Origin of the sequence: Aeromonas sp. Y293-4 (genome assembly GCF_027705905.1) — a bacterium.
GTDB classification, from domain to species: Bacteria; Pseudomonadota; Gammaproteobacteria; order Enterobacterales; family Aeromonadaceae; genus Aeromonas; species Aeromonas veronii.
Genome location: NZ_JAPDCI010000018.1, coordinates 1 through 57247 on the forward strand (window position 1 = coordinate 1; position 57247 = coordinate 57247).

Below are 57247 nucleotides of genomic sequence, written 5' to 3' on the forward strand. Positions count from 1 at the left end.
GAGCGGGAAACGAGACTCGAACTCGCGACCCCGACCTTGGCAAGGTCGTGCTCTACCAACTGAGCTATTCCCGCAACTACCTTAAAACAGGCCGTACAGCATTTGGTTGCTTGCGCTACTGTACGGGAGCCGAATTATAAGAGCAGTCATTCCAATTGCAAGGGCTTTTTTGTCTGGTTGCGCGCGTTCGCTCAAAAGCTGGCCGAACTGTCGATTTTAGCAGCCAGAGTATGACAAACCCTTGCCGGGGAATCAGATCTTGAATACGTGGCTGCGATAGAACTGCAGCTCGGCGATGGATTCGCGGATATCGTCCAGCGCCTGGTGGGTGCCGCTCTTCTTGAACTGATCCAGCAGTTCCGGCTGCCAGCGGCGTACCAGCTCCTTGATGGTGCTGACGTCGACGTTGCGGTAGTGGAAGAAGGCTTCCAGCTCGGCCATGTGCTTGACCATGAAGCGGCGATCCTGACCGATGCTGTTGCCGCACAGCGGGCTGGTGCGCTCCGGCACCCACTGGCGAATGAACTCGAGGGTCTCGGCAATGGCTTTCGCCTCATCGTGCTGACTCGCCTTGACCCGAGCGACCAGACCGCTCTTGGTATGGGTGTTGACGTTCCAGTCGTCCATCTTGGCCAGCTCTTCATCACTCTGATGAATGGCGATGACCGGCCCTTCGGCCAGTACGTTCAGATCCTTGTCGGTGACTATGGTGGCAATCTCCAGTACCACGTTCTCTTCGGGGTCGAGACCCGTCATCTCCATGTCGATCCATACCAGGTTCTGCGCGCTGACTGTCATGATTGCTCTCTCTATTGGGAGGAATGGCGGAATTTTGCCAATTTGCATGTATCATACTGGCTTTGGATCTGTTCATAAACTGGCGAATCGAGTGGCAAAGAAAGCAAAACTCAATCTGGGTCAACAAAGGCGCGTCCAGGCCAACCGCGAACGGCGGCTGCAAAAAGATCACACCACAGTGGTGGATGACACCCTGTTTGGCCCCGCCATCGAAGGGGTGGTGATCAGCCGTTTTGGTCAGCACGCAGACGTGGAAGCGGTCGATGGCACCATCCACCGCAGCAACCTGCGGCGCAGCAGCATCAGCAGTCTGGTCTGTGGCGACAAGGTAGTGTGGCGTCCCGGCCTCAATACCGCGACAGCGGGCGTCATCGAGGCGGTGCATCCGCGCCACTCGGTACTGACCCGGCCGGACTTCTACGACGGTGTCAAACCCATCGCCGCTAATATCGACCAGATCATCATCGTCTCGGCGGTGATGCCCGAGTTCTCCACCAACATCGTCGACCGCTATCTGGTGGCCGCCGAGGATGTGGAGATCCGCCCTCTCATCGTGCTGAACAAGGTCGATATGCTCGATGATGCCGCCAGAGCGCGCATCGAAAGCCAGCTCGAAACCTACCGCAAACTCAATTACGAGGTGCTGCTGGTGAGCTGCGAGAGCGGCGAAGGGCTGGATGAACTCAAGGCAGCCCTGACCGACAAGATCAGCATCTTCGTTGGCCAGTCCGGGGTGGGCAAATCCTCGCTCACCAACGCCCTGATGCCGGGGCTGGATGTACTGACCGGCGAGATCTCCGAAAACTCGGGGCTCGGCCAGCACACCACCACCACGGCGCGGCTCTACCACTTCCCGAGCGGTGGCGATCTCATCGACTCCCCCGGGATCCGCGAGTTCGCCCTCTGGCATCTGGAAGCCGACCGCATCACCTGGTGCTTCGTCGAGTTTCGCGACTATCTGGGTGGCTGCAAGTTCCGCGACTGTACCCACAAGGACGATCCAGGCTGTGCCCTGCGCGCCGCGGTCGACGCGGGCGCTATCAGTGCCGATCGCTTCCACAACTATCACCGCATCCTGGAAACCATGCAGGAAGCCCGTCACGGTCGCCAGCAAGCGCGCCTGTGACCCTAATAAACCTACGTTGATGATGAACATGAGCATTACTGACAACCTGAAAATTGCCGGTCAATACTGTCTGCCCAAGCACGCCCTCTCCCGTCTGATCGGCAAGTTTGCCGCCGCCGAAGCGGGCAACATCACCACCAAAGTGATCGAGGCCTTTATCAAGCAGTATCAGGTCGACATGAGCGAGGCGCTTCACGAGAGTCCGGCCCACTATAAGAGCTTCAACGAGTTCTTCACCCGCGAGCTCAAGCCCGGTATCCGCCCCGTGGTAGAAGATGCCATGACCCTGGCGCTGCCGGTCGATGGCACCGTCAGCCAGCTCGGCCCCATCCAGCAAGGTCGCATCATCCAGGCCAAGGGCCACGACTACAGCGCTCGCGAGCTGCTGGGCGGCTATGAGGATCTGGTGGCGCCGTTCAAGGATGGCGACTTCGCCACCATCTATCTGGCGCCCAAGGATTACCACCGCATCCACATGCCGCTGGACGGCGTGCTGGAGAGCATGGTGTTCGTGCCGGGGGATCTTTTCTCCGTCAACCCGCTCACCGCCGAGAACGTGCCCAACCTGTTTGCCCGCAACGAGCGGGTGGTCGCCACCTTCCGCACTCCGCACGGCCCCATGGCGCTGGTGCTGGTCGGTGCCACTATCGTGGCCAGCATCGAGACCATCTGGGCCGGCAACATTGCGCCGACCAAAGAGAAGAAGGTGGTGCGCTGGGATTACACCGGCGATGAGGCCATTACCCTGCAGAAAGGCGCCGAGATGGGCCTGTTCAAGCTGGGCAGCACCGTGGTCTGCCTGTTTGGCCCGGGCATGCTGGCCGGTTTCGAACCTCACTTGGCCAACGGTGTCACCACCCGCATGGGTCAGCCCTTTGCCAAGCTGGCGGAGCAGGCATGAGCGAGCAACCGAACGCCTCGCAGAAGAACAACCCGCTGCACGGGCTGACGCTGGAAGCCATCGTCACCGCACTGGTCGAGCACTATGGCTGGGAAGAGCTGGGGCAGCAGATCAATATCCGCTGCTTCACCGATAATCCCAGCATCAAGTCCAGCCTGAAGTTCTTGCGCAAGACCCCCTGGGCTCGGGAGAAGGTCGAAAGCCTCTACCTCTACGTCCAGCGCAAGCAAGCCAAATCGAAGAAGGAAGGGCAAGATGGCCTTTAAGATTACGTACACCTATAAAAAACAGGCCAAAGAGATCGGCTACGCGAACGACAAGTTCCGCAGCATCTACGACGCCATCGCCGCTGCCGAAGGGCTGGATCTCACCAGTTTTCACGCCATGGAGGCCCAGCTGGCTCAGGTTTGTCGCCGCGACAAGAAAAGCGTGAAGGATTACCAGGAGAACTACTTCAAAGAGTTGGGATTCTCCAACATCGTCATCGAACGGGATCTTCAGGAGTAACCATGCGCACCTTGACTCTGATGGCTGCCTCTCTGCTACTGGCAGCATGCAGTACACCGGAACAACATCTGGTTGGCAGCGATCGCGACAGCCACGGCTGTATCGGCAGTGCGGGCTATCAGTGGTCAGCACTGACTGGCAAATGTGTGCGCCTGTTTGAAGAGGGTATCCGGCTCAATCCAACCGATGCCAGCCAGACCAGCAGCGCCTTCGTGCTGTTCAATGCCGACCAGACGCAGGCCGAATTGCATCTGCCAAGCGGCGAGCAGCACCTGCTGACCCGTCAAGGTGCGGAGGGCAACTGGTCGTGGCAGGGTAGCGGCTACACCCTCTTTATCTGGAAGGGTTATGTGCTCAAGCACGGTGACAAGGCGATCTATCACGGGGAATAACCCCGAGGAATAGCGCACGGCGTGGTATCGGCGCGATTCCAGCGAAAAAATGCCGACCCTGTGGTCGGCATCTTTGTTTTTGCAACAGCCTGTTATCAGGCACGGCTGAGGTAATCGGCCTGCCCTACCCACTTGTAGCTGGTGAGCTCGGTCAGTCCCATGGGGCCGCGAGCGTGCAGCATCTGGGTCGAGACCGCCACCTCGGCCCCCAAACCAAACTGGCCACCATCGGTGAAACGGGTGGAGGCGTTGACATAGACAGCCGCCGAACCGGCTCCGTTGACGAAACGCTCGGCATTGATCAGATCGTTGGTCAGGATGGCATCGGAGTGACCGGCGTTATGCTCGCGCATATGGGCCAGTGCCTCGTTCACATCCGCCACCAACTTGACCCCCAGGGTCAGCCCGAGCCACTCGGTATCGAAATCCTCCGGCCCTGCCTCGCACAAGTTGTCGGCGCCAGTCAGCAGCGGCATGGCGTTGGGCGCGGCCACCAGCGTCACCTTGCGCTCGTTCATCAGCGTCACCAGCTGCGGCAGGAAAGCCGAAGCGACTTTCTCGTGTACCAACAGGGTATCGAGGGCGTTGCAGGCGGAGGGGCGTTGCACCTTGGCGTTGTCGATAACCGCCAGAGAGCGCACCAGATCGGCACTCTCGTCGACGAAGATATGGCTGATACCGAACCCGCCGATGATGACCGGGATGGAGCTGTTCTCCTTGCACATCTTGTGCAGCCCGGCACCGCCGCGGGGGATGATCATGTCCACATAGCGGTCGAGACGCAGCAACTCGCCGACCAGCGCCCGATCCGGGTTGTCGATGTACTGCACCGCCGCCTCGGGCAGACCGGAGGCCGCCAAGGCATGCTGGATCACCCGCACCAGCTCCAGATTGGAGTGGAAGGTCTCGCGCCCGCCACGCAATATGCTGGCGTTGCCAGTCTTGAGGCAGAGGCTGGCGATGTCGATGGTGACGTTGGGACGCGCCTCGTAGATGACGCCGATAACCCCGATGGGCACCCGACGACGGGAGAGGCGCAGGCCATTCTCCAGCACCCGGCTATCCATTTCGGCGCCGACCGGATCATCCAGAGTAATTACCTTGCGCACATCCGCCACAATCCCGGCCAGCCGGGCCGGATTAAGCAGCAGGCGATCCAGCATGGCTTCTGTCAAGCCCGCTTCACGGCCGGCGGCGATATCTTTCGCGTTGGCGGCGAGGATCTGTTCACTGCGAGCCTCCAGCTCGTCGGCGATGGCGGCCAGCGCCCGATTCTTCTGCGCCGTGCTGATGGTAGCCAGCTGATAGGCGGCTTCACGGGCCGCCAGCCCCATTTTCTCCAGACTCATCTCGGTTCCCTTTTGTTCATGCCGTGCCGCTCTGATTAGAGCAGCACCATATCGTCTCGATGGATGGCTACTGAACCATATCCATAGCCCAGTACCTGCTCAATCTGATCCGAGTGGACGCCACGCAGCTTGTCCAGCTCCAGATGGTCGTAACGGCAGATACCGCGCGCCAACTCGGCGCCTTTGGGATCGAGAATGCGCACCACATCGCCTCGAATAAAGTCGCCCTTGACGGCGACAATCCCCTTGGGCAGCAGGCTGGAGCCTTTCTCCTTCATGGCGGCGACAGCCCCCTGATCCACATGCACTTCGCCGTGAGGGGGCGGGCCTGCCAGGATCCAGCTCTTGCGCCCTTCCAGCGGGGAGGCCAGCGCCGGGAACAGGGTGCCAATCCGCTCACCCTTGGCGAGACGGCCAATCACCTCCGGCATCTGGCCGGTCGCGATCACCACGTTGACCCCGGCACGGCGCGCCACATCGGCGGCCTGCAGCTTGGTAGCCATGCCGCCAGTGCCAAGGCCGCTGACACTGTCACCCGCCAACGAGCGCAGGGTATCGTCGATGGTCTGCACCTCTTCAATGAGCTGGGCATCGGGATTGGTACGCGGATCGGCGGTAAACAGCCCCTTCTGGTCTGTCAGCAGGATCAGCAGATCGGCATCGGCCAGGATGGCGGCGCGGGCGGAGAGGTTGTCGTTGTCGCCGACCTTGATCTCGGCGGTCGCCACCGCATCGTTTTCGTTGATCACCGGAATAATGCGGTGATCGAGCAGGGTGCGCATGGTATCGCGGGCATTGAGATAGCGTTCGCGATCTTCCAGATCGGCGCGGGTCAGCAGCATCTGGCCGATATGCAGACCATAGAGGTTGAACAGATCCTGCCATACCCGAATCAGCTGAGTCTGACCAACCGCCGCCAGCATCTGCTTGTTGGGCAGGGTTGGCGCCAGTGGCGGGTGGCCCAGATGTTCACGCCCGGCGGCGATAGCTCCTGATGTGACGACCACGACCCGGTGGCCGTGACGGTGCAAGGCCGCACACTGTCTGACCAGCTCGACCATATGGGCACGATTGAGCTGGGAAGACCCCCCTGTGAGCACGCTGGTGCCCAACTTGACAACTATGGTTCTGTTTTCCATGGGAGCATAAAGGCTAAAAAGTAAGGAATATCTTTATACCCACGGCCATGGAGCCCTGCAAGGCAATTAACGCCGGAGGGAGGAGATGTGGCAAAGGCCCGGATGATTATGGTCGGAAGGGAAGATGGCTGACTGATGGCCCGGCAAACAGCGGGATGCTGCTCGCCGGGCATCAGGGATCAAGCGGCGGTCACGGTCAACTCATTGGTGACCTGATCCGCTGGCGCTAACTGGCACTCCAGTGCCGTCAGTTTGTCGCTGATGAGCTTGTAGAAACGGTTGAGGGTCCGCTCCACTTCTACCTGGTGCTTCTTGGGGATCGGCTTGTCCAGCCACTCACCATCAGCATTGTAGAAACCGAGCTGATAGTGGTAACGGAAGTGGTGATCGTCCTGCTCCAGCACCAGCCACCAGCCCCAGAACTCCCGTTTGTCCGGCGCCGGCTTGGCGCTGACACAGACCGACAGGCAGTCGAAACGATAACGCCCCTCTTCGCAGAGATCTTCGCGCAAATAGGGGCCAATAGCAGCAAACTGCCTCAGCAGTCGCTTGTAGGTCACTCTTTCAGACATGTTAACCTCCCTGTTAAACAAGCCGCGCCACCTCGGGATGGCGTCAGTTCTTTAGCGCAATGTCAGGTACACAAATGCTGTTTCAGCCACTCGACGATTTCGTCCAGCGCCTTGTCATACACCTCCAGCAAAGGCTGTTTGTCGAATACGATGGCCTTGCCGTTACGACTGGCCGCCGCCAATGCCCGTACATCCTGCTCGGGACAAATAAAATCTCGCTTGTGTCCAATACTCAATATCGGCACTGAAGTGCGAGTCCCCAGTAATCCTTGTGTTTTAAGTGAAAATACCTGGCACTTGGTACGCATGCCGTCCCACTGCCCAGCATCAGCCCCCAAACGGTTGGCCAGACTATCCCGCATCATGCGCGGACACTTGGCAAACAGCTCCTGATTGGTAAACACCTGATTGACCCCGGCGCCGACACAAACCACTGTGCGCAGCTTGAACGGTTCGATAAAGGCCAGTCTGGCTGCGATATTGCCCGCCAGACGCATCCCCACCATGGCGATACGCTGATGATCGACCCAGGCCACTTCGGAGAGATAATGGAGCACCGCCTGATGAAGGCGGCTGGTATCCTGCACCAGCGGCCAATGCTCGGCATAGCCAACCCCGGGCATATCGAGGGAAAGCATGCCAATACCGTTGGGCTCGAGCCGTTTGAGATAGAAGTTGAGGAAGTCGAGCTGCAGGGAGTCGATCCCGCCGCTGATGATCACCAGCGGCACCGGTTTTTCGGTCGTCGGCAGGTGGAGATAACCCTGAATATGCTTGCCGCGAAAAGGCACCTGGATCTCTTTGAGCGGTACCTTGAACAGGCGACCAGCCTCGCGATAGGCCATGTTACCGAGCAGCTGGGCCTGATCCGCCAGCTCGTCATCCTTGAGATGGGGATAGCTGGCGATAGAGTAGTAGCGCACCGCCTTGAGCAGCTGTTTCAAGGCGCCAGAAGGATCACCCTTCTCGCGCAGTTCGCGGCCCTGCTTGAAATAGTTGCCAGCCACCTGGCTCCATTCGTAGATCCAGTTGCCGGGCACATAGCCCTTGATGGTATCGAGATAGCAGTCATGGGTGCGCTCGCCGGTCGCCATGGCGATACGGGCCAGGGTCTGCTCCACTTCGATGGGATCAGCACCCTGCCAGGTCCAGGAGGGGCGACGCAGCAAGCGATACCAGCTCTTTGACATGGAGCCGTCGATAAACATCTCGTCTGACTCGGCTTGCGCCAGATCAGCCGCACTGGAGTTGGAGATCTCGGATGTTTCCAATACCTTCTTGACGCGGGTAAAGAGCTGTTCGGTCAGGTTTAGGTCTTCGTTCAAGTCCAAGATAGTGTCCCATTCATATCAGGCAATAGCTCATCTTAACCACTTTTACTGCCCATCAGCCACCCTGCAACAGATTGATACACAAAAAAACAGGGCTCCAAATTGGAGCCCTGTGAAACCATTATTGCCGGTTGCGACCAATGGACGCAGTGAGCGTCACATCCCGATCCCGTTACTTTTCGTCGCAGATCGGTGTGGCGAACTCCAGTGCCATATCCCACGGCTGTTCAATCCAGGTATCCTGCGGGATCGCCACTTCGAAATCGTCCAGCAGCGCTTCGCCCATCGGCTTGGCGAAAATCGCGATGAACTTGGCTTTCGGGTAGAGCTCGCGGATCGCCTTGGCGGTAGTGCCGGTGTCCACCAGATCTTCCACCACCAGCCAGCCTTCGCCGTCACCAGCGGTGGTGGCAGCCTTCACGACCACCAGCTCGCGCTGGCTGTCATGGTCATAGCTGGAGATGCAGAGGGTTTCCACATTACGAATGCCAAGTTCACGGGCCATCAGGGCTGCGGGCACCAGACCACCACGGCTGACCGCGATGATACCTTTCCACTGGCTGACAGGCAGCTGACGACGGGCCAGACGGCGAGCTTCACGTTGCAGGTTGTCCCACGACACATAGAACTTTTTCGGCATGTTATCGATCTCGAATAGTTATTTAAAAACAATCACTTAAAATCACAGCATCCGCAATTCTCCCTGCGGATGCCACTAAATGGCGGCCCTTGCCCGACTGAATTCAGATTGCACTTCGGCTGCCTCAGGGCTAAGCCTCGGCAGCAAATCTGATAACAATGGAAGCAAGATGGGCTTATCCGGCGATCGGTTAGATGAAGTGTCCAAACCGCGGACAGGCTGTTGGGCCGATATGATAGCACCGTTTGCAGAGAAAATGCCTGGCAAACGTATGCCAAAAACAGGAAAAATCGGCATCACCCTCTCCATTCGGCACATCTCGAGCGCCAAACGACTAACCTGTCATCCCTGCTGCCGAGTCCTAATGGGCTGTGCGGCAAATCGCAGATAAAAAAATAGCAGGGGGAGGATTTACCTCACGCACCTGCTGCTTTCTCGCCTCTGCCTGGTTGGGCAGCTCGTCTTAGCGACGAGTGACGAAGGGGTTAGGGTAGCTGAAACCCTGGGTATACAAAGAGGGGGCAAACCAATAGGTTGAGTTGCTGCCTGGCATATTGAAACTCCTGATTGCTTAACAAGTTACGTACCTTTAATGCGGGCTCAAATCCGTGAACGAACACTCGGTTCCATGGAGGCGCACTTGCTTTGCTTCGGTTCCCTGGAGGCTTTCATCGTCATCCTGACGGGTGGCGAACCACGGGAGCTAATTTACCAGTCGGTGCGTTAAATTCAATATTTTTGTGAGATCGGTCACACATTTTCTTTTCTATCGGTCAGCGTCGTCCGAACCTGACGATCGTACTGCCTGGTTGCCATCAGCCAGCACAAGCTGCCTGCGATTTGCGCTGATTGCTCACATTTTTGTGTGATTGACTGTATTATCGTTATCCTCTTCCCCGGCCCGCTGATGGGGCCCTGTTAATTCCGTGCTGGTAAGGAGTCCCGACGTGGCACAGCTTAGCTCTCTCTCTCCCAAACTGATTTGGCATTTCTTCGAACAGATCTGCTCCATCCCCCACCCTTCCAAACATGAAGCCAAACTGAGCGCCTGGATCATCCAATGGGCTCAAGGGGAAGGTCTGGCGGTCAAGCAGGACAAGGTCGGCAACATCATCATCAAGAAACCGGCCACCCCGGGGATGGAAAACCGCAAAGCCGTGGTACTGCAGGCCCATATCGACATGGTGCCGCAGGCCAACGCCGACACCAAACACGACTTCGCCAACGATCCCATCGATGCCTATGTCGATGGCGAGTGGGTCACTGCCCGTGGCACCACTCTGGGTGCCGACAACGGCATCGGCATGGCCGGTTGCCTGGCTGTGCTGGCTGACAAGACCATCAAGCACGGCCCGCTGGAAGTGCTGCTGACCACAGACGAAGAGACCGGCATGACCGGCGCATTCGGTCTGGAAGCGGGCTGGCTGGAGGGCGAAATTCTGCTCAACACCGACTCCGAAGAGGATGGCGAGGTCTACATGGGCTGCGCTGGCGGTGTGGATGCCAATATCCGCTTCACGCTCGAGCTGGTTGACGCCAGCGAAGGCGAAGCGTTCGAGCTGGCCGTGAAAGGGCTGCGTGGCGGTCACTCAGGTTGCGATATCCATCGCGGTCGTGGCAACGCCAACAAGCTGCTGGTTCGCCTGCTCAAAGCAGCAGAGCCGCTGGGTGTTCGTCTGGCCGAGATCCACGGCGGCACCCTGCGCAACGCCATCCCGCGCGAAGCCCGTGCCACCCTGCTGGTGCCCGCTGCCAGCGTGAACGAGTTCAAGGCGCTGGTTGACCGCTACACCGGGATCTACCAGACCGAACTGGCCGCCACCGAGCCAAACCTGACCGTGCTGGTCAACAACGCCGCCAAACCGGCCAAGCTGATGAGCGTCTCCCTGCAGCAGCGACTGCTGGATGCCCTGATGGCCTGCCCGAACGGCGTGATGCGCATGAGCGATGCCATGCCCGGCGTGACCGAAACCTCTACCAACCTGGGGGTCATCAAGACTCAGGATGGCGAAGTGTACGTCCAGTGCCTGATCCGCTCCCTGATTGACTCCGGCCGCGAGAGCATCGAGCAGATGACCCGCTCCCTGTTCACCCTGGCAGGCGCCAGCTGCGAATTCACCGGTGCCTATCCGGGTTGGGCGCCGAACGTGGACTCCCCCGTCATGGCGCTGGTACGCAACAGCTACCAGACCCTGTTTGGCACCATGCCCAACGTCATGGTGATCCACGCTGGTCTCGAGTGCGGTCTGTTCAAGAGCGCCTATCCGGAGTGGGACATGGTATCCTTCGGCCCGACCATCCGCGGTGCCCACTCCCCTGACGAGAAGGTACATATCCCGGCGGTCGAACGTTTCTGGCAACTGCTGGTGCACGTGCTGGAAGCGATTCCGGCCAAGTAACCCGGCCTACGCCACACGGCAAAGCAAAGCCCCGCACTGCTGCGGGGTTTTTTATTGTCTGTTCCAACCTGACGTTGGCACTTAACGGATGCCGCGGGCCTCGCGGATCCACTCCCAGGCTTGCTGGATCTCCTGGGTCTTCTCCTTGGCCATCTCCATCATCTCCGGCGGCAGCCCTTTGGCGGCCAGCTTGTCCGGATGATGCTTGCTCATCTCCTTGCGGTAGGCGCGCTTGATATCCTGATCGCTGTCGCTCTCGCTCACCCCCAGCAACTGGTAGGCATTCTTGAGGCGATCCGCAGAGGGTGCCGCCTGCCGATACTGCTGACCACCGGAATGGCCCCCCTGATACTGGCCATGGGCCTGATTGAAGAAGTTCATCTGCGCCTCGGCCATTGCCAGAATGCGGGCCAACTCGATGCGGCTGAAGCCCAGCTCGTCGGCAATGGTGTGCAGAATGGCGCGCTCGCCCTCCTCCACCCGCCCGTCGGCAAAGGCCGCCTGCAGTTGTACCTCGAGGAAGAAGCGCAGAATATCGCGCTGCCCCAGACTGGCACGGCGGAACTCGGCCAGGGTCTCGCGCAGCGGGAAGTCAGCCTCCTTACCGAGACGAAACGACTCCTGCGCCCGGGCACGCTGTTCGCCCGCCAGCCGCATACGATCCATCAGGTTGGAGGCAACCCGGATCTCCTGTTCGGTCACCTGACCGCTTGACTTGGCGATATGCCCCATCACCGAGAAGGTGGCGTGGAAGAAGACGGCTTGCTGCTCCTGACTCGGGCCGCGACGAAACGCCCCCTGCAGCCCCATGCCACGGTCGAAACGGTGGCCGATCCAGAGGCCAATCAGGGCACCGATGATGTTGCCGAGCAGAAAACCGAAGAAGGCGCCCAGCACCTTACCCCAAATACGCATGGTTCAAGACCTCTTGAAGTTAATGAGTGCGGGCCTGGAGCTGGTCATCCAGCTCGCGCAGACGGTCGACAGTGCCGATATCGCGCCACTCGCCAGCGAGCAGGCTGCCGCCCACCAGCCCTTGCGCCATCCAGTCACGGAGCAGAGGCGCCAGCTTGCGGGCGCCGCCCGCGAGACCGGCAAAGGCCGCCGGATCATATAGTCCGACCCCGCTGAAGGTAAACGCTGGCGTATCCATGACTCGCCCCCCTTGCAGGGCAAAGTCCCCGGCCGGATGCTGGGGCGGATTGGGCACCAGCCAAAGGTGGGCCAAATCATCGCCAAGGGGCTGGCTGACCAGAGTGTGATAATCGAGATCGAGCCAGGTATCGCCGTTGATCACCAAAAAAGGTTCAGAGCCCAGTAGCGGCAGCGCCTGCACAATGCCGCCCGCGGTCTCCAGCGCGCTCTCCTCGGCTGACCAGTGGATGGTCACGCCAAGCGCACTGCCATCACCAAGGCTCTCGACCAACTTGTGGCCGAGCCAGGCGTGGTTAATGACCAGCTCGGTCACGCCAGCTGACTTCAACTTTTCGATATGGTGGACGATAAGCGGCTTGCCCCCCACCGCCAGCAGCGGCTTGGGCAGCAGGTCAGTCAGCGGGCGCATCCGCTCGCCACGGCCAGCGGCCAGGATCATCGCCTTCATGGTTTTACCCCTGCATTGGCGACACCCGGCAACACCACCTGCTCCAACCACTGACCAAAACGGGCCAGTACCGGATAGGCGCTACCGTGAGTGCGACAGACATCCACCACATAGCCGAGGGTACGGGGAATATCCTTGAGATAGCCGGACTTGCCGTCCCGATGATAGAGCCGGGTAAAGATTCCGGCAGCTTTGAGGTGGCGCTGCATGCCGGTCAGGTCGGCATCACGACGGAAACTGGCATAATCGAGCTCGCCAAGCAGCCCCGCCTGTTGCAGGGTGGCAAAACCGTGGCGCATCCCTTCATCGATCACCTCGTCCGGCCAGCGCACGTAGCAATCTTTCAGCAGAGAGACCAGGTCATAGGTAAGCGGCCCGATGACCATGTCCTGAAAATCGATGATGGCGAGTTCGCTGCTATCAGGAGTGTCACCGCCACACACCATCAGGTTGCGACTGTGGAAATCTCTATGCATCACCCCCTGCGGCTGGGCCAGATTGCAGGCGGTGAGGCAGGCAAAGGTCTCGTCCAGCAGTTGCTGCTCTTCATGGCTCAGAGTCAGTTGCAGATGATGACCCAGCAGCCACTCGGGGAAAATGCTGTTCTCCCGCGCCATAAAAGCCGCATCGAAGGGTTCAAGCGCCAGTTCAACCGCCCCCAGGCGGGGCAGCAAATCAATCGCCTTGCCATACCAGGCCAGTACGTTGTGTTCGTTCAGGCAGCTGATCAGCTGGGTATCGCCCAGATCACTGACCGCCAGCAGCCCCTGTTCGTAGTCCACCGCCTTCACCTCTGGCGCCAACAGCTGACGCGCCTGCAAGGCGGCCGCGTTACGAACAAATTCATGATTTTTTTCGGTTTTCGGATTGGCATCCACCCACACCAGACCACCACCACGAGAGTAGCGGCGGAAGCTGGCATCACCGGAAATGAGGGTAAGCATGAGAGTGGCATCACCGGAAATACGGCGTGCCCACTGCAATAGCAGGGAATCGCGATCGTGCATAAGTAGAGGACCAAGGTGGAAAGCAGCACTTGGCTGTTAGCCCTGGCCGCAATAATGCTTTATCATTGCTGGCTAACATAAAGCAATGACATGCAATGTCAACTCGATGAAACCTGTCGTAAAATGCATGCCTTGGATCAACCGTATCTATCACGGATTGCACGAGTCTTTCACATGACAAAATGGACACTGGGGTACCGCTATCCCATCGCCCTGACTATCAGCCTGGCCCCCGCACTCACCCCTATGATGGTGCAGGCGGCTCCGTTCGAAGCGCAGCCAGCCACCGGCATTCTAGATAGTCTCTGCTATGACTATGTTCCCAAGATAGAGAAGCCTGCATCGGATCAGGATGCCAACGCGCAGCCGGTCGAGGTTGATGCCGACCGTCTCGAAGCCAAACAGGGCGGCACAGCCGTCTATGAAGGTGACGTCAAGGTTCGTCAGGGTGTTCGCAAGTTTGACTCCGACTATGCCCAGCTCGACCAGAAGAGCCGGGATGTCATCGCCATCGGCAACATCTATTACAACGACGGTCAGGTGACCGTCACCAGCGACAAGACCCTCAAATCCAATCTGGATACCAAGAACTCCGAGCTGGAAGAGGGCAAGTATCAGGTGCATGGCTCACCAGTGCGCGGCTTTGCCAAGCGCGTGGTGATGACCAACAACAACCAGAACATCACCATGGAGGGGGCCCAGTACACCACCTGCCCCCCCGGTCAGGAAGTGTGGACCCTCAAGGCGGGCAGTATCGACATCGACCAGAAAGAGGTGTTCGGCGAAGCCTGGAACGCCAGCCTCTGGCTCTATGACTACCCGGTGTTCTACTTCCCCTATATCAACTTCCCCATCAAGGATGAGCGGAAGACCGGTCTGCTCTACCCGGGTTACAAGCAGAGCTCCAGCAACGGCATGGATATCACCCAGCCCTTCTACTGGAACATAGCTCCCAACTACGATGCCACCATCACCTCCCGTTTTATGGATAAACGCGGCCTGATGGAACAGGTGGAGTTCCGCTACATGCCGGACCCCGCCCACACCGGCACCCTCTATTTTGAAAATCTGGCGGATGACAAGCAGTACAGCCCGAGCAATCCGAGTCTGGCTGGCCTGTCCGATGGCCATCGCTACCTGATGAACGTCCGCCACGGTTCCGCCCTGATGGATGGCAGCCTGCGTTTTGGTATCGACTACACCCAGGTGCGCGACAAGGACTACAACTACTTCAACGACTTCAGCCCGCAAGTGGGCACTCAGGTCGACAGTCAGTTGCAGCAATCCTTTACCGCCGGCTACTACCAGCACAACTGGAACCTCACCTCCGAGGTGCGCCGCTACCAGATCCTGAGCCCATATGCGTTGCTGCCCCACGAGATGCTGCCGCGTATCGACTACAACTACTATCAGCAAGGCAAGTGGTTCGATCTGGCCTGGAACAGTGAACTGACCAAGTTTGGCTATGACAGTGGCAGTGCCGCCACTCTGCAAGCAGGTGAGCGCTATACCGCCACCCGCCTGCATCTGGCACCAACCCTGACCGTGCCCCTGGTGGATGCACCGGGTTACTACCTGACCAGTCAGTACAAGCTGATGTTTACCTCCTACAACCAGGAGGTACCCGATAATCTGGTTAGCCAGGACCGCAGCCGCTTCACCGATGCAGACAGCAAACAGCTGACCCTGAAAGAGGGCACTATTACCCGTACTCTGCCCTCCTTCCGCCTCAAGGGGGGCGTCAACTTCGATCGGCCGCTCGACTGGTATGATGGCAAGGGCACCCAGACCCTGGAGCCTGAGTTCCAGTACCTCTATATCCCTTACAAAAATCAGGACGAGATCGGGATCTACGACTCCACCACCACCCGTCAGGACTACTACAGCCTGTTCAGTGACCGCCGCTTTGCCGGTCTCGACCGCATCAGCGACGCCAATCGGGTCACCGTTGGCCTGACCAGCCGGGTCTATGACAATGTGGGTGATGAACGGTTGCGTCTGGCGGTGGCCCAGGCCTTTGAAATGACGCCACCCAAGGTGCGCCTCTACCCTTCAAATCCGGAAAGTACCAACGCCCGCTCTCTGCTCTCGTTCGAGGGGGATGCCCGGATCACCGATGAGTGGTTTGCCCACGCAGGGACCCAGTACGATACCTCCGAGGGTGAATTTACGGCTGGCAACGGTGCAGTCGAGTACCGGACCGGCAAGCTGACCACTCAGGTCAACTACCGCTACATCAAGGATGGCAACCTGGACTATCGCTATCCGACCAACACGGCGCTGGCAGAAGATCTGAGCCAGGCGGGTCTGGTGATGATGGCGCCGATCGCCGATCAGTGGCAGATGTATGGCGGTTACTACCGTGACATCAAGCAGGATGTGAACATTGACCGCAAGATCGGTGTCAAATACGACTCCTGCTGCTGGAGCATCAACATGAGCCTGGAGTGGCACAATCAGCCGGACAACGTCACCCTGAAGCCCACTTCGGAAAAAGTCATTGGTCTGCAGTTTGAAATGAAGGGACTTGGCAGCGTGGGTACCGGTGGCCGCAGCGTCACACTGGATACCGAGCTGTTGCCCTATGTTCGCCCGTTTAATCTGAAAGGCCAGCAATGATGCTGGTCCAGCCTTGAGAGATGGATATGAAAAAGACCCTGATTGCCCTGCTGACCGCGGGAATGTTCGGTGCCATGAGCCAGGCCGCACTGGCTGCGCCCGAGCTGATGGACAAGGTGCTGGCCGTGGTCAACAAGGACGTGGTGCTGTCCAGCCAACAGGACGCACTGGTCAACAAGGTAAAACTCTCCGCTCAGGAGAGCGGCCAGTCCCTGCCTGACGATACCACCCTGCGCAAACAGGCGCTGGATCGCCTGATCCAGGAGAGCCTGCAGTTGCAACTGGCGGAGCGCCAGGGGCTGAAGATCAGCGACACCCAGCTGGAACAGGCTATTCAGGGCATCGCTGCCGACAACAAGATGACCCTGGATCAGCTGCGGGCCCAGCTCGCCCGTGAAGGGATGACCTATGCCCAATATCGGGAAGAGGTTCGCCGCGAGATCCTGATGAACGAGGTGCGCCGCAACCAGGTGCGCCGCCGTATCAACATCTCCGAGCAGGAGGTGAAGCAGGTGGTGGAGATCCTGAAGAAACAGGGTCAACAGCAGAACGAATACCACGTCGGCCATATCCAGATTGCCCTGCCGGACAACCCCACAGCCGCCCAGCTGGATGCCGCCAAGAGCAAGATCGAGCGCATTCTGGCCGCCCTCAAGCAAGGTGCCGACTTCCGCAAACTGGCCATTGCCGAGAGTAACGGTCCCAAGGCGCTGGAAGGGGGCGACTGGGGCTGGATGAGCCCGCAAGAGATGCCGACCCTGATGGCGGAAGCGGTGCAAGGTGCCAAGAAGGGCGATATCGTCGGCCCGCTGCGCTCCGGCGCCGGCCTGCACATCGTCAAGGTGTTCGACACCAAGGGTCAGCAGCAAGTGATGCAGACCGAGGTGAAGGCACGTCATATCCTGATCAAGCCCTCCATCATCCTGAGCGAAGAGAAAGCCAAGGGGATGCTGGATGGCATTCTGCACGACATCAAGAGCGGCAAGGCCAGCTTCGCCAGCATGGCGGAGAAGTACTCCGAAGATCCGGGCTCTGCGGTGCAGGGTGGCGAACTGGGCTGGTCTGATCCCAACGTCTATGTCCCCGAGTTCCGCGACATGGTCAACCGTCTGCAACCGGGCCAGATCAGTGCCCCGTTCCGCACCAGCCACGGCTGGCACATCGTGCAGGTGGAAGATCGCCGCAGCCAGGATGCGACCGACAAGGCTCAGGAGCAGCGCGCCTACCAGCTGATCTACAACCGTCGCTTCGTGGAAGAGTCACAGGCGTGGCTGGATGAGCTGCGTGACGAGGCCTACATCCAGATCGAAGGAGCCGGTAGCTGATGAGCTGCCGTCGCCTTGCCGTTACACCGGGCGAACCGGCCGGGATCGGCCCGGATCTGGTGCTGCAGATTGCCCAGCAGGATTGGCCCCACCAGTTGGTGGTGATCGCCGATCCGGCGCTGCTGCGCGAGCGGGCAACCCTGCTTGGGCTGCCCATCGAGCTTGAGCCCTACGATGCCGCCGCCCCTGCCCGCCCCCAGCGGGCGGGCACCCTGACCGTCTGTCCGGTCTCCCTCGGCGCCCCCGTGGTGCCGGGCGAGCTGAACGAAGGCAATGGCGCCTATGTGCTGGCGACCCTGCAGCGTGCCTGCGATGGCAACATGAGCGGCGAATTTGCCGCCGTGGTGACCGGGCCGGTGCACAAGGGGATCATCAACCAGGCCGGGGTCTCGTTCAGCGGCCACACCGAGTTCTTTGCCCAGCAATCCAACACCGCAGATGTGGTGATGATGCTGGCAACCGAGGGGCTGCGGGTCGCACTGGCGACCACCCATATTCCGCTGGCCTATGTGGCGATGGCCATCACCGAGGATCGCCTCGGCAAGGTGATCCGGATCCTCAACGAGGATCTCGCCACCAAGTTTGGCATCGCCAAACCCCGTATTTACGTCTGCGGCCTCAACCCCCACGCAGGGGAAGGTGGCCATCTCGGACGTGAAGAGATTGACGTGATCGAACCCGCCCTGGCCACCCTGCGCCAGGAAGGGATAGATCTGGTCGGCCCCTTGCCGGCCGACACCTTGTTCCAGGAGAAATACCTCAAGGATGCGGATGCGGTACTCGCCATGTACCACGACCAGGGGCTGCCCGTACTCAAATACAAGGGCTTCGGCAGTTCGGTCAATATCACCCTGGGGCTTCCCTTCATCCGCACTTCGGTGGATCACGGCACCGCGCTGGATCTGGCAGGCAAGGGCCTGGCGGATTCGGGCAGCCTTGTCACCGCGATTAACCACGCCATCAAGATGGTAGAGAAAAAAAGATATGAGCAGTAAGGTGCACATGGGCCACACGGCCCGTAAGCGTTTCGGTCAGAACTTCTTGCACGACCGGTATGTGATCGATCAAATCGTCGCCGCCATCAACCCGCAGCCGGGTCAGAATCTGGTGGAGATCGGCCCGGGTCTGGCCGCGCTGACCGAGCCGGTTGCCGCCCAGATGGACAAGATGACCGTGGTCGAGCTGGACCGGGATCTGGCAGCGCGCCTGCGCGAGCACCCGACCCTGAAGGAGAAGCTCACCGTCATCGAAGCGGACGCCATGCGTTTCGACTTCGGCACCCTGATGGGTGAAGGCAAGAGGCCGCTGCGAATCTTCGGCAACCTGCCCTACAACATCTCCACCCCGCTCATCTTCCACCTGTGCGAGTTTGCCGACCGGGTTGAAGACATGCACTTCATGCTGCAAAAGGAAGTGGTATTGCGTCTGGCCGCCGGCCCCGGCAGCAAGGCTTATGGCCGTCTGAGCGTGATGACCCAGTACTACTGCCAGGTGGTGCCGGTGCTGGAAGTGGGCCCGGGCGCCTTCAAACCGGCGCCGAAAGTGGACTCTGCCGTAGTTCGCCTGATCCCGCACAAGAATCCGACCATAGTCGCAAAAGACATTCGTTGTCTGAATCGCGTCTGTACCGAAGGCTTTGGCCAGCGTCGCAAGACCATCCGCAACAGCTTCTCCAACTTCATCACCGACGCCCAGCTGACCGAGCTTGGTATCGATGGCAACCTGCGCCCGGAGAATCTCTCCCTCGAGCAGTTTGTCATGATCGCCAACTGGCTGGCGGATCAGCAACAGGCCTGATCCTGTGGCACTCCCGCACATCGAGATCCGCCCATACCCCCTGTATGTGGCGGGCTCCAAAGACCCTTACCAGTTTCACTATCTGATCGAGATTGAGAATCTGGGGCCCGGCCCGGTGCAACTGCTTCATCGGCGCTGGCTCATCACCGATGCCAATGGCAAGATGCTGGAAGTGGCAGGCCCAGGCGTGGTCGGGGAACAACCCGTCATTGCCGAAGGTGAGACCTACCGCTACCAGAGCGGCGTGCCGCTGGCGACCCCGCTTGGGGTGATGGAAGGGAGCTATACCCTGCAAGATGGCTCTGGTCAGCAGTTCGAGGCGCACATCGCCCCCTTCACGCTGGCCATCCCCAATATTATCAACTGAGGTTTCATGGCGAACTGTTTTGTCGGTGACATCCAGGGCTGTTACGACGACTTGCGCCGTCTGCTGGATCTTGCCGCGTTCGATCCCGAGAATGACGTGCTCTGGCTCTGCGGCGATCTGGTCGCCCGCGGCCCGGACTCCCTCAATACCCTGCGTTTTGTCAAAGGGCTGGGCAACCGTGCCGTTACCGTGCTCGGCAACCACGACCTGCACCTGCTGGCTGTCGCTGATGGCGTTGCACCGCTCAAGAAGAAAGACAAGCTGCAAAGCCTGATGGATGCCCCTGATCGGGATGAACTGCTGGAGTGGCTGCGCCACCGCCCGCTACTGGCCGAACATCCGGATCTCCCCATCATGATGGTGCATGCCGGTATCTCTCCGGCGTGGGATGTCCGCACCGCGCGCAACTGCGCCCGCGAGGTAGAGAGCCTGCTCCGCGGTGACCAGTACAGCTGGCTGCTGCACAACATGTACGGCGACCAGCCCGATGGCTGGAAAGATGATCTGGTCGGGATCGACCGCTACCGCTACATCATCAACACCTTCACCCGAATGCGCTTCTGCTACTTCGATGGTCGGCTCGACTTCAAATGCAAGAAGGGCCCCAAGGAGTCGACCCCGGGCCTTCGTCCCTGGTTCGAACAGCGCGAGCATCACGTGGATGACCCCATTCTGGTGTTCGGCCACTGGGCGGCCCTGATGGGCAACACCGGCAAGAGCGACATCAAAGCGCTCGATACCGGCTGTGTCTGGGGCAACAGCCTCACTCTGTGGCGCTACGAGGATGATGCCCTGATCGCCACCCCTTGCCCGGTTCACGCCAGCTAGGGGGACGCAGCAATCTGGCGGTCGCTGCCGCACGGATTGCCACAACCAGCTCCAATCACAAAGCCCGGTAATCTGCCGGGCTTGCTGTTTTAGGCTCCCTGTTTTCCGGCGAACGAAGTTACAACTTGCGCCCCAGCCGCTTCTCGATCTGGCGCCGCTCCCACTCGGGGCCAAACAGCTTGAAGGGCTGAAACACCCGAACAGCATGGGAGGCAAGCCCCAATCCCCAGCCCAGGGTTGGCCACCAGGCCCAGATGTACTCCGGATTGCTCAGGTAATTGATGACAAACAGCCCGCAGATCACCACCACGTAGCTAGCGACATGGTGATAGAAGCCCTTGAGCTCCTCCACATAGCGCATTGCCACCCGCTCCTCTGCCGATACCTGCACCGCATCCTGACCCATAGTGTCACTTCCTCTCATCTCGCGCTCCTGTTGCTCTGATCCATCCAGTTGAGCCACATCGAGTTCAAAGACGGCGGCCAGGGCCTTGAGAGATTCCAGTCCGGGTTGCTGCCCCTGCTCGATCCGCTGGATAGTGCGGACACTCAAACCAGTCAACGTTGCCAACTGATCCTGAGACCAACCCCGTTGCAATCTCAACTTCCTGACGATCATCTCGAACTCCTTATGGTAATTGACAGGGCCAGCATAGGGCTTGCGCCGCGAAAGGTGACACGACAGATGGCCGACATCAACCTGACAACGCTTTAAAATCAATAAGTTGAATAAACATAAAGAGATATAAGGTCAAGCTCTGGCACACATGCAGATGTGCCCGGATGTGTAATCACAGGCTCTGCATCAGCTCGGCGGCAATCTCGAAAGAACGCAGTCGGGCCTGATGATCGACGATGGGCCCATTGAACATCAGCTCATCGGCGCGGGTTTCCGCCAGCAGCGCCTTGAGGCCGTGACGAACCTGCTCAGGGTCTCCTACCAGAGAGCGGGCAAGGGTCTGCTCCATCGCCATCAGCTCACGGGGCGCCCACTCGTCGCCAAGCTGGACGACCGGCGCAGGCAGCTTGCCCGCATCACCGCGATGGAGGCGCAAAAACTGCTGCTGCACGGTAGTGAACTGAAAGCGGGCTTCGCGCTCGCTGTCGGCGGCGATCATATTGATACAGACCACAGCATAAGGCTTAGGCCAGCGAGCAGAGGGGCGATACTGGCTACGGTAGATCTCCAGCGCTTGCAGCAACATGGCGGGCGCGAAATGGGAAGCAAAACCGAATGGCAAGCCCATCGCCGCTGCAAGTTGCGCACTGTAGAGGCTGGAGCCAAGCAGCCAGATGGGTAGATACAGCCCCTGGCCGGGTACCGCCTGCACCGCGCCAATCTCGTCGCCAAAGTAGCTCATCAGCTCACGCACATCGGCGGGGAAATCATCCACCTCACCGCTGCGCATACGCCGCAGCGCCCGCATGGTGCGCTGATCGGTCCCGGGGGCGCGACCAAGACCGAGATCGATGCGGTCGGGATAGAGCGAGGCCAAAGTGCCAAATTGCTCGGCAATCACCAGTGGCGAGTGGTTCGGCAGCATGATGCCACCCGCCCCGATCCGCAAAGTGGTGGTGGCCTCGGCCAGATGACCGATCAGCACCGAGGTGGCGGCACTGGCAATGCCCGGCATGTTGTGATGCTCGGCCAGCCAGTAGCGCTGGTAACCCCAGCCTTCGGCATGGCGGGCAAGCTCCCGTGAACAGCGAAACGACTCGGCAGGCACGGAACCTTCGGCAACAGGCACTAGATCGAGCACGGAATAGGGGATGGCAGACATGGTTCACTCCATTGATTTACAGGCCAGTAACAAGTGGGGCAATGTAGCACGGGATACCTGAATGAATCACTATCTCCTGCCACACTCTGCCTGCCAAGCGGCAGCAATCGAACGGAACAAATCTCAGGCAAGTATTGTTTGAACGCTCATCCTGCTGGCTGCACAAGCCCGTGGGTGGATCATATTTTCTTACATTTGCGGGCTGGCCTGAGCGCCCCTGGCTGGTTATAACGGTGCCCCTATAGCGAAGGGGGAGCAATAGACTCCCCCTCACTCTTTGTCACACCACACTGTTCAGGTTATCTATGTCAAAACATCTCGTTCTGCTGGGCACGCTGACGCTCTCCGGCTGCGCCCTGTTGTCTCCCCCCGCCCCCACCGTAACCCCAGTGCACCTTGCCGATCCCAGCCAGCGAGGCTTCTACATCGAGTGCAGCAGCATGAAAGCCTGCTTCCAGCAGGCCAACCAGACCTGCCCGCAAGGTTACAAGGAGACCGACCGCCGCCAGCAGACGCTCTACAGCACCCAGTATCTGGGGGGAAGCTATGACAAGGAGAAGAAAATCTACCAAGCTGCCAAGCCCTATCGCATCGCCAACACGGTCCACTCGTTAACCATCCAGTGTCCGATCTGAGCATAACGTCACGCTCCCCCCCTTTTCTTGTCCCACAGAGCACGCGCCTTTTATGCCACAGAGAATTGTCCTGCTGGGCAGTATATTGCTGTCCGGTTGCGCCCCCGCCACTGTCACTGAGCTCACCTCCGCAGATTCCTCGCTGCAACGATTCCAGATCGAGTGCAGTGCGCCGGATGATTGCCAGCAACAGGCAAGCTTGAGCTGTCCGCAGGGCTATCAGGAAACCGATCGCAGCCAGCACACCTTCACCAAGGTTCAGATGAGCATGGGGGGCACCGACCCGATGAGGGGATTTAGCCCGAGCTTCCCCCAGATCAGCACCTACACCATCCATACCCTGCTGGTGCAGTGTCCCCGCAAGCCGGCACAGCCCCACCCGCAGGGACACTGATGAGCAAGGGCCCGCAGGCCCTTCTCTCTTGTTACCCACACTCAGCCCACGGCGAATGACCCACACCTTGCAAGGCAGGACGTTTTGCGAATAACCCGCGTCATCCATCAAGCCCGGAGAAAAGAGGAAAAGCCATAAAAAAACGGTCAACCCAGGTTGACCGTTTTTTCACTGCGCTGCGCCCTTAGAACAGCAGGTGTGCTACCCCGGCGATAACCGGCAAGGTGACCAGAGTGCGCAGCAGGAAGATAACGAACAGCTCCCACAGCTTGACCGGGATCTTGCTGCCCAGCAGCAGGGCACCCACTTCCGACATATAGATCAGCTGGGTCACCGACATGGCGGCAATCACGAAGCGGGTCATATCACTCTCGATGGTCGAGGCCAACACTGCCGGAATGAACATGTCGGCAAAACCGACCATGATGGTCTTGGACGCCGCTTCCGCCTCCGGCAGTTGCAGCAGCTCCAGCAAGGGGACGAACGGGGCGCCAAGCCAGTTGAAGATAGGGGTATGTTCGGCCAGCATCAGGGCACAGGTACCGATCGCCATCACCACCGGCAGCACGCCAAACACCATATCCAGTGCATTCTTCACCCCTTCCCGCACGACGGCGCCGAGATCAGTCATGCTGTCAGCCTTGGTCAGCGCACGCTCGAAACCATAGCTCATCACGCTGTGCTGGTGTGGCACGGCTTCCTGCTTGCGGCACAGGGGAGTGCCATCGGCATAGATGTCCTTCTTCCAGCAAAGTGGCGGCAGACGCGGCACCACGATGGCCGCGACCACACCCGCCAGACAGACGGTCAGGTAGAAGGGGACAAACATGTGCTCCAGCTTCACCTGGGAGATCACCACCAGACAGAAGGTGATGGAGACCGCAGAGAAGGTGGTACCAATCACCGCGGCTTCACGCTGGGTATAGAACTTACCTTCATACTGCTTGCTGGTCAGCAGGATGCCAACGCTGCCATCGCCAAGCCAGGAGGCAAAGCAGTCCACTGCGGAGCGACCCGGCAACCGGAACACCGGACGCATGATGCGGGTCATCATGGTGCCGACAAATTCCAGCAGCCCGAAATCGAGCAGTAACGGCAGCAGCAGGCCGGCAAAAATGAAGACCGAAAACAGCACCGGCAGCAGATCGTTGAGCACCAGTCCACCGGTTGCGCCGGAGTAAAGCACCTCTGACCCCACCTGGAAGAAGGTCAGCAGCACGAAGATACCGCCCAATACCCGCACGCAGGCCCAGAAAGGGGAGACATTGAACAAGCTGTTGAGGAAAGGACGACGCACCAGAATCGCCGGCTTGAACAGCCAGGCAATCAGCGTCATCAGCATGGTGGTGGTGATCACCGCACTGACCATGGCGACCAGATAATCGGCAAAAACGCGCTGTACCAGCTTGGCCAGCACGGCCACCGGGATGGTGACGTTACCGTCATAGACGACCGGCGTCATGAACAGCAGGATCCCGATAAGTGACGGAACCAGAAACATCAACAAGTTACGGCGAGTATTGACCGCAGGTGCTTCGAGACTCTTTTCCAACATGATATGACTGCCCTAATGTTACTTTTCCCTAGCCCGGCCAACCTGCGTATTCATGCATTAACCGGCAAAACGGGCGCAAGAATACTCTAAAAAAATGCACAAACAAGCCCTTAAGACAGAAATCTGCGCATAAATATTTCCACAGGTAAACCTTCCATTAAAACAATAAGATACAGCGGCGCATATCGATTCAATCGACATCGCCAGATGATTGTTTCGTTATTGTTAATTTTTGTGGGCAGTATAATCGGTTATCAGTGGCAGGCAATAAGTGACATCACAAATATACCTAATGAGTTGCTGCTCGATAGACATAAAAAAACCGGAGCCTGTTCAGGCTCCGGTTTTCAATGAGAGTGACGGGGATCAGTCACGGACGTAGATGACTTCAACGCCATCATCTTCGTCGTCATCCCAATCGTCATCATCAAGCCCTTCATCGAAGGCAAGAGAGGCAGCCAGTGCTTCCGCTTCAGCCTTGGCCAACTGGTTCTTGTGGTAGTCGTCCCACTTGAACTCCGCCTTCTCAATGGCGTCTTTGGCATCTTCCGCCAGCTGACGGGGCATGGTGTCCAGCAGATCCAGAATGTCGTAGCAGACCTTCTTGGTGCCTTCCTTGCTGATGGCAGTGATGGCATAGACCGGACCTTCGTGGTTCAGGGCCGCCTTGACGCGATCCATCACCTCCTGAGCTTCTTCTTCCAGGATCAGGTCCATCTTGTTAAACACCAACCAGCGCGGCTTGCCAGCCAGTTCCGGGCTGTACTTCTCCAGCTCCTTGACGATGGTCACGGCATTTTCAGCAGGATCGGAGCCATCAACCGGGCAGATATCCACCAGGTGGATCAGCACGCGGCAACGCTCGAGGTGTTTCAGGAAGCGGATACCCAGGCCTGCGCCTTCGGCTGCACCTTCGATCAGACCCGGGATATCGGCGATCACGAAGGAGCGGGAGTTTTCACCACGCACCACACCTAGGTTCGGTACCAAGGTAGTGAAGGGGTAATCAGCTACTTTCGGGCGAGCCGCAGAAACGGCGCGAATAAAGGTAGACTTGCCTGCGTTGGGCAGACCCAGCATGCCGACATCGGCCAGCAGCAGCAGCTCCAGCTTCAGGGTACGCACTTCACCCGGAGTACCGTTGCTCTTCTGGCGGGGAGCACGGTTGACGGAGCTCTTGAAGCGGGTGTTGCCCAGACCATGGAAACCACCTTTGGCAACCAGCAGCTTCTGCTCGTGGTGGGTCAGATCCCCCAGCAGTTCACCGGTATCTTCATCGGTCGCTCGGGTACCGACCGGCACGCGCAGGATCTTGTCCTTGCCGCGGCGGCCGGTACAGTTGGCGCTCTGGCCATTCTCACCGCGCTCGGCAGCATGGAAACGCTCGAAACGGTAGTCGATCAGGGTATTGAGGTTCTCGTCGGCGATCAGATATACGTCGCCACCGTCACCGCCGTCACCGCCGTCCGGACCACCGTTGGGAATATATTTTTCACGGCGAAAGCTTACACAACCGTTACCACCGTCACCGGCATCGACTCGAATCTGGACTTCATCAACAAACTTCATAGGTAACCGTCACCTTAATTCGAAAAACCGATACGCAATTATAGTGGTACAGACCCCTGCGGGCGATACGCATCTTGCCAATCATGCCCGTCAGAGCCAAAGTCAGCTGCGTTCCGTTTTTTCGTCAACGACATCAGAAAGACGTCAGAAAAACAAAAGCCCCGCCTGTTGGCGGGGCTTCGGATCCTTGCGGTCCGTAATTACTCAGCAACGATGCTAACGTATTTACGATTCAGCGGACCTTTAACTTCGAACAGGATTTTACCAGTCGCGGTTGCGAACAGGGTGTGATCCTTGCCCAGACCAACGTTGGTGCCAGCGTGGAACTTGGTACCACGTTGACGAACGATGATGCTGCCAGCCAGAACTGTTTCGCCGCCGAAACGCTTCACGCCCAGGCGTTTAGCTTCAGAATCGCGACCGTTGCGGGATGAACCGCCAGCTTTTTTGTGTGCCATTTATCGGACTCCTCTAATTAAGCGCTGATGCCAGTGATTTTGACTTCAGTGAACCACTGACGGTGGCCCGCTTGCTTACGATGGTGCTTACGACGACGGAACTTGACGATAGTCACTTTCTCGCCACGGCCGTGAGCCACAACTTCAGCTACAACCTTGCCACCTTCAACGAAAGGAGCACCTACTTTAAAAGTGTCGCCTGCAGCAACCATCAGAACTTCGTTGAAGTCGATGGTAGCGCCAGTCTCAACGTTCAGCTTTTCCAGACGAACGATTTGACCTTCGGCCACACGGTGTTGTTTTCCGCCGCTTTGGAATACCGCGTACATTTGATTAACTCCGTAAAGGCATGTCTTTTGCTCAAGGCTAGACATGCGCAAAAACCTATAACAATGGGCGGGCATTCTACGCAAATCGATCTGCTCAGGCAAGGCCAATTTAGCTAAAAGTTTATTTTGTGCGCATATCTGCCGCCGTGGATAAACGCCTAACTGTAACCCATTGTGAAATCGTGTAGAATCCCTGCCATTACTAAAATCGCAGTTATTGCTGCTGTCACGTTACGAGACTTATGGACCAACAGACTATCCGTGCGCTCTGTGCCGCCGACATGACGGCGGTCAATGAACTGATCCTGGCCCGACTCCAGTCCGACGTTAGTCTGATTAATCAGCTGGGTTTCTACATTGTCAGCGCCGGCGGGAAACGGATGCGCCCCATGCTGACCGTGATGGCTGCGCGTGCGCTGGGCTATGAGGGTGAGGATCACCTGAAACTGGCCGCCATCATCGAATTCATTCACACCTCTACCCTGCTGCATGACGACGTGGTCGACGAATCCGACCTGCGCCGCGGCCGGGAGACCGCCAACGCCATGTTTGGCAATGCTGCCAGCGTGCTGGTCGGTGACTACCTCTATAGCCGCTCCTTCCAGATGATGGCCGAACTTTCCAACTTGCGGGTGATGGAGATCCTCTCGGATGCCACCAACACCATCGCCGAAGGGGAAGTGTTGCAGCTGATGAACTGCAACGATCCGGACACCACCGAAGAGAGCTACATGACGGTCATCTACTGCAAGACCGCCAAGCTGTTTGAAGCCGCCACCCGACTCGCCGCCGTGCTGACCCATCAGCCCGAGCCCGTCGAGCAGGCCATGACCGATTACGGCAAGTATCTGGGCACCGCGTTCCAGATCATCGATGACGTGATGGACTACTGCTCCCAGAGCGAAGAGATGGGCAAGAACGTCGGCGACGATCTGGCCGAAGGCAAACCGACCCTGCCGCTGCTGCGCGCCATGGAAGCGGGCACGCAGGAAGAGCGCCAGCTGGTGCGCGATGCCATCGAGCACCGCAACGGCATGGAGCATCTTGAGCAGATCCTTGGCATTCTCGACCGCACTGGCGCGCTGGAGTACTCCCGCATGCGTGCCAGGCAAGAGGCCGACAAGGCCATTGCCGCCCTCGCCATCCTGCCGGACTCCCCGCACAAGCACGCGCTGGAAACACTGGCCCACATGGCCGTGCAGCGCAGTGCCTGAGTAAACGACATGGATGAAAAAAGAGGCCGTTGGCCTCTTTTTTATTGTCTTCTATCTGCTGGACAGTGCATTGCGCCAGACTCAGCGACTCAGCATCCAGAGGATCACGCTACCCGCAACCACTAGCGAGCCGCCGATACGGCGCAACTGCTCCGGTGGCTGATCGCTCAGCAGCCGCAACATCTGCTGCCATGCCCTTGGCATCAACAGCGGGCCGAGTCCCTCGAACAACAGCAGCAATCCCAACCCCATCAGCATGGATGTCAGCATCCGACCTCCTTCAATGCAACCAGCCCCCTGGGTCGACGGCTGGAAAAACAAAAGGGTCTGACAATGCAGACCCTTTGAATGTGACCTCGTGGCGATTACTGCTTGGTGCCGTGAGGAGACTTGAGGTAACGGAAGAACTCGCTGTCCGGTTTGAGCACCATCAGGTCGTTGCCACCGGCAAAGCTCTTGCGATAGGCCTCCATGCTACGCACGAAGCTGAAAAACTCGGGGTCTTTCTTGTAGCTGTCGGCATAGATTTTGGCGGCTTCCGCATCCCCTTCACCGCGCAGCTGACGAGCATTACTCTCTGCATCAGCGATCATGACGGTCACCTTGCGGTCGATATCGGCACGCAGGATTTCAGCCTTCTCGCGACCCTGAGAGCGGTGCTCACGGGCAACTGCGGTACGCTCGGCGCGCATCCGCTGGTAGATGGAGTTGGAGACTTCCACCGGCAGGTTGATCTGCTTGATCCGCACATCCACCACCTTGATACCGAGCTCGGAGGAGCGCGCCATCTTCTTCAGGGCATCTTCCATCACGGTACTGCGCTCACCGGAGACGATGTCCTTGATGGTGCGGTTACCGATCTCGGAACGCAGACCATTGTTGATCTTGCGCTTGAGCAGATCTTCAGCCTGCAGCTTGTTGCCACCACCGGTTGCCAGGTAGTACTTGGAGAAGTCCTCGATCTTCCACTTCACGTAGGAGTCGATGATCAGGTCTTTCTTCTCGGAGGTGACAAAACGGTCGGCCTGGCTGTCAATGGTCTGGATGCGGGCATCCATCTTGCGAACCTGGTCGATGAGCGGCACCTTGAAGTGCAGGCCCGGCTCATAGAGGCGGGGTTCACCGGAGTCAACCCGCTTCACCTTGCCAAACTGCACCACAATCCCCTTCTGACCTTCATCAACGATAAAGACAGAGGAGAAGCAGACCATGGCCGCGACAGCGATTGCACCAATAGCTAGCTTTTTCATCTATCAGTTTCTCCCTGAGCTGAAGCGGTCACCGCTACGCAGCGGCATTGTCGGGGTAGAGTTGGCACCCTCGTTGGAAACGGGGACCTGCTCTGTGACCGGGGCGACAGTGGCACGATCAGACTGGGCAGCCTTCGGCTTGCCAGACAGCTTGTCGAGCGGCAGGTAGATCATGCTGTTGTTGCCAGCCGGCATGTCGACCACCACCTTGTTGGCCTGCTGATAGAGCTCTTCCATGGTTTCCAGATAAATACGCTCACGGGTCAGCTCGGGGGCAGCCTGATACTGGGGCAGCAGCTCGTTGAAGCGAGCGACTTCACCCTGGGCTTTCAACACGATCTGGGATTTGTAAGCTTCCGCTTCCTGCTCCAGACGCTTCACCTGACCACGGGCCTTGGGCTCGACTTCACGGGCATAGGCTTCTGCTTCACGAATGAAGCGCTGTTCATCTTCCTGAGCGGAGATGGCGTCATCAAACGCGTCTTTCACCTCTTCCGGCGGACGCGCCGGCAGGAAGTTGACGTCAACGATCTGCAGACCCATCTGGTAAGGCTCGATGATGCCATCGATCACCTGCCAGGTCTCCTGACGCACCTTCTCACGACCGGTAGTCAGGACGTCATCCATCCGGGTATGACCCACTACATAGCGCAGGGCGCTATCGGTGGCCTGACCCAGACTCTCGTCGGCATTGGTCACGCTGAACAGATACTGCTCGGGATTGACCACACGGTACTGCACGTCCATCTCGACCCGTACCACGTTCTCATCCTGAGTCAGCATGAAACCCGAGGCAGGCAGGGAGCGCACGGACTCAACGTCCACCGGGATCACCTGATCGATAAAGGTCGGCTTCCAGCGCAGGCCCGGCTCGACAATATGGGAAAACTTGCCAAACCGCAGCACGGCACCACGCTCCGCTTCGCGAATGGTGTAGAAGCCGCTGACGACCCACACCACCACAGCCACAACCAGCGCGATGGAGATACCAAAGCGACCTACATCGCCGCCAGATTTGCCGCCACCAAACAAGCCACCGAAACGGCGACTCACTTTGCGCAGCATTTCATCCAGATCAGGGGGTCCCTGATTCTTGCCGTTATTCCCCCAAGGGTCACGGTCTTTGCCGTTGTTACCAGGCTCATTCCAAGCCATCAGCGTCTCCATTAATACATGCGGATGGATATCATCTCTATCGGGCCATCATACGTTGAGAAGCCCCTAAGGGTTCATCTTCATCGACGAATCAATGCCTGATAAAGCGTTGTAAACTCTCACCTTCCTGTTTCACGAGGCGGTTCCAGTCGGCCACTTGCAAGCGGACTTCCAGCACGAAATCACCCTCCTCGCTAAAACCTTCCTGCTCAATCCCTTTCAGCTGATAGAGCGCACTGCGCAATCTCGCGGCAGAAGGAGGCAACTGCAGGGTGTGATGCACCATGGAGCCAGCCAGCAATTCGGTCAGCGCCGTAAACAGATGCTCACAACCTTCACCGGTCTGGGCCGATAACCAGACGCGCAACGGGCGCCCCTCGTCATCTCGCTCCAGACCTGCCGGACGATCCGCCAGCTTGTCGATCTTGTTGCAGATCATCAGCTGGGGCCTGTCATCGGCTTCGATCTCGGCCAACACCTGCTGCACGGAGTCGATATTCTCCTGCATCTGCTCATCGGCACAGTCCACCACATGCAGCAGCAGATCCGCTTCACGGGTCTCCTGCAGGGTCGCCTTGAAGGCCGCGACCAGATCATGGGGCAAGTGTCGAATAAATCCAACTGTATCCGCCAAAATCACATCACCCACATCCCGAATCACCAGTTTACGCAGGGTGGGATCCAGAGTTGCGAACAATTGGTCGGCAGCATACACGCTGGCAGCTGTAAGTTGGTTGAACAAAGTGGACTTTCCGGCGTTGGTATAACCAACCAGTGACACCGTCGGCACTTCGTTGCGGTTGCGGGCGCGGCGTCCCTGCTCCCGCTGCTTGGCCACCTTGTCGAGCCGACGCAAAATCGCCTTGATGCGTTCCCGCAGCAGACGTCGGTCAGTTTCAAGCTGGGTTTCACCCGGGCCACGCAGACCGATCCCGCCCTTTTGACGCTCAAGGTGGGTCCAGCCTCGCACCAGACGAGTGGAAAGATGGCGCAACTGGGCCAGTTCGACCTGCAGTTTACCTTCGTGGGTACGGGCGCGCTGGGCAAAGATATCGAGGATCAGGCCGGTTCGGTCCACCACCCGGCACTGGAACAGACGCTCCAGGTTGCGCTCCTGGGCAGGGGTCAGGGCATGGTTGAAGATGACGACGTCGGCATCCAGCATCTGGACTTGGGACGCGATCTCTTCAGCCTTGCCACTGCCGACAAAAAATTTGGCACTGGGCGCACTGCGACTGGTGGTAATTACCCCCAGCGCATTGACTCCGGCCGAGCTCACCAACATCTTGAGCTCTTCCAGATCCTCCCGCTCACCCTCATCACTGAAGTTGACATGCACCAGAACGGCCTGTTCGCCAGCTTCATAACGGTCAAACAAGCGCTTGCTCCTTAACAGGAATCATGATGAATCTGAGTTGGCGAGTCGACTCGCCCAGGGATATCACGCCTCGGCATCACCCTGTTCATCAGCAGCGCCACCCGGAGTGGGCTGGTGATGATTGACGGCACGGGCCGGTACGACAGTCGAGATGGCGTGCTTGTAAACCATCTGGCTCACGGTGTTTTTCAGCAGGATAACAAACTGGTCAAAAGACTCGATCTGACCTTGCAGTTTGATGCCGTTCACCAAATAGATAGAAACAGGAATCCGCTCACGGCGCAGCGCATTCAAAAACGGGTCTTGGAGAGATTGCCCCTTAGCCATTTTTCTTTTCCTTATAGTTTGTTGTTTTTAAACACCGAATATCAATATAACAACCTGATTATACAGGGAGTGTCAAGCCGCACCAGCGCGAGCAAGCACGCGGTCGAGATTGCCAGACTCACCAGATTCCAACCAGGTCACATCGGGCCAGCCGCGCAACCAAGTCATCTGTCGTTTTGCCAATTGGCGTGTGGCAACAATGCCACGATAACGCATCTCATCATACCCCACTTCACCGCACAGGTAGTCCCACATTTGGCGATAACCCACACAGCGAATGGAGGGGAGATCCGGGTGCAGATCGCCGCGCGCCATCAGCGCACGAACTTCCTGTTCAAAGCCGCCTTGCAGCATCTTGTCAAAGCGCTGTTCGATACGCTGATGCAGCACGGCACGATCGCTCGGGGCGATGGCAAACTGCAGCACCCGATAGGGCAAACCCTCCCCCTGCACCTGCGTCAACTCGGTAAGGGTCTTGCCGCTGATACGGTAGACCTCCAGCGCCCGAGAGAGTCGCTGCGGGTCATTGGGGTGGATCCGCGCCCCGGCCACAGGGTCGATGCGCACCAGCTCGTCGTGCAGCGCTTGCCAACCGAGGCGGGCAGCCTCTTCCTCAATCCCGGCACGAATGGCGGGATCGGCAGAGGGCAGCGGGGACAATCCCTCCAGCAGCGCCTTGAAATAAAGCATGGTGCCGCCCACCAGCAGCGGAATGCGGCCGCGATCGGCGATCTCTTTCATCTCTCGCAGGGCATCCTTGCAAAAATCGGCTGCCGAATAGCTCATGGCAGGGTCAAGAATGTCGATCAGCCGGTGCGGGGCACGTACCAGTTCATCGGCGGTCGGCTTGGCTGTGCCTACATCCATGCCGCGATAGATCAGCGCTGAATCGACGCTGATGATGTCGCAAGGCAATGCCTGGCACAGTTCAATGGCGAGATCCGTCTTGCCGGAGGCCGTCGGCCCCATCAGAAAAATTGCGGTCGGCAAGTCACTCGCCATGTTCAAACTCCTCCAGGACGGTCGCCAGCGAAAGCGGGCGTACCATGCGAATATCTGCCAGTTGGTCACTGAAATCAGTCACAAGTTCCGTCAGCAGACGACTGGCAGTTGAAAAATCGTATATCTTCTCGCGGCTTATCCCCTGCTCCACCAGCCATTGGCATAATACTTCAGCCTGCTGACCAGCATCACTGTCAGATCCGCCCTCGATAATTTGCAGCAATTCGGGTAACAGACGCACCAGATCGGTCTGGCGCAGCAGAGCCGGCACCCGAGTCAGGATCATGGTGTCGCGCCCCCCGCTTTTCAACTCCAGCCCCATCCGTTTCAGCAAACGTTCCTGCTCGGTCACCAGCGCGATCAAATTCTTCGGCAATTTGAAGGAGACCGGCAGCAACAGTGGCTGGGCCGCCAGTCCCTGGCCCCAGGTCTCCAGCAGCCAGTGGCGCAGCAGCACCCGCTCGGCGCGCACCAGCGAGAGCAGCGCCAGCTGATTATCCCGCTCGATCAACAGGTAGGCCTGATCCACCAGTGTCAGGGCACGACATCCCCCCTGTTTGGGTGACGGCACTGTGTCGGTGGACTGTACGGGAGCAGCCTCAGCCGCAGTTGCGATAGGCAGCGTAGTGAGCAGAGCGCCCATGCCGCGCATCGCCTCACGGCTTGGGGGCTCGGGCGGTTGATAATTGCTGGCTCGGCCAGCCCCACCGCCCCCCTCCCGCACCTGTGCAGGTGCCCGGTAGCTGTGCTCGGCACCGTACCATTCGGGACGTGGCGCCTGACCGGGATATTCAATCTGCGGACTGACCGGCAACTCGACCAGAGTTTCGGCCAGCGGCGCATCCTGATGAGCGGCACTGACCCCTTCGCGGCGCAGCGCAGTAAACAGCGCCTGAAAGATAAAGTCGTGGATCAGTCGCGCCTGATGGAAGCGCACCTCATGCTTGGCCGGGTGGACGTTGACATCCACCTGACGGGGATCCAGCTCGATATAGAGCACATAGGCGGCGAAGCGATCGGGAGGCAGCAGCTCGTCATAGGCCTGACGAATGGCGTGGTTGATGAGCTTGTCGCGCATCATCCGACCGTTTACATAGGTGTATTGCAGGTCGTTTTGCGGTCTTGCCCCCTCCGGAGTCGCCAACCAGCCCCACAGCCGCACATCGCTGTGCTCGCTCTCCACCGCCAGCGCATGGTGCATGAAGGGGGTGCCGCAAACGGCGGCGAGGCGACGCTCCTGCTCCGGCACGGTATTGGCGGCCTTGTACTGGCGCACCACCTTGCCATTGTGGCGCAGGATCAGGGTGGCATCGAAGCGGGAGAGCGCGATGCGGCGCACCAGCTCGTCGATATGGGCAAACTCGGTCTTTTCGCTGCGCATGAATTTGCGCCGCGCGGGGGTATTGAAGAAGAGATCCACCACCTCCACCGTGGTGCCCACCGGATGGGCCGCCGGCTTGATGGTGACGCTCATATCCCGCCCTTCCGCCTGGGCTTGCCAGGCTTCGGACTGATCTGCAGTACGGGAGGTGAAGGTGAGACGGGAGACCGAGCTGATGGAGGCGAGCGCCTCGCCACGAAAACCGAGGCTGTTGATCCCTTCCAGATCGTCCAGCGTGGCCACCTTGGAGGTGGCATGACGCGACAACGCCAGTACCAGCTCGTCTTTGGCGACGCCACAGCCGTTGTCACGGATACGGATCAGCTTGGCGCCCCCCTTGTCGATGTCGATCTCGACCCGGTCGGCACCCGCATCCAGGCTGTTCTCCACCAGCTCTTTCACCACAGAAGAGGGCCGCTCCACCACCTCTCCGGCTGCAATCTGGTTGGCCAGAATGGGTGGCAAAATACGGATCGGCATCATTTACTCCTGAATTTCTATCTTGCGGATGGTCAGTCTCTTAAGGCTCCAGGAGGGCCGCTCCACCACCTCTCCACCAACCGGAATCTGGTTGGCAAGGATAGGGGGCAATATACGGATCGGCATTGCTGACTCCTGAATTTCAATCTTGCTGATGGTATTCGCTAACAGCGGGAGCGGCATCGCCCGCTCCCGAGCGTCAGTTTTGCGGAATGTAGAGCACCTGCCCTACCTGAATATTCCGCGACTTGAGCTTGTTGATCTCCACCAGCCGAGCCTGACTCACCCCGTGTTTCTCGGCAAGGCGGGAGAGACTCTCGCCCCGCTTGACCACATGGCGGATCATCTGCGACTTGTCGTCACTGCGAACGGGGGCGGCACTGCGGCTCTGCCCCTGCTGGGGGATATAGATGGTCTGACCGATCTGAATATCCCGACTGCGCAGCTGGTTGATCTCCACCAAAGTGGACTGACTCACTCCATGCTTCTCGGCAAGGCGGGAGAGGCTCTCACCCCGTTTGACCACATGGCGGAGCATCCGCGATTTGTCATAGTCCCCCACACTGCTGACCGGTGCACCGCTCTCCTGCGCTGCCGCCGAGTAAGGCTTGATCACCCCGGCACCAGAGCCGCTCGCCGTGCCGCTGTCGCGGGCAGTAGCGGGCATCTTGTTGGTCACTACCGGCTGCGACTGTGCCTGCCTGGGCTGGCTCACCGGCTGCCGGGCTACCGGTGCAGGGCGAGTAGCGGCAGGTTGGCTCACCTGCCCCTTGCCGGTCAGCATGGCCCCCTTGGTCGGGTGGGCGCGGTAGTAGTTGCGGATCCCCTCGAAGATGGCGCGGGCCAGCTGGTCCTGATAGCTGGCGGTGGCCAGCAGCTTCTCTTCCGCATGGTTGGAGATAAAACCGGTCTCCACCAGCACGGATGGAATATCCGGCGCCTTCAGCACCGCCAGACTGGCATGCTCCGGTGCCTTCTTGTGCAGTCGGGCGACCTTACCCATGGAACGCAGGATCTGGCGACTGACGTCATAACCTTCGGCACGGGACTTGTCCATGGAGAGGTCGAGGAAGGTCTGTGCCAGATAGGGGTTGGGATCGGATTCCGCCAACACCTTGCCGACACCGCCCAGCAGCTCGCCCTGCTTCTCCTGCTTCTCCAGCCAGCTGCCCATCTCGCGGTTGGCACGGTTGGTCGACAAGACCCAGACCGAGGCACCGCGCGGGGTCGAGTTATGAAAACTGTCTGCATGGATAGAGACCAGCAGATCCGCCTTCGCCTTGCGGGCAATCTCGGAGCGCTTGTTGAGGTCGACGAAATAGTCGCCACGACGGGTCATCACGGCACGCATCCCCGGCTCGCGGTCGATCAGTGCCGCCAGCTTCTGGGAGACCGCCAGCGTCACCCGTTTTTCATAGGTACGACGCGGGCCGATGGAGCCCGGGTCTTCACCGCCGTGGCCCGGGTCGATGGCAATCACCACTCCCTTGCCCTTGCCACCGACAGGCGTAGATTGCACCGCTGCAGCCGAACGCTTCTCTTCATAAGGAAGGTCGATGACCAGACGGTGGCCATAAGGCCCGGCTGGCGCCAACGGAAAGACCACCGGCTTGATGGCGGAGCTGAGATCCATCACCAGTCGCAGACCGCCCTTCTCCAGCGGAGTGCTCTGGCGGATCTTGCGCACCAGTTCGCTGTTGTTCTCGATCCGCGCCAGATTGGCGGCGTTGCTCGCCCCTTTCAGGTCGATCACCAGCCGATCCGGGCCGATGAGGGTGAAATAGTTGTAATTGGGGGCGCTGCTCATATCGAGCACCACCCGGGTGTTATCCGGTGATGGCCAGATTCGTACGCTCTTGAGCTGATTCGCCCAGGAGGGTAACGCCATCAAAGAGAGAGCAATAACAAGGATCAAGCGCACGTAGATGACAACCGTTCCAGAATGGCTTCGCCAATAACAGTGCGAGCCTCTATCAGAACCTCGCGCTGCTCGCCTACATAAGTGAGGGTAATTTCCAGGTCGGGAGCCGGTAACCAGCCCTCGCCCTTCTCGGACCACTCCACCAGACAGAGAGTGTTGGCGGCAAAATAGTCCCGAATGCCCATGAATTCCAGCTCTTCCGGATCAGCCAGGCGATAGAGATCAAAATGGTAGACCTGCCAGCCATCGAGCTCATAGGGTTCAACCAGGGTGTAAGTCGGGCTTTTTACCTTGCCCTGATGGCCAAGGCCCTGCACCCAGCCGCGGGTTAGGGTGGTTTTACCGGCGCCAAGCGTGCCATGCAAAAACACTGTGGTCGCCTGCTGGCAGGCCTGTGCCAGACGGCCACCCAGTGCCACGGTTGCTGCCTCGTCCGGCAGTGTCATCATCAACTGTTTTGCCATGTTCTTCTTTTTAACTTGTAATGGTGTCGGGATTAACCAGTTTGCGGATCAGCGGCAGCAGATCTGACGCCAGCATGCCCCGCTCGCCGTCGGCGGCGGCCTGATCTGCAGCCTCGCCGTGGATCACGGCGCCCAGCCAGCTTGCCATGGTGGCAGACCAGCCTTGGGCCAAAAGGGCGGCGATTATACCAGATAACAGATCGCCCATGCCGCCACTTGCCATGCCTGGGTTGCCTTCACAACAGAGAGCGACTCGCTCGCTGTCATAAATAAGTGTTCCCGCCCCTTTTAACAACACCACACCGCCATAACGCCGCTGCAGTGCCTGCACAGCGGCAAACCGGTCGGTTTCAATCTCGGCAATGGAGCATCCCAGCAGGCGCGCTGCTTCGCCGGGATGGGGCGTGAGCACCCAATTATCCTGATGGCGGGGAGATTGCGCCAGCCAATTCAATCCATCGGCGTCCAAAACCAGTGGCAGCCGTTCGGTGAGATAACGGGTGATTTGTGCTCTTCCCCACTCATCCTGACCGAGCCCGGGGCCAATGACCCGCACCGACGCCCACCCCTCGTCATCAGCGGTAGTGAGACTCATCAGTTCAGGTTGATAGAGGCTGACCGGTGGATGATCCGGATGCTGACACACCCGCACCAGCCCGGCCCCCGCCCGCAGGCAGGCGCGGGCCGCCAGCACGATGGCCCCCTGCATGCCGCGATTGCCCCCCACCAGCAGTACCTTGCCATAAGAGCCCTTGTGGGAAGCGCGCGGGCGCGGGGTCAACTGCGTGCTGAGCAGTGGATAATCGATACGCCAGGCGGCGGGCAGCATAGTGTCATCAGGCGTCACGCCAAGGGGATCACAGTCGAGCTGGCCGACGCAATCCACCCCGTCGCCGGTGAGCATCCCCTGCTTGATACCGATAAAAGTGAGAGTGCGAGTGGCCTGCACCACGAACCCCATGGCACGGCCGGTATCGCCGTTGAGGCCGGAGGGGAGATCCACCGCCAGCACGGGCACAGCCAAGCCATTGATTGTTGCGACGATCTTTGTCAGTAGTGGCGAGAGGGAGGTGTTGACGCCGGTGCCAAGCAGGGCATCGACCACCAGATCCGGGGTGGAGTGCTGGTCCTTATCAAATTGCTCGGCCAGCCAGACCCGGCCACCGGCCGCCAGCCACTCATCGGCGGCCCGTCTGGCATCCCCCTTCAGCTGGTCGGGTGCTCTGGCGGCAATCACCACCACCTCGATGCCAATCTGGCGGGCAAGGCGGGCCAGCACATAGCCATCACCGCCGTTATTACCGGGGCCGACGAAGATCCACCAGCAGCGACTGTCGGGCCAATGCAGAGTGGCATAGGTGCGCAGCGCGGCACCGGCTCGCTCCATCAGGGCATAGAGAGGTTGCCCCTCACGCGCGGCCCAGTTGCGCTCCAGTGCGCGGATCTGTTCAGTCTGCCACAGCCCCTGTGGTAAACTGCCCCCCTCTTTTGTGCCCAACGCGCCCCTGATGATCTCTACCATGACGGCTCCCGCCTCTTATCAATCGACCCACGCCAGCAAACGCCGGCCAGGCCAAGCCGCATGAGTGCACCTGACTTCCACCAGCTGGCCCACGATATCAAGCTCTGGGCACGGGAGCTAGGTTTTGACCAGGCGGGCATCACCGACACCGATCTGCGTATCGAAGAGCCGAGATTGCAGGCCTGGCTGGATGCGGGCTATCACGGCAGCATGGATTACATGGCGCGCCACGGCATGATGCGGGCGCGCGCCCACGAACTGCTGCCGGGCACGGTGCGGGTGTTGTCGGTGCGGATGAACTACCTGCCGTTCGAGGCGGGCTTCGCCGCTACCCTGCGCGATCCGACCCTCGGTTATATCAGCCGCTATGCCCTCGGTCGCGACTACCACAAGGTGCTGCGCAACCGGCTCAAACTGCTGGGTGATCGCATCGAAGCACGCTGCGCCGAGCTGTTTCAAGGCACTGAAGAGACCTTGGGTGAGTGGCGCCCCTTCGTCGACTCCGCCCCCATCCTCGAGCGGCCACTGGCAGCCAAGGCGGGCCTCGGCTGGGTTGGCAAACACTCACTGCTGCTCAACGAATCGGCCGGCTCCTTCTTCTTTCTCGGTGAGCTGTTGCTCAACCTGCCGCTACCGCTCGACCAGCCAGTGAAGAAGGAGCAGTGCGGCAAGTGCGTCGCCTGCATCAACATCTGCCCGACCGGCGCCATTGTCGCACCCTATGTGGTGGATGGCCGCCGCTGCATCTCCTATCTCACCATCGAGAACGACGGTCCTATTCCGGAAGAGTTCAGGCCCTTGATGGGCAACCGCATCTACGGCTGCGACGACTGCCAGCTCATCTGCCCCTGGAATCGCTACGCCGATGCCAGCCCGGAACCCGATTTTAGCCCGCGCCCCAGCCTGCACCGCCCGCCCCTGCTGGCGCTGTGGTGCTGGAGCGAGAGCGATTTCCTCAAGCAGACCGAAGGGAGCCCGATCCGCCGCATCGGTTACCAGCGCTGGCGCCGCAATCTGGCAGTCGCCCTTGGCAATGGCCCGGCGACCCCCGAGGTGATCGCGGCCCTGCAACTGGGGCTGACCACCGCCGAGCCCATGGTGGCCGAACATATCGAATGGGCGCTGGCCACCCTTGCCCGGCGTCAGGATGAAGAGAACAAGAAGACCCGTTTGCTGATCCGCTGCATCGAAAAAGGTCTGTCGGATCACGCATAAGTGATCTGCCCCTTGCCGGATTGCAGCACTTTTTTCATGCTCTGCCGACCTGCAGTGCCCATAACAGCGTGGTCACTGCAAACTGGTCGGCACACAACAAGGACAACACAGATGCATATGTTGGGAGTGGATATTGGAGGCTCAGGGATCAAGGGCTGTCTGGTCGATACCAAAACCGGCGAATTGATTGGCGAGCGCCATCGCATTGCCACACCGCAACCGGCCACCCCGGCCGCCATCGCCCATACCCTCAAAGCGCTGGTCGAACACTTCGACTGGAAAGGGCCGGTGGGCTGCGGCTTTCCCGCCACAATCCACAACGGGGTTGCCAAGAGTGCCGCCAATATCGACAAAAGCTGGATCGAAACCGATGCCGAGCATCTGTTTGCCGATGTCACCGGCAAGCCCTGCTATGTGCTGAATGATGCCGATGCCGCCGGTCTGGCCGAAATGCGCTTTGGCGCCGGCAAGGATCGCAAGGGGGTCATCATCCTCATCACGGTCGGCACCGGCATCGGCACCGCCATCTTCGTCAACGGCCATCTACTGCCCAACACCGAGCTGGGCCATCTGATGCTGGAAGGAATGGTCGCCGAGCACTACTGCTCCGATGCGGCACGCAAACGGGAAGATCTCTCCTGGAACCGCTGGGGCAAGCGCTTCAACAAGTATCTGGCGCGCCTCGAGTTTCTCTTCTCCCCCGACCTCTTCATTCTGGGGGGCGGCAGCGCAGCCAAGCTGGATAAGTTTGTCGATCGCATCGAGACCCGGGCGCCGCTTATTCCGGCGGCCAGCCTCAATCAGGCGGGCATTATCGGGGCCGCCCTCTACGCGGCCGAGCAACAGGGCTAACCGACGCTCACTGCAAGTCAGCAGATACCAATGGAAAGGGCTCGGCACTGCTGCCGGGCCCTTTTGTTTTGCGGCCATCTTGCGTGTTTGGTGCTTATCACCCGCTACATGTCGTCGAGTCGATGCACCCCGTGCACCAGCCGAGTCAAGCGGGTCTGCTCCAGCCCGGCCAGATTCTCGAGCAAAGCGGTGGTGGCCGGAGTCGGGCACTCCCGGGCCAGATGACTCAGCTCGCCCACCAGCTGCTCTTCCCAGCGGCATACCTGAGTGACGATATCCTGAGTCTGGACTGATGCCGGCAGCTCGAAGCGGGTAATGGCAGGCAGCATATCCTCGCTGAAACTCTGGTTCAGCCAGGTCTCCCTGACCGCCTCTCCCAGTTGAGCGGCATATTCGTGCAGATGGGCACTGGCCGCATCCTCACGCCCTTGCAGATAGACCAGCAACATCCGGCTCCGTTCGTTGTCCACCTGACTGGTCAAACGCCCGTAACAGAGTCCGAGCTGGTGGTGAACCTGCTCAAGATAGTGCAGCAACTCTTTGATCTGTTGGAATCTCATCGCACTGCCCTCCATGCTTGTCGACATCATCAGTATAAAAAACCGGCGCCACCGACCCAATCCCTATCCGAGCACCCCTTGCGCTGCATCAAGGTTGACGCCGACAAAGTGGCTGCCAGGTGCTCCGGTCGCGAATAGGGAACGATTTGTGCAGCAATTTGTGTAACGATGGAGGAGCATTAAGCTAGACAGCAGATGTGAACAGAAACGGGCTGGCACACTAATAAAACCAGCCCTTACCCGGTATAAACCATCTTTAATTCGGTTATACGCCACAGGGACGAAACAGGATCTGGAAGAGCAACAATACCATTCTGATCGTTATCCCCCTGACAGAAATCCTTATCACTTTTTTAGACGTCTAGACGTAAAAACATGCGTTGACATGGCCATCCAGACATCTTAGCATCATCCTCCATGATGACAGAGTAACCCAGTGGAACCTCTGCCCAATTTCCCCGCCTGTAGCGCCCTGTGCTTTAAGGCTGTTAGCACGGAAGAATCCATGATTAAGTTGATCGGTCTCAACAAAGTCTACGGTACAGGCAGTGACGCCGTGCACGCCCTGCGTGATGTGAGTCTGCATGTACCCCAAGGCAAAATTTTCGGGGTGATCGGTGCCTCAGGTGCCGGCAAGAGTACCCTCATTCGTTGTGTCAACCTGCTGGAGCGCCCGACAGAGGGTCAAGTCATCGTTGATGGCCAGGATCTGGTCGCCCTGAGCGAACGGGATCTGACCCAGGCTCGCCGCCAGATCGGGATGATTTTCCAGCACTTCAACCTGCTTGCCTCCCGCACCGTGTTTGCCAACATCGCCTTTCCACTGGAGCTGGCAGGCTGGAGCAAAGAGAAGATCCAGCAACGGGTTGCCGAGCTGCTGGCACTGGTCGGGCTGGAAGCCCGTGCCCAGGCCTATCCGTCCGAGCTTTCCGGCGGTCAGAAGCAGCGCGTCGCCATTGCCCGCGCACTGGCACCGGCCCCCAAGGTACTGCTCTGTGACGAGGCCACCTCGGCCCTCGACCCGCAGACCACCCGCTCGATCCTGACCCTGCTCAAGGAGATCAACGTCAAGCTGGGGCTCACCATCCTGCTCATTACCCACGAGATGGATGTGGTGAAAGGGATCTGTGACGAAGTGGCCATCATCAGCGATGGTCGCCTGATCGAGCAGGGGGAAGTGGCCTGGTTCTTCAGCAACGCCAAGACCCAGCTGGCCCGTGACTTCATCCACTCCACCATCCATCTGGAGGTACCGCAGGAGTATCAGGATCGGATGAGCAGCGAGCGGGTGCCGGGCAGCTACCCGCTGGTGAAGCTCGGCTTTACCGGCAGCACGGTCGATACACCGCTGATCTCCGAGGCGAGCCGCCGTTTCAATATCGACATCAGCATTCTGAGCGCAGACATCGAATACGCCGGTGGCGTCAAATTCGGTTTCCTGCTGGCCGAGCTGTTCGGGGATGAAGCCCAGTGCGAGGCGACCCAGCAGTTCCTTATCGACAACCACATTCAGCTGGAGGTAATGGGTTATGTCCGAAGCCATGATTAATCTGCTCATCACGGCCCTGGGCGACACCCTGATCATGGTGTTTGCCTCCGCTCTGTTCGGCTGCCTGCTGGGTCTGCCGCTTGGCGTGGCACTGCACGTGACCAAGGCGGGCCAGATCCTGGCCAACCCCTTGCTCAACCGTACTCTGGGCATGGTGGTCAACGTGGGTCGCTCGGTGCCCTTTATCATCCTGCTGGTCGCGATTATTCCGCTGACCCGGCTGATTGTCGGCACCAGTATCGGCACCATCGCCGCCATCGTGCCGCTGACCGTCGGTTGCATCCCTTTCATTGCCCGTCTGGTGGAAGGGGCCCTGATGGAAGTGCCGGACGGCCTGCTGGAAGCGGCCAAGGCGATGGGCGCCAAGCCACTGCAAATTATCACCAAGGTGCTGCTGCCCGAGGCTCTGCCCGGCATCCTCAACAGTGTCACCATTACCCTCGTCACGCTGGTGAACTACTCGGCCATGGCCGGGGCCATCGGTGGCGGTGGTCTGGGGGATGTGGGTATTCGTTATGGTTATCAGCGCTTTGACCCGACCGTCATGCTGGTGACCGTGGTTATCCTGGTAGTACTGGTTCAACTTATCCAGAGCGCGGGTGAGCGCCTGGTCAACAAATGTGATCATCGTTAATCGTCGATTTCTGACAGGAGGTTTTATGAAATTTGGCATCAAATCCGTTGCAGCTGCCCTGCTGGCTGGTCTGGTTCTGGCCGGTTGCGGTCAAAAAGAAGAGAGCAAGGTTCTGAAAGTGGGCGCTATTGCCGGCCCGGAGACCGAACTGGTTGAAGTGGCTGCCAAGGTAGCCAAAGAGAAATACGGTCTGACAGTTGAAGTGGTCAACTTCTCCGACTACGTCACCCCGAACGTGGCGCTGAACGATGGCAGCATCGACGTCAACGCTTTCCAGCACAAACCCTATCTGGATGCGCAAGTACGTGATCGCGGCTTCAAGCTGGTGCCGGTTGGCAACACCTTCGTCTATCCGATTGCCGGTTACTCGAAGAAAATCAAGGCGCTGAGCGAGCTGCAAGATGGCGCCCAGATCGCGGTACCGAACGATCCGACCAACCTGGGTCGCTCCCTGATCCTGCTGGCCAAACAGGGTCTGATCACCCTGAAGGATGGCGCCGGTCTGGAAGCCACCGTACTGGATATCGCCAGCAACCCGCGCAACTTCAAGATTGTCGAGCTGGAAGCAGCCCAACTGCCGCGCTCGCTGGAAGACGTAGACTTGGCCATCATCAACAACACCTTCGCCGGTCAGATTGGTCTGACCCCGACCGAGAACGGCCTGTTTGTTGAGGACAAAGAGTCCCCCTACGTCAACCTGATCGTCGCCCGCGACAACAACAAGGATGACGAGAAGGTCAAACAGTTCGTACAAGCTTTCCAGACCGATGATGTCTACAAGAAAGGTCTCGAGCTGTTCAAAGGCGGCCTGGTAAAAGGTTGGTAATTGCTCACTCGGCAAAAAAGGCCACGCAATGCGTGGCCTTTTTTATTGGCGCCGCTATCATATCCGCGAGCACGGCAACACGAACATACTCATAACATGAAAAAATGGTATCTGGCCTACTGCAAGCCAAAAGAAGAGGCCCGCGCCCGCGCCCACCTCGATGCCCAGGGTATCGAATCCTATTACCCCATGGTGGAGATCGAGAAGCTGCGCCGGGGCAAGCGAGTTCCGGTACGGGAACCCATGTTCCCCAACTATCTGTTTATCTTCGTTGATTTGGAAGAGGTGACACCAGTCACCCTGAAATCGACCCGCGGCATCAGCCGGATCATCCACTTTGGCAGCGAATGGACCCCCATCAGCAGCAAGCTGGTCTATCAGCTGATGAGTCGCGATGACAGCGATGAGGCGAGAGCCAGCTACGCTAACCTGCCCTGCTCGGGCGACAAGGTGCTGATTGAAGAGGGGCCGCTTGCCGGCTTCGAAGCCATCTATATGGAGCCGGATGGAGAGAAACGGGCGATTTTGCTGGTCAGCCTGCTCAACCGGGAGACCACCAGCAGCTTCGACAACCACACCTTCAGACGTCTGGATTAAACCCACGGGCCAGACGGATCGGTGCATGACAGTCGCAATGGCGGGATGATCCCGCCATCTCACGTATCACGATCAAAGCGGGTGATGACCGCCTTCAGCTTGCCGGTATCACCAGCCAGTCTGGCTACGATCTCCTCCCCCTGCTGACTACGCTGACAAGATTGCCGACTGAGCGCAGCAATGTCATCGACAGTCCCGGATACCTCGGCGGCCACCCGCGACTGCTGCTCGGTTGCCACCGAAATGGCCTCCAGCTGGCCCGACAGCGACTGCACCAGCTGGTTCATGGCACTCAGGATATCGGTCACCAATCCGACTGCATCCCGGCCTTGCTCTACCAACCGGGTACCGCTGCTGACGGTACTCACCGTCTGGCGAGTCTGCTGGGAGATGGCCGCAATAGTCTGGCTGATCTCGGCGGTGGATTGATGGGTGCGGGTCGCCAGCTGGCGAACCTCATCGGCCACCACCGCAAAACCTCGCCCCTGCTCGCCTGCCCGCGCCGCTTCTATCGCCGCATTGAGTGCCAGCAGATTGGTCTGCTCGGCTATAGTGGCGATCACCTCGGTGATCTGCCCCACCTGTTCACTCTGATGCTCCAGCAGCCCCATGGCCTCGTTGGCCTGTCCAATCATGGCGGCAATCTGCTGCATGGTATCGCTCATTCGTGCCAGCGCGGCCTCTCCCTGACGGGTCTGCTGCCGCACCTGATGGGCACCATCCGCCACACCGGCAATGTTACCAGCCACATCACGAGCACTCACCGACATCTGATCGATAGCCGCAGCCACCGCATCGACCCGCTGATCCTGTTCCGTCAGATCCGCCACTATGGCTCTGGTAGTGCTGCCCACATCGAGACAGGCCACCTCGACCTGCCCCACAGCCCCCTGCAACTCCCCGACCAGATGATGTAACTGGGCAGACATCCGGTTGATGGAACCGGTCAAGTCTCCCAACTCATCCTGCCCTGTGATTGGCAAGGGCTCGGCCGCCAGCCGGCCATCCGCAACCTGCCCCGCCCGGGTCACCAGACAGGCAATGTCACGGGTCAGACGACGACTAAAGAGCCAGGCGACTACCATGCCAAGCACGATGGCGCTGCCGGTAGCCAACAGCAGAGTCTGGTTGATGGCCCTCCCGGCTCCGGTCATCTGCGCCGAAATCTGATCCACCTCGGCACGGGTTTTCCCCACCTGCTGGACCAGCTGCTCGCTGAGGCTGGACTGCATCGGCTCGATGTCGGTGGCCATCAGGTAGTTGGCCTGATCCCAATCCGGCGCCTGGCGCTTCTCGATCACCTGCCCCACCAGCTCGGAGAAGGGGGTAGCCATCTCTTCAAACAGCTGCCAGAGGCTCTGCTGGGTGTCGGTAAAGAGCGCGGCTTGCTGTTTAACCTCAGCCACACGCTGCTGATGAAACTGGTAGTAATCCTGATACTTGCTGCGGTATTCGGGGTCGCCTGAGATGAGAAAATCCCGCAGGGCTGAGAGAGAGTTGGCGAGGCTGTTGTAGGCATCCCCCACCTGTTTGAGCAGCATGCGGCGATCGCCGGAGAGTTGATCCTGCGGAGTGCCAACTTCTTCATTGGCAAAGGATTGCAGCTGATCGAGCGCCGCCTCCGCCAGCGGACCCGCCTCCTGCAGCATCAGGGTATGAGCGGGCAGATTCTCTTCACTCTGGGCGATGGTCCACACCTTCTCCTGATGGCTTTTGAAGGTCTCGAGAGACTTGGCGAGCGCCGGACTGAACGCCTGATGGGCGATGGCCTGCCAGGCCGACTCCCACTCCTGCTTGAGGCGGGAAGCCTGAGCCGGATCCTTGCCGAGGATCAGATAGCCACGCAGAGCAGAAACGGTGGCAACCAGTGCCTTCTGGCTCGCCTCATCCCGCTGCAAAGCGGGCAGCGCCTGCTCCAGCAGGATGTGTTGGGCCTGATTTATCTGGGTCAGCCGGTAATAGACCAGCGTGGAGGAGAGCAGGATCAGCAGGTTGATAAAACCGAAGCTGAGCAGCAACTTGCTTGAGATTTTCATGAACATCCTTGTTCAAACAGAGGGAACCAGCCAACAGAATCAGATAGATATCAGTGTAGGCAATCTATCTTGCCAAGTCCGGTGCCATTTAGCCAATTCACTGCGCGGCATCGGGCGGGCAGAGAAAAATCCCTGACAGAGGTCACAACCGAGCTGGGCCAGCACTCGCCAGGTCGCCTCATCCTCTACCCCTTCCGCCACCGACTTCAGCCCCAGCTTGCGGGCCAACTCGATACTGGACTCGATGATAGCCAAACGTGACGGATCGGCATGGCAGCGATCGACAAAGGAGCGATCCAGCTTGAGTTCGGTGAACGGCAACAGTGCCAGCTGCTGCATCGAGGAGTAGCCGGTACCAAAATCATCTATGGAGAGGCCAAAACCATGCATCCTCAGCCGGGTCAGCACCTCCAGAGACTTGCCCAGATCCTGCACGAATGCGCTCTCGGTCACCTCCAGGGTGATGAGTTCAGGATTGATACTCCAGCGCTTGCACTGATCAATCAATAAGTTGCAGAGATCCCCTTCAATGAGCGAGGTGGTGGAGAGGTTCATCGACAGATTGAGTGACAACCCGGTTTCCTCCCATAAATGGCCATCACTCAGAGATTTGCTGATGATCACCTCGGTCAACGGATCGATAAGCCCGTTGTGCTCCGCCAGTGAAATAAAACGCCCGGGCGGGATCAGGCCAAACTCGGGGTGTTGCCAGCGGGCCAGCGCCTCCATCCCGACCCATTCGCCGGATGCAAAACTCACCTTGGGCTGATACCAGGGCAGCAGTTGATCTTGCTCGATCGCACGACGCAACTCATTGAGTCCTATTCTGTGCCCCTCTTCCTCCCTGACGGGTTCCTGCCGAGGTGACCAAGCCTGGATAAGCCGCTGGAGCTGCTGCGGCGTTGAGGGTTTCTCTATGCGACCGAGCACCTGCATGCCATAAGCGGCACTCATACGCAATACGGCTTCCACCACATCCCCCTCAAGCGCACTGGAGAGGATAATGCCGCCCTGAAAACCACCCAGCGACAGGCGTCGCAACAGCGCCATGCCATCCATTCCGGGCATTCGCAGATCACAAAACAGGATATCGACGTTGTGTTGCTGGCTAAGCGCCAATGCCTCGACACCATCAACCGCTTCCAGCAGATTCTGGTAACCCAAGCTGCGGATCTGGTGCAGCAGCGCCTTGCGCTGAAATCCATGGTCTTCCACGACCATGATGACCAACTCATGTTGTGCTTTTTTCATCGAGCCATAATCCAATGTCGTGGGCAATCGCCGTCATCAACCTCTGCACTGTGCTGACCAGATCGTCGAGTTCGTCGAGCCGCTTCAATCGCGCTGCCGATTCCAGCATGGCGGCCTGACTGGCAAGCTCCTCCAACCCGACCATTCGGGCTGCCCCCTTGATCCGGTGGGCGGTCTCTACCAAGGCGCTGGCATCATGACAAATCAGTGCTGCCATCATGGCCTCGCCATCCTGCCGGTTGGAATCGAGATACTCCACCGCCATGGCTCGCGCGGTCAGCTCGTCACCAAAGAGCGCCAACCAGCGCTCAGCTTGCATGCCTGCAGCCCCATCAACGGGCGCAACCGCGCTTCTGGTTGGCGTCCTCTCTGCCAGCCAATGGGCCAGCATCTGGCGCAAGATATCCAGCGGGTAGGGCTTCAGTAGCATGTCACTCATGCCTGCCTCTACCATACGAGCACTCGCCTCTTCTGACGTATCTGCCGTTACCCCTATGATGGGGGCCGTCACTCCCGCAGCCCGCAGCGCCTTGGTCAGGGCATAACCATCCATCACCGGCATATGGCAATCAGTCAACAGCAGGGAGAATTGCTGTCCCTGCCAGGCCCGCAGAGCCTTCTCGCCATCTTCCACGACCTGAGCCTCGATACCAAGAATGGCCAACTGCCGTGCCAGCAAGGCACGATTGACCGGATGATCATCGGCCACCAGTACTTTGCCACCCAGCTTCTCTGCAAGCGCTGGGAGGTGCGGTGTGACCCGCTCCTGTAGCAATTCGTGGCAGCTCTCCAGCAGAAGATCCGGATAGAGAGGAGATAGACCCAGGCGCCACCATTTCTGTTCACCAATCCGACCCCGTAACGCCTCATCGGGTGACGCTATGATCCCCTTCAGCGCAGAGTGTTGCAGCCAGCTTTGCCATTCCCCCCCAGCGCTTGCTCAAGCCACCGTTGATCGGCCAACAGCAACCCTTCCAGTGAGCGACTGAGCTCATTGGCCCCCAAGTACCTGAGCTTGGCCCCCTGCCGTACCATGGCCGCTTCGAGGTTGGTGTCATCGCTGAAAAACCACCATTCTGTGTCAGCCAGAGCAGGGGGATCCCACTGCGGATTGGTTAGCGGCACGGTAAAGCGGAAGCAGGAGCCCTCTCCTGCCTTGCTGGTCAGTGTCAGTGCCCCCCCCATTTTGCATACCAGCTGCTCACAGATTGCCAACCCCAAGCCGGTGCCACCAAAACGACGGTTGATATCTGACTCCACCTGCTCAAAAGGCGTGAACAGCAGCGCCTGCTTCTCTTCGGCGATCCCGATACCGGTGTCACTGACACTGATGGTCAGTTGCTCGCTCAGGTAGCTGACCCGAATCGTAATACCCCCTTGTTCGGTAAACTTCACCGCATTATTGAGCAGGTTGGAGATGACCTGACCGATACGTACCCCGTCGATGTCGGCCCAATCCGGCACATGATGCTCCCACTCCAGCACCACGTTGAGCCCCTTGTTATGAGCCAGTGCCGCGTGGCCACGAATGGCATCGCAGATCACCGTTTGCAACCGGCTGCTCTGGTAATTCAACTGCAACTGACCCGCTTCTATCTTGGAAAAATCGAGGATGTCATTGACCAGATAGAGCAGGTTATTGGTCGAGGTGACCACATTGCGCACCATAAAACGCTGGTCGTCGTTGAGCTCGCTCATTTGCAGCAATTCGAGCATGCCATGCATGCCTGAAATGGGTGTTCGTAGTTCATGGCTCATGGTTGCCAAAAAGCGGCTGCGAGCCTGCATCGCCTGCTCGGCATAGGCGCGAGCTTCGCGCAACTCATATTCCTGTTGCTTGAGGGCAGTGATGTCCTGAATCACCCCATTAAGGATCAGTGCCTGCTGCTCCTGTCTGACAAAGTTGCCACGCACTTGCAGATAGCGATCTCCATCAGGCCGCTCTACCTTGACCTCCAGATCGAGGGGCGCCAGAGTCTCGGCATGATTGGCCACCTTGCTGACAAACTCCTGCAGGGCCTGTTCGGTAAAGCCAAATACCTCACCACCCGATTCAGCGTTAAATAAATCCTGGTGAGATACCCCCAGAATCTCGTTGGCCCCCTGAGAGGCATAAAGAAAGCGCCCCTTGCCCGGCCCTTGCCACAAATACTGATAGACCACCCCAGGCATGCTGTCGGTAATCTGGGTAAGGCGATTTTCAGCCTGACGGGCGCGCTCCTCCGCCTCCTTGATCCGGCTGACATCGGTCAGTACTGTCAACACCCCTAGCATATTGCCATCGGGATCGCGATAAGGGCGTTTGGCATAGATAACATGGCAGGGCGTACCATCAGCTCGCAGGTTACTGCCTGCCCCCTCCAGATCCTGTCCTGTCTGCCACACCAAACGCTCTTCTTCCAACACACTGTTTCTGAGTGTCTCGGGCATGTTTTGCAGCTCCTCACTGCTACTGCCAGCACCAAGGAAAGCATCGCGATAGGCCTGATTGCACAAGGTGATCCGCTGCTCGCTATCACGTAGCGCCACCATGGTTGGCAGTGAGTTGAGTAAGGTCTGCACAAACAGCAACTGTTCATTCAGCTTGTCCTCTGCGATTTTCCGCTGCGCAATCTGGCGACGCAAACTGCGAGCCCAGAACATCACCAACAAACCGCTGACGAGCAAGGCGCCCCCCCCTATGGCCAACCATTTGTAAATCAGGGTGTAATCAGACTCGATATTGACCGACACATTGAGCCAGCGTCGTTCCAGCAGTTGCCACTCCTCATCTGTGATGGTCAGCAGCAACTTGTCCATGATGTGGAGCAACTCGGGCTGAGCATTATCGACGGCCATACTGATAGGTACGGAAAATTCGGGGGAGCTCAGCACTACCTGATACTTATCATTGAAACCCTTCATCGCCTGCTGTCCCAGATTGGTCATGGTCAACAGCACATATTCGGCTCGCCCAGTATCAAGCAAGGTCAGTAAATCGGCATCTTTGCCTACTTCGATAATATTGGCGCCCAGCGCGTGAATGAGAGAGGCTTCGTAAGAACCCGTCACACCACCAATCAGACGCCCTTTCAGCTCGACCAGCGACTTCAGCGGGCGAGCACCGTGTCTGGCTACGACATAGCTGTCGAACTTCAGATAGGAGGAGGTAAAAGAGGCAAAGGACTGACGATCCTTGAGCGGTGTCATCAAGGGAATAAGGTCCACTTTGTGCTCTTTCAGCAGTTTAAGTGACTCCTGCCAGGTATTTGTCGACGCCAGCTCAAAGCGGATCCCGGAGCGCAGACTCAATAACTTCATCAGGTCTGCCGTATAGCCATGCAATTCACCTTCGTCATCGATTTCGCTGATGCCGGCAAATCCGGGGGCAACGGCGAACTTGATGACCCTGTTTCTCTGCTTCAGCCAAATAGCCTCATCTGGTTCCAGCAACAGACCAGCGTTGGCGCGTTCATTTTTCTGATGCAACCGTAATCGTGAGTCTGCAACGGGTATCCGTTGATATGCCTGCCAAAGCTTCTCGCTCAGCTCTGGCTGGCGGGAGCTGGTCGCCATCGTCAGCGTGCTGCCAGAAAGCCACCCAGGAGCGACAACCCCCATTGATGCAGGCATTCTCTCCATCTTAAGGGAAACAATGGGTTCCAAATCAAGATATGCATCGACAGCGCCCAGCTTGACCATATAGGTCGCCTCGTCACGGCTCTCAAGCTCAGTTACACCAGAGATCCCCAAACGATCCAACTCAGTGCAACTGCCAAACCCGCGAATACAGACCCAGCGTAACTTGCGCGCCTGCTCCAGGGTCAATCGCTGATCCGGGGTATGCATTAAAATGGAGCGAGCATAAGAACCGATACTGCCAATAGGGTTTATCCCCTTCAATTCAAGAGCATTACGTTCGACCCCGATTAATGCATCGATCTGGCCGCCTTGGAGAGCAATCTGGGCATCCACGTAGGAGTTGTAGGGGATATAACGCAATGACACGCCCATTTCGGCTGCAATGCGCGAGGCCAGCTCCTTGAGCGGACCGGCATAACGCTGGTTGGGGAGTTGATAGATGAAAGGGAGATAGCCGCCACGGGGAACCCCAACCAGCAGCTCCTTTTGTGCAGAAATCTCGTTACTTGTGCTCTCATCTTGCGGTTGGGGAGCCGCAACAGCCAACATGCCCGAAAACAACAGCAAAATGGGAAGAAAAAGCTGACGAAGGAGTGGCATAAGATCTTGTCCTGATGAGTAAAACAGATAGGGCTGCCACCTCTAATCTTGCAGATCCTGACGACGCAAGGCGAGAAAACAATCGCAGCTGTTACAAAGAGGGCGGAGAGGATAATACTGAGTCACCAACATGTGAACCTGGAATCAACCGCAAGATGGAAAAATGGCAGGCATGCAGCCTGCCATTTCACTAGCGAGGGGGATCTTATTCTCCCCTTCGCGATCAGGTTATTCGATTCCCGAGGCGGAAGCCGGTTTGATACTCCCGCTCGCGAACGAGGGCAATTTGACCCTGATATCCTTCCAGCCCGATATCCCTGAGCAGGGCGGGCGACAGATTGACCTGCACGAGACGACGCTCGACCCGGGCAATCCTTCTCTGGACCAAGGATTCAACACTGCGCAGTAAAACCAGTTCGATAGACATGACATTCTCCAGTTGAACATGCGGTTCTCCCGGAGAAAGTGGATATCACCCTGCGGGACGAACCGCGGGTGATAAAAAGACAGGGGTTACCTGTTTACGCCACGCGGTAAAAGAGCACGAGATTTCACGCCGCACGCAGTGCCGCGAGAGAATGCAATATTGAGCATCAGATGTTGCATTTTCGTCTCCTTACCGGGTAAAAGTTGAACAGGTTGCAGAAGTCTAAAAAATATCCGAATTTAAAACAAGCCTCTTGCGACTCCTTTTTAAACGTTTTTACGGCATTTTATGCTGCCCGACAGGGAGCTTGGGGCATCAGATCCCCGAGAGTAGCCGGTACTCTTCCAGTACATAGGTATCCGTCATGCCGCTGACATAATCGAGCAGCAGCCGCACCCGGTAATACCACTCCTGCTCGTTCTGGCAGGCAAAGCGCGGATCCGGGGTGGCGATCGCCAATCGATAGGCCTTGAGATGGCGGGCCGAGAGACGGTGATAGAGGCGGCGCGCAAAGAAAAGCGTCTGACTCCCCTCCCCGGCCAGCAGACGGGCAAACTGTGGCGCTGGCAGCGACAACAGGCAGGCATAACTGGTCAGCACCCCGCGCAGCGCCGCATACCCCTCCAGCTCAAGCGCTTCCACCTCGGGGCGCATAAAGACCAGCTCACGGGCCACCCGCTTGAGGATATCGAGCACCCGCGCCGCCGGCGCCTGGCCATGCAGCAGCGCTTGCGGATAGGAGCCCTGCAAAATGGCCTGATGTTCGCTGACATAGCTCTGCGCCGCCAACGCCACCAGATCCCGGGTCAGCTGCTGGCGAAAATGGGGGAAAAAGCCCCGACCAGAAGCCAGCGCCTCGTCCAGCAACACAGCCAGATAGTCGCTCTGGTCAGCGGCCCGCAGCGCCACCAGCAGCTCTGACAGTGTCAGGATCCGCCGATCTACCGCATCTTCCAGATCGGCGATGCAGTAGGAGATGTCATCGGCCGCCTCCATGATGTAGACCAGCGGATGACGGCAGCCGGGGGCCAATCCCAGACTCTGGCCGAGGGCACGGTAGAGAGGCTGCTCGCTGAAGAAGATGCCCCGCTTGCTGCTCCAGCCATGATGCTGACCATAGCTCACCCCGGGTTGCGGCTGCTGCGGGTATTTGCAGAGTGCCGCCAGCTGCCCGAGCGTCAGGTTAAGCTCGTGCAGGCTGTGCACCAGCCGCAGACTCTGGGCGTTGCCATCAAACAGTTGCAGGTCCTGACGCAATTCAGCCCACTGGGCCGAGGGGGGCTGCGCCAGCGCCTGCTGATAAAGGGGATCGAGCATCTCGCCGAGCCACTGGCTCATCACCTGCTCGCCAAAGTGGCCAAACGGCGGGTTGCCCACGTCATGAAGCAGGCAGGACATCTCCACCAGATTGATAAAGGCCCCTTCGCAGACCGTTCCTGCTGGCAAGGCGGCCAGAATGCGGCGGCTGATCTGGCGACCGGTCTCCTGCACCTCCAGCGAGTGGGTGAGGCGGCTGCGCACCGAGGCCTTCACATCGAGCGGAAAGACCTGGGTCTTCTGCTGCAACCGGCGCACCGGTGCGGCCTGCACGATACGGGCGCGATCCTGCTCGGTCGCCTCCAGCAGATCCTCGTCTCCCCAAGGGTGGATGCGCGCAGGGGTAATCAAACGGCTATACATCTCGCAGCTCCTTGCCAGCAACTTCCATCAGACTCAAGACAACCTCCAGCCTCAAGACAGCAACCAACGCCGCAGACGGGCGATATCGCCGGGATATTCGCGGCGCAGCGTCTCAATCCAGTCCTCTACGTTCTCCCACCAGGCGGGGTGATCCGGGCTCTGAATAAGCTGGGCTGTCTGCTGCAATCGGCGCAGGCCAATGGAGCCTGCCGCCCCTTTTATCTTGTGCGCCTCTTCCACCACCCCAGCTTGATCCTTGGCAATCATGTTGGAGTCGAGCACTGCCATGTAGTCCGGCATCATCTTCTCGAACAGATCGACGCTGGAGAGCAGCACCGGCTTGCCCACGGTATCGGCGTAATCGGTGAGGAAGGGGATATCCAGCAGGGCATCCTGATTGCCCGCATCAGCCTGCTCGTCCGCTTCATCCTCGGCCAGATCGGCAAACAGGTGACCAATCACCTCCCGCACCGCTTTGGAGCCAAGCGGCTTGTTGATCACATCCTGCATGCCGTGATCCCGGTAGTACTGGCGATCGCCGGTGGAGTTGGCGGTGAGCGCCACCATGGGTGGCAGGCTGTCGCCATAACGCTCCAGCAGGGTTTTCGCCACATCGAAGCCGGTCATGTCCGGCAGCTGGATATCGAGCAAAATGAGGTCGAAATCATCCGGGTTGGCCATCGCCAACGCCTGGGTGCCGTCCCGTGCCACCTGCACCTGATGACCCAGCTTGCCCAGCAGGGCGCAGGCCACCGTCACGTTAAGCTCCACATCCTCCACCAGCAGGATATCGAGGGAGGGCATCTCTTCCTCCTGCTCTGGCAACACAGGCTCGGCGCAAGCCACTTCCAATTCGGCAGTGAAGCAGGAACCTTCGCCCGGATCGCTGTCCACATAGAGCTGGCCGCCCATCGCCTGCACCAGCTGACGGGAGACCGCGAGGCCAATTCCGGTGCCGGTGGCGTGCTTCTTGCCCTGCACCTGATAGTACATGGCGAAGATCTTCTCCTGCTGAGCGCGCGGGATGCCGATACCGGTATCCTCCACCTCGAAGTGCAGGGCCAGCTTGCCCGGCTCGTCGGCGGGATGGGATAGGCAACGCACGGTGACGCCCCCCTCATCGGTAAACTTGACCGCGTTGCCCACAAGATTCCACAGCACCTGACGCAGGCGGGTGCCATCAGCCATCACGAATTGCGGCATGTCGCCATCGCGATCGAAATGGAGATAGAGTCCCTTCTGCTCCGCCTGAATGCGCGACAGGGTCTCCAGCTCGTCGAGGAAGGCGGGCAGGTCGATACGGGTCGGTGCAATTTCGAGGCGACGGCGATCGAGTTTGTCCAAGTCGATGATGTCGTTGAAGATATTGCCAAGGGTCACCGCACTCAGGTGAATGGTCTTGAGCTGCTGTTGTTGCTTGGGATCGAGGGGAGTATCCATCAGCATCCGGCTTAAGCCCACGATGCCGTTGAGCGGGGTGCGCAACTCGTGGCTGATGGTGGAGATGAAGGTAGTCTTGTCGCGGCTCGCCTTCTCCAGCTTGTCCTGATACTGCTTGCGCTCGGTGATGTCGCGGCCAAAACCGAGCAGGCCGAGTCGCTTGCCGAAGCGGTCGAAGAAGGGCACCTTGCGCAGCTCGAAGTAGGCTTTGCGGCCATCAGGATACTCCAGCCACTGTTCGTAGGTGAGCGGCTCGTTGCTGGCAAAGACCTGCTTGTCGGTCTCCACCACCTTGTTGGCAATCTCCTGCTTGTAGACATCGAACGGGGTAAGACCGATCAGCTCGGCCTCCACCTTGCCGGTCAGCTCCTCCATGGCGCGGTTGCAACCGGAAAACTGCTCATCCTCGTTGCGGTAGTAGACCAGATCGGGGGAGCAGTCGAT

53 protein-coding genes, 1 tRNA gene and 1 pseudogene (1 of these 55 cut by a window edge) are annotated in these 57247 nt (G+C 58.9%); 21 read left to right on the forward strand and 34 right to left on the reverse strand.

From position 1 onward, the window contains the following. Nucleotide 1 precedes the first annotated feature (1 nt). Nucleotides 2-74 (reverse strand) — tRNA-Gly (locus tag OKC31_RS17575). A 178-nt stretch (nt 75-252) separates the two neighbouring features. Then, on the reverse strand, nt 253-798 hold the full coding sequence (orn, locus tag OKC31_RS17580) for an oligoribonuclease (protein ID WP_042080584.1): 546 nt from the start codon (nt 796-798) through the stop codon (nt 253-255). Between the two features lie 91 nt (nt 799-889). Here orn and rsgA point away from each other — a divergent pair, with 91 nt between their 5' ends. The 5 genes from rsgA to OKC31_RS17605 are packed head-to-tail and all read left to right on the forward strand — an operon-like array spanning nt 890 to nt 3724. After that, nucleotides 890-1924, forward strand: coding sequence for a small ribosomal subunit biogenesis GTPase RsgA (gene rsgA, locus OKC31_RS17585; RefSeq protein WP_162850486.1), 1035 nt, complete (start codon nt 890-892; stop codon nt 1922-1924). Nucleotides 1925-1952: 28 nt separating this feature from the next. Continuing rightward, nucleotides 1953-2825, forward strand: coding sequence for an archaetidylserine decarboxylase (gene asd / locus OKC31_RS17590; RefSeq protein ID WP_026034874.1), 873 nt, complete (start codon nt 1953-1955; stop codon nt 2823-2825). Beyond that, the gene (locus OKC31_RS17595) at nt 2822-3091 is read left to right on the forward strand and encodes a VF530 family DNA-binding protein (protein WP_005349372.1); all 270 of its coding nucleotides are present in this window, start codon (nt 2822-2824) and stop codon (nt 3089-3091) included. The genes asd and OKC31_RS17595 overlap by 4 nt, the downstream gene beginning before the upstream one ends. Beyond that, on the forward strand, nt 3081-3332 hold the full coding sequence (locus tag OKC31_RS17600) for a DUF2960 domain-containing protein (RefSeq protein WP_005338984.1): 252 nt from the start codon (nt 3081-3083) through the stop codon (nt 3330-3332). Before OKC31_RS17595 ends, OKC31_RS17600 begins: the two co-directional genes overlap by 11 nt. Before the next feature lie 2 nt (nt 3333-3334). Next, complete coding sequence (locus tag OKC31_RS17605) at nt 3335-3724, forward strand: hypothetical protein (protein WP_088870064.1); 390 nt, start codon at nt 3335-3337, stop codon at nt 3722-3724. A gap of 95 nt (nt 3725-3819) precedes the next feature. Here the strand turns inward: OKC31_RS17605 and OKC31_RS17610 are convergent, their stop codons facing one another. The 5 genes from OKC31_RS17610 to gpt form a co-directional block, all read right to left on the reverse strand. Then, the gene (locus OKC31_RS17610; RefSeq protein WP_270657357.1) at nt 3820-5109 is read right to left on the reverse strand and encodes a glutamate-5-semialdehyde dehydrogenase; all 1290 of its coding nucleotides are present in this window, start codon (nt 5107-5109) and stop codon (nt 3820-3822) included. Next, nucleotides 5109-6212: a glutamate 5-kinase gene (proB, locus tag OKC31_RS17615; protein ID WP_033114873.1), complete on the reverse strand. Its 1104-nt coding sequence runs from the start codon at nt 6210-6212 to the stop codon at nt 5109-5111. The genes OKC31_RS17610 and proB overlap by 1 nt, the downstream gene beginning before the upstream one ends. Before the next feature lie 179 nt (nt 6213-6391). Continuing rightward, nucleotides 6392-6784: a sigma factor-binding protein Crl gene (crl, locus tag OKC31_RS17620; RefSeq protein WP_005339003.1), complete on the reverse strand. Its 393-nt coding sequence runs from the start codon at nt 6782-6784 to the stop codon at nt 6392-6394. 62 nt (nt 6785-6846) lie between these two features. Continuing rightward, nucleotides 6847-8115, reverse strand: coding sequence for an esterase FrsA (gene frsA / locus OKC31_RS17625; protein ID WP_247823968.1), 1269 nt, complete (start codon nt 8113-8115; stop codon nt 6847-6849). A 172-nt stretch (nt 8116-8287) separates the two neighbouring features. After that, nucleotides 8288-8755 (reverse strand): xanthine phosphoribosyltransferase, encoded by a 468-nt coding sequence (gene gpt / locus OKC31_RS17630; RefSeq protein ID WP_005339007.1) that lies wholly within the window; start codon nt 8753-8755, stop codon nt 8288-8290. A gap of 947 nt (nt 8756-9702) precedes the next feature. Here gpt and OKC31_RS17635 point away from each other — a divergent pair. Further along, complete coding sequence (locus OKC31_RS17635) at nt 9703-11154, forward strand: aminoacyl-histidine dipeptidase (RefSeq protein ID WP_247823967.1); 1452 nt, start codon at nt 9703-9705, stop codon at nt 11152-11154. Nucleotides 11155-11235: 81 nt separating this feature from the next. On the opposite strand, the gene djlA is transcribed toward OKC31_RS17635, so the two are convergent. From djlA to OKC31_RS17650, 3 genes are read right to left on the reverse strand one after another with little or no spacing between them, the layout of a single operon-like run. Continuing rightward, nucleotides 11236-12069, reverse strand: a complete 834-nt coding sequence (gene djlA, locus OKC31_RS17640; RefSeq protein WP_005358354.1) for a co-chaperone DjlA — start codon at nt 12067-12069, stop codon at nt 11236-11238. Between the two features lie 19 nt (nt 12070-12088). Continuing rightward, entirely contained in the window at nt 12089-12757 is a 669-nt protein-coding gene (gene murU, locus OKC31_RS17645; RefSeq protein WP_247823966.1) for an N-acetylmuramate alpha-1-phosphate uridylyltransferase MurU, read from the reverse strand. Beyond that, entirely contained in the window at nt 12754-13764 is a 1011-nt protein-coding gene (locus tag OKC31_RS17650; RefSeq protein WP_247823965.1) for an aminoglycoside phosphotransferase family protein, read from the reverse strand. The genes murU and OKC31_RS17650 overlap by 4 nt, the downstream gene beginning before the upstream one ends. A gap of 174 nt (nt 13765-13938) precedes the next feature. On the opposite strand from OKC31_RS17650, the gene lptD reads away from it, so the two are divergent. Genes lptD through OKC31_RS17680 form a run of 6 tightly spaced genes read left to right on the forward strand, consistent with a single transcriptional unit; the run spans nt 13939 to nt 20700 of the window. After that, nucleotides 13939-16383: an LPS assembly protein LptD gene (gene lptD, locus OKC31_RS17655; protein ID WP_270657349.1), complete on the forward strand. Its 2445-nt coding sequence runs from the start codon at nt 13939-13941 to the stop codon at nt 16381-16383. A gap of 26 nt (nt 16384-16409) precedes the next feature. Further along, nucleotides 16410-17708, forward strand: coding sequence for a peptidylprolyl isomerase SurA (gene surA, locus OKC31_RS17660; protein ID WP_247823964.1), 1299 nt, complete (start codon nt 16410-16412; stop codon nt 17706-17708). Then, entirely contained in the window at nt 17708-18703 is a 996-nt protein-coding gene (pdxA, locus tag OKC31_RS17665; protein ID WP_201942731.1) for a 4-hydroxythreonine-4-phosphate dehydrogenase PdxA, read from the forward strand. The genes surA and pdxA overlap by 1 nt, the downstream gene beginning before the upstream one ends. Continuing rightward, nucleotides 18693-19505 (forward strand): 16S rRNA (adenine(1518)-N(6)/adenine(1519)-N(6))-dimethyltransferase RsmA, encoded by an 813-nt coding sequence (gene rsmA, locus OKC31_RS17670; RefSeq protein WP_247823963.1) that lies wholly within the window; start codon nt 18693-18695, stop codon nt 19503-19505. Before pdxA ends, rsmA begins: the two co-directional genes overlap by 11 nt. A gap of 4 nt (nt 19506-19509) precedes the next feature. Then, entirely contained in the window at nt 19510-19872 is a 363-nt protein-coding gene (apaG, locus tag OKC31_RS17675; protein ID WP_216952934.1) for a Co2+/Mg2+ efflux protein ApaG, read from the forward strand. A gap of 6 nt (nt 19873-19878) precedes the next feature. Beyond that, complete coding sequence (locus OKC31_RS17680; RefSeq protein ID WP_005358331.1) at nt 19879-20700, forward strand: symmetrical bis(5'-nucleosyl)-tetraphosphatase; 822 nt, start codon at nt 19879-19881, stop codon at nt 20698-20700. A 118-nt stretch (nt 20701-20818) separates the two neighbouring features. On the opposite strand, the gene OKC31_RS17685 is transcribed toward OKC31_RS17680, so the two are convergent. Then, on the reverse strand, nt 20819-21319 hold the full coding sequence (locus OKC31_RS17685; protein ID WP_247823962.1) for a 2TM domain-containing protein: 501 nt from the start codon (nt 21317-21319) through the stop codon (nt 20819-20821). Between the two features lie 172 nt (nt 21320-21491). Then, nucleotides 21492-22481 (reverse strand): luciferase-like monooxygenase, encoded by a 990-nt coding sequence (locus tag OKC31_RS17690; protein WP_247823961.1) that lies wholly within the window; start codon nt 22479-22481, stop codon nt 21492-21494. A gap of 305 nt (nt 22482-22786) precedes the next feature. Here OKC31_RS17690 and OKC31_RS17695 point away from each other — a divergent pair, with 305 nt between their 5' ends. Together OKC31_RS17695 and OKC31_RS17700 are read left to right on the forward strand one after the other, a co-directional pair. Beyond that, nucleotides 22787-23116 carry a hypothetical protein gene (locus OKC31_RS17695; RefSeq protein WP_139405625.1) on the forward strand — a complete coding sequence of 110 codons (330 nt, stop codon included), beginning with the start codon at nt 22787-22789 and terminating at the stop codon, nt 23114-23116. Nucleotides 23117-23168: 52 nt separating this feature from the next. Further along, nucleotides 23169-23510, forward strand: coding sequence for a hypothetical protein (locus tag OKC31_RS17700; protein ID WP_139405623.1), 342 nt, complete (start codon nt 23169-23171; stop codon nt 23508-23510). 184 nt (nt 23511-23694) lie between these two features. Here the strand turns inward: OKC31_RS17700 and OKC31_RS17705 are convergent, their stop codons facing one another. The 4 genes from OKC31_RS17705 to rplU all read right to left on the reverse strand — a co-directional run bounded on the left by OKC31_RS17705 (nt 23695) and on the right by rplU (nt 27421). Further along, entirely contained in the window at nt 23695-25065 is a 1371-nt protein-coding gene (locus OKC31_RS17705; protein WP_247823960.1) for a YjiH family protein, read from the reverse strand. A gap of 366 nt (nt 25066-25431) precedes the next feature. Beyond that, on the reverse strand, nt 25432-26634 hold the full coding sequence (gene cgtA, locus OKC31_RS17710; protein ID WP_247823959.1) for an Obg family GTPase CgtA: 1203 nt from the start codon (nt 26632-26634) through the stop codon (nt 25432-25434). A gap of 200 nt (nt 26635-26834) precedes the next feature. Beyond that, complete coding sequence (rpmA, locus tag OKC31_RS17715; RefSeq protein WP_005339028.1) at nt 26835-27092, reverse strand: 50S ribosomal protein L27; 258 nt, start codon at nt 27090-27092, stop codon at nt 26835-26837. 17 nt (nt 27093-27109) lie between these two features. After that, nucleotides 27110-27421 (reverse strand): 50S ribosomal protein L21, encoded by a 312-nt coding sequence (rplU, locus tag OKC31_RS17720; protein WP_005304210.1) that lies wholly within the window; start codon nt 27419-27421, stop codon nt 27110-27112. 242 nt (nt 27422-27663) lie between these two features. On the opposite strand from rplU, the gene ispB reads away from it, so the two are divergent. Then, on the forward strand, nt 27664-28635 hold the full coding sequence (ispB, locus tag OKC31_RS17725; RefSeq protein WP_247823958.1) for an octaprenyl diphosphate synthase: 972 nt from the start codon (nt 27664-27666) through the stop codon (nt 28633-28635). A gap of 81 nt (nt 28636-28716) precedes the next feature. Here the strand turns inward: ispB and OKC31_RS17730 are convergent, their stop codons facing one another. The 11 genes from OKC31_RS17730 to OKC31_RS17780 form a co-directional block, all read right to left on the reverse strand. Next, nucleotides 28717-28905, reverse strand: a complete 189-nt coding sequence (locus OKC31_RS17730) for a DUF2065 domain-containing protein (RefSeq protein ID WP_005339036.1) — start codon at nt 28903-28905, stop codon at nt 28717-28719. 95 nt (nt 28906-29000) lie between these two features. After that, nucleotides 29001-29885, reverse strand: coding sequence for a protease modulator HflC (gene hflC / locus OKC31_RS17735; RefSeq protein WP_005339038.1), 885 nt, complete (start codon nt 29883-29885; stop codon nt 29001-29003). 3 nt (nt 29886-29888) lie between these two features. Continuing rightward, nucleotides 29889-31040 (reverse strand): FtsH protease activity modulator HflK, encoded by a 1152-nt coding sequence (hflK, locus tag OKC31_RS17740; RefSeq protein WP_107682589.1) that lies wholly within the window; start codon nt 31038-31040, stop codon nt 29889-29891. 91 nt (nt 31041-31131) lie between these two features. Next, the gene (hflX, locus tag OKC31_RS17745) at nt 31132-32418 is read right to left on the reverse strand and encodes a ribosome rescue GTPase HflX (protein ID WP_005339043.1); all 1287 of its coding nucleotides are present in this window, start codon (nt 32416-32418) and stop codon (nt 31132-31134) included. A 63-nt stretch (nt 32419-32481) separates the two neighbouring features. Next, entirely contained in the window at nt 32482-32745 is a 264-nt protein-coding gene (gene hfq, locus OKC31_RS17750) for an RNA chaperone Hfq (protein WP_005339045.1), read from the reverse strand. A gap of 72 nt (nt 32746-32817) precedes the next feature. After that, nucleotides 32818-33747, reverse strand: a complete 930-nt coding sequence (gene miaA / locus OKC31_RS17755) for a tRNA (adenosine(37)-N6)-dimethylallyltransferase MiaA (RefSeq protein ID WP_247823957.1) — start codon at nt 33745-33747, stop codon at nt 32818-32820. Beyond that, nucleotides 33737-35608, reverse strand: coding sequence for a DNA mismatch repair endonuclease MutL (mutL, locus tag OKC31_RS17760; RefSeq protein WP_247824171.1), 1872 nt, complete (start codon nt 35606-35608; stop codon nt 33737-33739). The genes miaA and mutL overlap by 11 nt, the downstream gene beginning before the upstream one ends. 3 nt (nt 35609-35611) lie before the next feature. Then, entirely contained in the window at nt 35612-35791 is a 180-nt protein-coding gene (locus tag OKC31_RS17765) for a hypothetical protein (protein WP_047436150.1), read from the reverse strand. A 16-nt stretch (nt 35792-35807) separates the two neighbouring features. Further along, nucleotides 35808-37496 carry an N-acetylmuramoyl-L-alanine amidase gene (locus tag OKC31_RS17770; RefSeq protein ID WP_247823956.1) on the reverse strand — a complete coding sequence of 563 codons (1689 nt, stop codon included), beginning with the start codon at nt 37494-37496 and terminating at the stop codon, nt 35808-35810. Between the two features lie 23 nt (nt 37497-37519). Next, the gene (tsaE, locus tag OKC31_RS17775) at nt 37520-37993 is read right to left on the reverse strand and encodes a tRNA (adenosine(37)-N6)-threonylcarbamoyltransferase complex ATPase subunit type 1 TsaE (RefSeq protein ID WP_201942721.1); all 474 of its coding nucleotides are present in this window, start codon (nt 37991-37993) and stop codon (nt 37520-37522) included. Between the two features lie 10 nt (nt 37994-38003). Further along, nucleotides 38004-39515, reverse strand: coding sequence for an NAD(P)H-hydrate dehydratase (locus tag OKC31_RS17780; RefSeq protein WP_247823955.1), 1512 nt, complete (start codon nt 39513-39515; stop codon nt 38004-38006). A gap of 60 nt (nt 39516-39575) precedes the next feature. Here OKC31_RS17780 and queG point away from each other — a divergent pair, with 60 nt between their 5' ends. After that, nucleotides 39576-40730, forward strand: a complete 1155-nt coding sequence (queG, locus tag OKC31_RS17785) for a tRNA epoxyqueuosine(34) reductase QueG (RefSeq protein ID WP_247823954.1) — start codon at nt 39576-39578, stop codon at nt 40728-40730. A gap of 111 nt (nt 40731-40841) precedes the next feature. Then, the gene (gene ppgK, locus OKC31_RS17790; RefSeq protein WP_005339062.1) at nt 40842-41582 is read left to right on the forward strand and encodes a polyphosphate--glucose phosphotransferase; all 741 of its coding nucleotides are present in this window, start codon (nt 40842-40844) and stop codon (nt 41580-41582) included. A 104-nt stretch (nt 41583-41686) separates the two neighbouring features. On the opposite strand, the gene OKC31_RS17795 is transcribed toward ppgK, so the two are convergent. Next, nucleotides 41687-42142 carry a hypothetical protein gene (locus OKC31_RS17795; RefSeq protein WP_021231947.1) on the reverse strand — a complete coding sequence of 152 codons (456 nt, stop codon included), beginning with the start codon at nt 42140-42142 and terminating at the stop codon, nt 41687-41689. Between the two features lie 505 nt (nt 42143-42647). Between OKC31_RS17795 and metN the strand changes: the two genes are divergently transcribed. From metN to rfaH, 4 genes are all read left to right on the forward strand, one after another. Continuing rightward, entirely contained in the window at nt 42648-43691 is a 1044-nt protein-coding gene (metN, locus tag OKC31_RS17800; RefSeq protein ID WP_005339067.1) for a methionine ABC transporter ATP-binding protein MetN, read from the forward strand. Further along, nucleotides 43672-44325 (forward strand): methionine ABC transporter permease, encoded by a 654-nt coding sequence (locus OKC31_RS17805; RefSeq protein ID WP_005339070.1) that lies wholly within the window; start codon nt 43672-43674, stop codon nt 44323-44325. Before metN ends, OKC31_RS17805 begins: the two co-directional genes overlap by 20 nt. 25 nt (nt 44326-44350) lie before the next feature. Then, nucleotides 44351-45151 (forward strand): methionine ABC transporter substrate-binding lipoprotein MetQ, encoded by an 801-nt coding sequence (gene metQ, locus OKC31_RS17810; RefSeq protein ID WP_005339072.1) that lies wholly within the window; start codon nt 44351-44353, stop codon nt 45149-45151. A gap of 96 nt (nt 45152-45247) precedes the next feature. Then, entirely contained in the window at nt 45248-45748 is a 501-nt protein-coding gene (gene rfaH, locus OKC31_RS17815) for a transcription/translation regulatory transformer protein RfaH (protein ID WP_058057235.1), read from the forward strand. Between the two features lie 59 nt (nt 45749-45807). On the opposite strand, the gene OKC31_RS17820 is transcribed toward rfaH, so the two are convergent. The 6 genes and pseudogenes from OKC31_RS17820 to arcB all read right to left on the reverse strand — a co-directional run. Further along, entirely contained in the window at nt 45808-47784 is a 1977-nt protein-coding gene (locus OKC31_RS17820) for a HAMP domain-containing methyl-accepting chemotaxis protein (RefSeq protein ID WP_247823953.1), read from the reverse strand. 39 nt (nt 47785-47823) lie between these two features. Next, nucleotides 47824-49035, reverse strand: coding sequence for an EAL domain-containing response regulator (locus OKC31_RS17825; protein ID WP_247823952.1), 1212 nt, complete (start codon nt 49033-49035; stop codon nt 47824-47826). Further along, nucleotides 49016-53256: pseudogene (locus OKC31_RS17835) on the reverse strand (ATP-binding protein). The gene OKC31_RS17825 and the pseudogene OKC31_RS17835 overlap by 20 nt, the downstream one beginning before the upstream one ends. A gap of 223 nt (nt 53257-53479) precedes the next feature. Next, on the reverse strand, nt 53480-53683 hold the full coding sequence (locus OKC31_RS17840) for a hypothetical protein (RefSeq protein ID WP_005349248.1): 204 nt from the start codon (nt 53681-53683) through the stop codon (nt 53480-53482). Nucleotides 53684-53998: 315 nt separating this feature from the next. Then, on the reverse strand, nt 53999-55363 hold the full coding sequence (dgt, locus tag OKC31_RS17845) for a dGTPase (RefSeq protein ID WP_247823950.1): 1365 nt from the start codon (nt 55361-55363) through the stop codon (nt 53999-54001). 51 nt (nt 55364-55414) lie between these two features. Continuing rightward, nucleotides 55415-57247 carry the 3' portion of an aerobic respiration two-component sensor histidine kinase ArcB gene (gene arcB / locus OKC31_RS17850; RefSeq protein ID WP_019446215.1) on the reverse strand. Its footprint extends 480 nt past the window's final position, so the window shows 1833 of its 2313 coding nt (coding positions 481-2313); its start codon lies off the right edge, out of view; its stop codon occupies nt 55415-55417.

Excerpts from the sequence above, each read along its gene's own strand:
- OKC31_RS17825 (WP_247823952.1), bottom strand. The coding sequence starts at position 49,035 with ATGAAAAAAGCACAACATGAGTTGGTCATCATGGTCGTGGAAGACCAT.
- lptD (WP_270657349.1), top strand. The coding sequence starts at position 13,939 with ATGACAAAATGGACACTGGGGTACCGCTATCCCATCGCCCTGACTATC.
- OKC31_RS17595 (WP_005349372.1), top strand. The coding sequence starts at position 2,822 with ATGAGCGAGCAACCGAACGCCTCGCAGAAGAACAACCCGCTGCACGGG.
- OKC31_RS17650 (WP_247823965.1), bottom strand. The coding sequence starts at position 13,764 with ATGCACGATCGCGATTCCCTGCTATTGCAGTGGGCACGCCGTATTTCC.
- metN (WP_005339067.1), top strand. The coding sequence starts at position 42,648 with ATGATTAAGTTGATCGGTCTCAACAAAGTCTACGGTACAGGCAGTGAC.
- hfq (WP_005339045.1), bottom strand. The coding sequence starts at position 32,745 with ATGGCTAAGGGGCAATCTCTCCAAGACCCGTTTTTGAATGCGCTGCGC.
- queG (WP_247823954.1), top strand. The coding sequence starts at position 39,576 with ATGAGTGCACCTGACTTCCACCAGCTGGCCCACGATATCAAGCTCTGG.
- ppgK (WP_005339062.1), top strand. The coding sequence starts at position 40,842 with ATGCATATGTTGGGAGTGGATATTGGAGGCTCAGGGATCAAGGGCTGT.
- OKC31_RS17700 (WP_139405623.1), top strand. The coding sequence starts at position 23,169 with ATGCCACAGAGAATTGTCCTGCTGGGCAGTATATTGCTGTCCGGTTGC.
- dgt (WP_247823950.1), bottom strand. The coding sequence starts at position 55,363 with ATGTATAGCCGTTTGATTACCCCTGCGCGCATCCACCCTTGGGGAGAC.
- OKC31_RS17765 (WP_047436150.1), bottom strand. The coding sequence starts at position 35,791 with ATGCCGCTCCCGCTGTTAGCGAATACCATCAGCAAGATTGAAATTCAG.
- OKC31_RS17680 (WP_005358331.1), top strand. The coding sequence starts at position 19,879 with ATGGCGAACTGTTTTGTCGGTGACATCCAGGGCTGTTACGACGACTTG.
- metQ (WP_005339072.1), top strand. The coding sequence starts at position 44,351 with ATGAAATTTGGCATCAAATCCGTTGCAGCTGCCCTGCTGGCTGGTCTG.
- tsaE (WP_201942721.1), bottom strand. The coding sequence starts at position 37,993 with ATGGCAAAACAGTTGATGATGACACTGCCGGACGAGGCAGCAACCGTG.
- OKC31_RS17770 (WP_247823956.1), bottom strand. The coding sequence starts at position 37,496 with ATGGCGTTACCCTCCTGGGCGAATCAGCTCAAGAGCGTACGAATCTGG.
- rplU (WP_005304210.1), bottom strand. The coding sequence starts at position 27,421 with ATGTACGCGGTATTCCAAAGCGGCGGAAAACAACACCGTGTGGCCGAA.
- OKC31_RS17780 (WP_247823955.1), bottom strand. The coding sequence starts at position 39,515 with ATGGTAGAGATCATCAGGGGCGCGTTGGGCACAAAAGAGGGGGGCAGT.
- OKC31_RS17605 (WP_088870064.1), top strand. The coding sequence starts at position 3,335 with ATGCGCACCTTGACTCTGATGGCTGCCTCTCTGCTACTGGCAGCATGC.
- mutL (WP_247824171.1), bottom strand. The coding sequence starts at position 35,608 with ATGCCGATCCGTATTTTGCCACCCATTCTGGCCAACCAGATTGCAGCC.
- OKC31_RS17690 (WP_247823961.1), bottom strand. The coding sequence starts at position 22,481 with ATGTCTGCCATCCCCTATTCCGTGCTCGATCTAGTGCCTGTTGCCGAA.
- ispB (WP_247823958.1), top strand. The coding sequence starts at position 27,664 with ATGGACCAACAGACTATCCGTGCGCTCTGTGCCGCCGACATGACGGCG.
- pdxA (WP_201942731.1), top strand. The coding sequence starts at position 17,708 with ATGAGCTGCCGTCGCCTTGCCGTTACACCGGGCGAACCGGCCGGGATC.
- crl (WP_005339003.1), bottom strand. The coding sequence starts at position 6,784 with ATGTCTGAAAGAGTGACCTACAAGCGACTGCTGAGGCAGTTTGCTGCT.
- OKC31_RS17695 (WP_139405625.1), top strand. The coding sequence starts at position 22,787 with ATGTCAAAACATCTCGTTCTGCTGGGCACGCTGACGCTCTCCGGCTGC.
- OKC31_RS17705 (WP_247823960.1), bottom strand. The coding sequence starts at position 25,065 with ATGTTGGAAAAGAGTCTCGAAGCACCTGCGGTCAATACTCGCCGTAAC.
- surA (WP_247823964.1), top strand. The coding sequence starts at position 16,410 with ATGAAAAAGACCCTGATTGCCCTGCTGACCGCGGGAATGTTCGGTGCC.
- hflC (WP_005339038.1), bottom strand. The coding sequence starts at position 29,885 with ATGAAAAAGCTAGCTATTGGTGCAATCGCTGTCGCGGCCATGGTCTGC.
- OKC31_RS17600 (WP_005338984.1), top strand. The coding sequence starts at position 3,081 with ATGGCCTTTAAGATTACGTACACCTATAAAAAACAGGCCAAAGAGATC.
- rpmA (WP_005339028.1), bottom strand. The coding sequence starts at position 27,092 with ATGGCACACAAAAAAGCTGGCGGTTCATCCCGCAACGGTCGCGATTCT.
- OKC31_RS17805 (WP_005339070.1), top strand. The coding sequence starts at position 43,672 with ATGTCCGAAGCCATGATTAATCTGCTCATCACGGCCCTGGGCGACACC.
- OKC31_RS17795 (WP_021231947.1), bottom strand. The coding sequence starts at position 42,142 with ATGAGATTCCAACAGATCAAAGAGTTGCTGCACTATCTTGAGCAGGTT.
- rfaH (WP_058057235.1), top strand. The coding sequence starts at position 45,248 with ATGAAAAAATGGTATCTGGCCTACTGCAAGCCAAAAGAAGAGGCCCGC.
- rsmA (WP_247823963.1), top strand. The coding sequence starts at position 18,693 with ATGAGCAGTAAGGTGCACATGGGCCACACGGCCCGTAAGCGTTTCGGT.
- miaA (WP_247823957.1), bottom strand. The coding sequence starts at position 33,747 with ATGGCGAGTGACTTGCCGACCGCAATTTTTCTGATGGGGCCGACGGCC.
- murU (WP_247823966.1), bottom strand. The coding sequence starts at position 12,757 with ATGAAGGCGATGATCCTGGCCGCTGGCCGTGGCGAGCGGATGCGCCCG.
- OKC31_RS17820 (WP_247823953.1), bottom strand. The coding sequence starts at position 47,784 with ATGAAAATCTCAAGCAAGTTGCTGCTCAGCTTCGGTTTTATCAACCTG.
- gpt (WP_005339007.1), bottom strand. The coding sequence starts at position 8,755 with ATGCCGAAAAAGTTCTATGTGTCGTGGGACAACCTGCAACGTGAAGCT.
- asd (WP_026034874.1), top strand. The coding sequence starts at position 1,953 with ATGAGCATTACTGACAACCTGAAAATTGCCGGTCAATACTGTCTGCCC.
- hflK (WP_107682589.1), bottom strand. The coding sequence starts at position 31,040 with ATGGCTTGGAATGAGCCTGGTAACAACGGCAAAGACCGTGACCCTTGG.
- OKC31_RS17840 (WP_005349248.1), bottom strand. The coding sequence starts at position 53,683 with ATGTCTATCGAACTGGTTTTACTGCGCAGTGTTGAATCCTTGGTCCAG.
- orn (WP_042080584.1), bottom strand. The coding sequence starts at position 798 with ATGACAGTCAGCGCGCAGAACCTGGTATGGATCGACATGGAGATGACG.
- cgtA (WP_247823959.1), bottom strand. The coding sequence starts at position 26,634 with ATGAAGTTTGTTGATGAAGTCCAGATTCGAGTCGATGCCGGTGACGGT.
- proB (WP_033114873.1), bottom strand. The coding sequence starts at position 6,212 with ATGGAAAACAGAACCATAGTTGTCAAGTTGGGCACCAGCGTGCTCACA.
- OKC31_RS17685 (WP_247823962.1), bottom strand. The coding sequence starts at position 21,319 with ATGATCGTCAGGAAGTTGAGATTGCAACGGGGTTGGTCTCAGGATCAG.
- djlA (WP_005358354.1), bottom strand. The coding sequence starts at position 12,069 with ATGCGTATTTGGGGTAAGGTGCTGGGCGCCTTCTTCGGTTTTCTGCTC.
- OKC31_RS17730 (WP_005339036.1), bottom strand. The coding sequence starts at position 28,905 with ATGCTGACATCCATGCTGATGGGGTTGGGATTGCTGCTGTTGTTCGAG.